The sequence below is a fragment of the Acinetobacter sp. 12966 genome, from assembly GCF_031196995.1.
GTDB classification, from domain to species: Bacteria; Pseudomonadota; Gammaproteobacteria; order Pseudomonadales; family Moraxellaceae; genus Acinetobacter; species Acinetobacter geminorum.
In genome coordinates this window covers 1-55382 of sequence record NZ_JAVIMC010000097.1, presented here as the reverse complement: position 1 = coordinate 55382, position 55382 = coordinate 1, and the positions used below count along the sequence as shown (strand labels likewise).

Annotated in this window: 49 protein-coding genes; 28 read left to right on the top strand and 21 right to left on the bottom strand. The window is 39.2% G+C overall.

The window, feature by feature from the left end; translation table 11 throughout:
• Positions 1 to 11: 11 nt before the first annotated feature.
• Both RFW85_RS15455 and RFW85_RS15450 read right to left on the bottom strand, forming a co-directional pair.
• Positions 12 to 1505, bottom strand: a complete 1494-nt coding sequence (locus tag RFW85_RS15455) for an ATP-binding protein (protein ID WP_309171658.1) — start codon at positions 1503 to 1505, stop codon at positions 12 to 14.
• Between the two features lie 116 nt (positions 1506 to 1621).
• Entirely contained in the window at positions 1622 to 4519 is a 2898-nt protein-coding gene (locus RFW85_RS15450) for a valine--tRNA ligase (protein ID WP_309171657.1), read from the bottom strand.
• A gap of 196 nt (positions 4520 to 4715) precedes the next feature.
• On the opposite strand from RFW85_RS15450, the gene RFW85_RS15445 reads away from it, so the two are divergent.
• The 3 genes from RFW85_RS15445 to RFW85_RS15435 are packed head-to-tail and all read left to right on the top strand — an operon-like array spanning position 4716 to position 6707.
• On the top strand, positions 4716 to 5387 hold the full coding sequence (locus tag RFW85_RS15445; protein ID WP_032052717.1) for a hypothetical protein: 672 nt from the start codon (positions 4716 to 4718) through the stop codon (positions 5385 to 5387).
• Between the two features lie 25 nt (positions 5388 to 5412).
• The gene (locus RFW85_RS15440) at positions 5413 to 6219 is read left to right on the top strand and encodes an SDR family NAD(P)-dependent oxidoreductase (protein WP_005064503.1); all 807 of its coding nucleotides are present in this window, start codon (positions 5413 to 5415) and stop codon (positions 6217 to 6219) included.
• A gap of 53 nt (positions 6220 to 6272) precedes the next feature.
• Positions 6273 to 6707 carry a nuclear transport factor 2 family protein gene (locus RFW85_RS15435; protein WP_005064505.1) on the top strand — a complete coding sequence of 145 codons (435 nt, stop codon included), beginning with the start codon at positions 6273 to 6275 and terminating at the stop codon, positions 6705 to 6707.
• On the opposite strand, the gene RFW85_RS15430 is transcribed toward RFW85_RS15435, so the two are convergent.
• From RFW85_RS15430 to sdsA, 8 genes are all read right to left on the bottom strand, one after another.
• On the bottom strand, positions 6704 to 7138 hold the full coding sequence (locus RFW85_RS15430) for a YbjQ family protein (protein ID WP_170249628.1): 435 nt from the start codon (positions 7136 to 7138) through the stop codon (positions 6704 to 6706). The genes RFW85_RS15435 and RFW85_RS15430 overlap by 4 nt on opposite strands.
• Before the next feature lie 7 nt (positions 7139 to 7145).
• The gene (locus tag RFW85_RS15425; protein ID WP_005109514.1) at positions 7146 to 7496 is read right to left on the bottom strand and encodes a YbjQ family protein; all 351 of its coding nucleotides are present in this window, start codon (positions 7494 to 7496) and stop codon (positions 7146 to 7148) included.
• 108 nt (positions 7497 to 7604) lie between these two features.
• Positions 7605 to 9056 carry a multidrug efflux RND transporter outer membrane channel subunit AdeK gene (gene adeK, locus RFW85_RS15420; protein WP_170249640.1) on the bottom strand — a complete coding sequence of 484 codons (1452 nt, stop codon included), beginning with the start codon at positions 9054 to 9056 and terminating at the stop codon, positions 7605 to 7607.
• Positions 9056 to 12232 (bottom strand): multidrug efflux RND transporter permease subunit AdeJ, encoded by a 3177-nt coding sequence (adeJ, locus tag RFW85_RS15415; RefSeq protein WP_170249629.1) that lies wholly within the window; start codon positions 12230 to 12232, stop codon positions 9056 to 9058. Before adeJ ends, adeK begins: the two co-directional genes overlap by 1 nt.
• Positions 12233 to 12244: 12 nt before the next feature.
• Positions 12245 to 13492 carry a multidrug efflux RND transporter periplasmic adaptor subunit AdeI gene (gene adeI, locus RFW85_RS15410; protein WP_002116482.1) on the bottom strand — a complete coding sequence of 416 codons (1248 nt, stop codon included), beginning with the start codon at positions 13490 to 13492 and terminating at the stop codon, positions 12245 to 12247.
• A 24-nt stretch (positions 13493 to 13516) separates the two neighbouring features.
• Positions 13517 to 14143, bottom strand: a complete 627-nt coding sequence (locus RFW85_RS15405; RefSeq protein WP_309171656.1) for a phosphatase PAP2 family protein — start codon at positions 14141 to 14143, stop codon at positions 13517 to 13519.
• Positions 14144 to 14326: 183 nt separating this feature from the next.
• A complete protein-coding gene (locus RFW85_RS15400) occupies positions 14327 to 16387 on the bottom strand; it encodes a site-specific recombinase (RefSeq protein WP_170249631.1) in 2061 nt (686 codons plus the stop codon).
• 14 nt (positions 16388 to 16401) lie between these two features.
• On the bottom strand, positions 16402 to 17379 hold the full coding sequence (gene sdsA / locus RFW85_RS15395; protein ID WP_170249632.1) for an All-trans-nonaprenyl-diphosphate synthase: 978 nt from the start codon (positions 17377 to 17379) through the stop codon (positions 16402 to 16404).
• A gap of 441 nt (positions 17380 to 17820) precedes the next feature.
• Between sdsA and rplU the strand changes: the two genes are divergently transcribed.
• The 7 genes from rplU (at position 17821) to RFW85_RS15360 (ending at position 23613) form a co-directional block, all read left to right on the top strand.
• The gene (rplU, locus tag RFW85_RS15390; protein WP_000271409.1) at positions 17821 to 18132 is read left to right on the top strand and encodes a 50S ribosomal protein L21; all 312 of its coding nucleotides are present in this window, start codon (positions 17821 to 17823) and stop codon (positions 18130 to 18132) included.
• Positions 18133 to 18150: 18 nt separating this feature from the next.
• Positions 18151 to 18408, top strand: coding sequence for a 50S ribosomal protein L27 (gene rpmA / locus RFW85_RS15385; RefSeq protein WP_002116037.1), 258 nt, complete (start codon positions 18151 to 18153; stop codon positions 18406 to 18408).
• A 247-nt stretch (positions 18409 to 18655) separates the two neighbouring features.
• Positions 18656 to 19351, top strand: a complete 696-nt coding sequence (lolA, locus tag RFW85_RS15380; protein WP_309171655.1) for an outer membrane lipoprotein chaperone LolA — start codon at positions 18656 to 18658, stop codon at positions 19349 to 19351.
• Between the two features lie 113 nt (positions 19352 to 19464).
• Positions 19465 to 20265: an RsiV family protein gene (locus RFW85_RS15375; RefSeq protein WP_141315993.1), complete on the top strand. Its 801-nt coding sequence runs from the start codon at positions 19465 to 19467 to the stop codon at positions 20263 to 20265.
• A 118-nt stretch (positions 20266 to 20383) separates the two neighbouring features.
• Positions 20384 to 21655, top strand: coding sequence for a serine--tRNA ligase (gene serS / locus RFW85_RS15370; protein WP_005064524.1), 1272 nt, complete (start codon positions 20384 to 20386; stop codon positions 21653 to 21655).
• 67 nt (positions 21656 to 21722) lie between these two features.
• Positions 21723 to 23096, top strand: a complete 1374-nt coding sequence (gene cysG, locus RFW85_RS15365; protein ID WP_309171654.1) for a siroheme synthase CysG — start codon at positions 21723 to 21725, stop codon at positions 23094 to 23096.
• Between the two features lie 43 nt (positions 23097 to 23139).
• Positions 23140 to 23613: a tRNA (cytidine(34)-2'-O)-methyltransferase gene (locus RFW85_RS15360; RefSeq protein ID WP_002116042.1), complete on the top strand. Its 474-nt coding sequence runs from the start codon at positions 23140 to 23142 to the stop codon at positions 23611 to 23613.
• A gap of 51 nt (positions 23614 to 23664) precedes the next feature.
• On the opposite strand, the gene RFW85_RS15355 is transcribed toward RFW85_RS15360, so the two are convergent.
• A complete protein-coding gene (locus tag RFW85_RS15355; RefSeq protein ID WP_170249634.1) occupies positions 23665 to 24045 on the bottom strand; it encodes a helix-turn-helix domain-containing protein in 381 nt (126 codons plus the stop codon).
• 117 nt (positions 24046 to 24162) lie between these two features.
• On the opposite strand from RFW85_RS15355, the gene RFW85_RS15350 reads away from it, so the two are divergent.
• A complete protein-coding gene (locus RFW85_RS15350; RefSeq protein WP_005064539.1) occupies positions 24163 to 24723 on the top strand; it encodes a flavodoxin family protein in 561 nt (186 codons plus the stop codon).
• A 37-nt stretch (positions 24724 to 24760) separates the two neighbouring features.
• Here the strand turns inward: RFW85_RS15350 and RFW85_RS15345 are convergent, their stop codons facing one another.
• The 6 genes from RFW85_RS15345 to rpoD form a co-directional block, all read right to left on the bottom strand.
• Positions 24761 to 26164 carry an APC family permease gene (locus RFW85_RS15345; protein WP_005064540.1) on the bottom strand — a complete coding sequence of 468 codons (1404 nt, stop codon included), beginning with the start codon at positions 26162 to 26164 and terminating at the stop codon, positions 24761 to 24763.
• 250 nt (positions 26165 to 26414) lie between these two features.
• Positions 26415 to 27599: an iron-containing alcohol dehydrogenase gene (locus RFW85_RS15340; RefSeq protein ID WP_017386748.1), complete on the bottom strand. Its 1185-nt coding sequence runs from the start codon at positions 27597 to 27599 to the stop codon at positions 26415 to 26417.
• 1 nt (position 27600) lies between these two features.
• Positions 27601 to 28134 (bottom strand): hypothetical protein, encoded by a 534-nt coding sequence (locus RFW85_RS15335; protein ID WP_005072911.1) that lies wholly within the window; start codon positions 28132 to 28134, stop codon positions 27601 to 27603.
• A gap of 81 nt (positions 28135 to 28215) precedes the next feature.
• On the bottom strand, positions 28216 to 28869 hold the full coding sequence (gene lipB, locus RFW85_RS15330) for a lipoyl(octanoyl) transferase LipB (RefSeq protein ID WP_057077040.1): 654 nt from the start codon (positions 28867 to 28869) through the stop codon (positions 28216 to 28218).
• 202 nt (positions 28870 to 29071) lie between these two features.
• Positions 29072 to 29359, bottom strand: a complete 288-nt coding sequence (locus RFW85_RS15325) for a YbeD family protein (RefSeq protein WP_002116017.1) — start codon at positions 29357 to 29359, stop codon at positions 29072 to 29074.
• 97 nt (positions 29360 to 29456) lie between these two features.
• On the bottom strand, positions 29457 to 31343 hold the full coding sequence (gene rpoD / locus RFW85_RS15320; RefSeq protein WP_002116414.1) for an RNA polymerase sigma factor RpoD: 1887 nt from the start codon (positions 31341 to 31343) through the stop codon (positions 29457 to 29459).
• Positions 31344 to 31701: 358 nt separating this feature from the next.
• On the opposite strand from rpoD, the gene RFW85_RS15315 reads away from it, so the two are divergent.
• Together RFW85_RS15315 and RFW85_RS15310 are read left to right on the top strand one after the other, a co-directional pair.
• Positions 31702 to 31908 (top strand): PA3496 family putative envelope integrity protein, encoded by a 207-nt coding sequence (locus RFW85_RS15315; protein WP_002116495.1) that lies wholly within the window; start codon positions 31702 to 31704, stop codon positions 31906 to 31908.
• Positions 31909 to 31982: 74 nt separating this feature from the next.
• A complete protein-coding gene (locus RFW85_RS15310; RefSeq protein ID WP_002116105.1) occupies positions 31983 to 32507 on the top strand; it encodes a YecA family protein in 525 nt (174 codons plus the stop codon).
• Positions 32508 to 32630: 123 nt separating this feature from the next.
• Here the strand turns inward: RFW85_RS15310 and RFW85_RS15305 are convergent, their stop codons facing one another.
• Positions 32631 to 33563 (bottom strand): rhodanese-related sulfurtransferase, encoded by a 933-nt coding sequence (locus RFW85_RS15305; RefSeq protein ID WP_002116523.1) that lies wholly within the window; start codon positions 33561 to 33563, stop codon positions 32631 to 32633.
• Positions 33564 to 33674: 111 nt separating this feature from the next.
• Here RFW85_RS15305 and RFW85_RS15300 point away from each other — a divergent pair, with 111 nt between their 5' ends.
• Positions 33675 to 34160, top strand: a complete 486-nt coding sequence (locus RFW85_RS15300; protein WP_005064555.1) for a DUF1289 domain-containing protein — start codon at positions 33675 to 33677, stop codon at positions 34158 to 34160.
• 74 nt (positions 34161 to 34234) lie between these two features.
• On the opposite strand, the gene gltA is transcribed toward RFW85_RS15300, so the two are convergent.
• Both gltA and RFW85_RS15290 read right to left on the bottom strand, forming a co-directional pair.
• On the bottom strand, positions 34235 to 35509 hold the full coding sequence (gene gltA / locus RFW85_RS15295) for a citrate synthase (RefSeq protein ID WP_002116327.1): 1275 nt from the start codon (positions 35507 to 35509) through the stop codon (positions 34235 to 34237).
• Positions 35510 to 35852: 343 nt separating this feature from the next.
• The gene (locus RFW85_RS15290) at positions 35853 to 35978 is read right to left on the bottom strand and encodes a hypothetical protein (RefSeq protein ID WP_081038229.1); all 126 of its coding nucleotides are present in this window, start codon (positions 35976 to 35978) and stop codon (positions 35853 to 35855) included.
• A 473-nt stretch (positions 35979 to 36451) separates the two neighbouring features.
• Here RFW85_RS15290 and sdhC point away from each other — a divergent pair, with 473 nt between their 5' ends.
• The 10 genes from sdhC (at position 36452) to sucD (ending at position 48109) form a co-directional block, all read left to right on the top strand.
• On the top strand, positions 36452 to 36853 hold the full coding sequence (gene sdhC, locus RFW85_RS15285; protein ID WP_075384165.1) for a succinate dehydrogenase, cytochrome b556 subunit: 402 nt from the start codon (positions 36452 to 36454) through the stop codon (positions 36851 to 36853).
• Complete coding sequence (gene sdhD / locus RFW85_RS15280; protein WP_000833672.1) at positions 36853 to 37218, top strand: succinate dehydrogenase, hydrophobic membrane anchor protein; 366 nt, start codon at positions 36853 to 36855, stop codon at positions 37216 to 37218. Before sdhC ends, sdhD begins: the two co-directional genes overlap by 1 nt.
• A 12-nt stretch (positions 37219 to 37230) precedes the next feature.
• Positions 37231 to 39066 carry a succinate dehydrogenase flavoprotein subunit gene (sdhA, locus tag RFW85_RS15275; RefSeq protein ID WP_002116225.1) on the top strand — a complete coding sequence of 612 codons (1836 nt, stop codon included), beginning with the start codon at positions 37231 to 37233 and terminating at the stop codon, positions 39064 to 39066.
• A 14-nt stretch (positions 39067 to 39080) separates the two neighbouring features.
• Positions 39081 to 39791, top strand: a complete 711-nt coding sequence (locus RFW85_RS15270) for a succinate dehydrogenase iron-sulfur subunit (protein WP_002116292.1) — start codon at positions 39081 to 39083, stop codon at positions 39789 to 39791.
• 283 nt (positions 39792 to 40074) lie between these two features.
• Positions 40075 to 40203 (top strand): hypothetical protein, encoded by a 129-nt coding sequence (locus RFW85_RS15265; protein ID WP_002116082.1) that lies wholly within the window; start codon positions 40075 to 40077, stop codon positions 40201 to 40203.
• A gap of 157 nt (positions 40204 to 40360) precedes the next feature.
• Positions 40361 to 43201, top strand: coding sequence for a 2-oxoglutarate dehydrogenase E1 component (locus RFW85_RS15255; RefSeq protein WP_039763331.1), 2841 nt, complete (start codon positions 40361 to 40363; stop codon positions 43199 to 43201).
• On the top strand, positions 43201 to 44394 hold the full coding sequence (odhB, locus tag RFW85_RS15250) for a 2-oxoglutarate dehydrogenase complex dihydrolipoyllysine-residue succinyltransferase (RefSeq protein WP_016143315.1): 1194 nt from the start codon (positions 43201 to 43203) through the stop codon (positions 44392 to 44394). The genes RFW85_RS15255 and odhB overlap by 1 nt, the downstream gene beginning before the upstream one ends.
• A gap of 61 nt (positions 44395 to 44455) precedes the next feature.
• Positions 44456 to 45889: a dihydrolipoyl dehydrogenase gene (gene lpdA, locus RFW85_RS15245; RefSeq protein WP_017386755.1), complete on the top strand. Its 1434-nt coding sequence runs from the start codon at positions 44456 to 44458 to the stop codon at positions 45887 to 45889.
• A gap of 148 nt (positions 45890 to 46037) precedes the next feature.
• On the top strand, positions 46038 to 47204 hold the full coding sequence (gene sucC, locus RFW85_RS15240) for an ADP-forming succinate--CoA ligase subunit beta (RefSeq protein WP_001048573.1): 1167 nt from the start codon (positions 46038 to 46040) through the stop codon (positions 47202 to 47204).
• A 14-nt stretch (positions 47205 to 47218) separates the two neighbouring features.
• Positions 47219 to 48109, top strand: a complete 891-nt coding sequence (sucD, locus tag RFW85_RS15235; RefSeq protein ID WP_000114637.1) for a succinate--CoA ligase subunit alpha — start codon at positions 47219 to 47221, stop codon at positions 48107 to 48109.
• A 404-nt stretch (positions 48110 to 48513) separates the two neighbouring features.
• Here the strand turns inward: sucD and trpS are convergent, their stop codons facing one another.
• Positions 48514 to 49527 carry a tryptophan--tRNA ligase gene (gene trpS, locus RFW85_RS15230; protein ID WP_002116097.1) on the bottom strand — a complete coding sequence of 338 codons (1014 nt, stop codon included), beginning with the start codon at positions 49525 to 49527 and terminating at the stop codon, positions 48514 to 48516.
• Between the two features lie 208 nt (positions 49528 to 49735).
• Between trpS and RFW85_RS15225 the strand changes: the two genes are divergently transcribed.
• The 4 genes from RFW85_RS15225 to RFW85_RS15210 form a co-directional block, all read left to right on the top strand.
• A complete protein-coding gene (locus tag RFW85_RS15225; protein WP_309171653.1) occupies positions 49736 to 50665 on the top strand; it encodes a DUF808 domain-containing protein in 930 nt (309 codons plus the stop codon).
• Positions 50666 to 50692: 27 nt separating this feature from the next.
• Positions 50693 to 51592, top strand: coding sequence for a neutral zinc metallopeptidase (locus RFW85_RS15220; protein ID WP_170249637.1), 900 nt, complete (start codon positions 50693 to 50695; stop codon positions 51590 to 51592).
• 237 nt (positions 51593 to 51829) lie between these two features.
• A complete protein-coding gene (locus RFW85_RS15215) occupies positions 51830 to 53332 on the top strand; it encodes a sodium:proton antiporter (RefSeq protein ID WP_170249638.1) in 1503 nt (500 codons plus the stop codon).
• Between the two features lie 457 nt (positions 53333 to 53789).
• Positions 53790 to 55382 (top strand): Ig-like domain-containing protein (locus tag RFW85_RS15210; protein ID WP_309171652.1); only part of this gene is annotated, 1593 nt, incomplete at its 3' end.

Genomic DNA, 55382 nt, shown 5'->3' with positions numbered 1-55382 from the left:
CACAAAATAATTTACAGGCTCTCACTTAACATTAAGTCTGGTCTCTTATCTGCTCTATCACCTGAATAATGTTTTTCTAGATATTTGTTAATTTGTTTTTTAAGCGTAATGTTGCTACTAAAAATTGAATATTGAGCACCTAAAATCCATAAGTTGTTTTCTAAACTTTTATGAACTTCACTTTCTAGAGTTTCATTTTCATCACAAAGCTCTTCAAAATAATCTAAGAACTTTAATCGAGTCTTTGTTTGTTCAGCAATAATTGCCAATTCAGCTAATCCAAAATCGGAGAGGGCTTCAGCTAACTTAGAAATATCATTTTTATCAGCTTCATTGATATAGTCTAAAATTGCTCTGTAGTCTGATTTTTCTAAAGAATCTAATAAAACGTTAACGATAGGTTCAAGCTTGGAATCTGGTTCACCATAATATTTTTCAAGAATAGATTTGATCGCTTTATCAGCAAATTGGCGTTTGAATTCTGGTAATAGAGCTAACCTATCTTGAGTTTTTTTGCGTAAGCGAGCATTTGCTAAATCAATATCATGCCGATATTCTTCTCTTATCTTTGCGATTAAAATAGGTTGAATTGTTTCTTCTAGCTTTTCTAAAAGTAAACTATTTTCAATGAATGATCCCCAGTCAGCAGTTACATGCTCACTTAACCAGTCTGCTTCAATTTCACCATAAATCTTATCTAATAATTTGGAAGGGAAGCTTTCATGCTTATCTAAACCGAAAAATGAGGGTTTACCAATTATTTTACCTTGGACACGAATTGATATACCTGCTTGTTTCAATTTTGACTTTTCTGAAGAAACGGTTAGCTGAAGTCTGACTAACCCTAAATTGTTAATACTTAATTGTTCATCATGATATTTTCCCCTTAAATCATCAATGTCTAACGTTTTAGAATTAATAACAATTTTAAAATCCTCACTTCTCCCATACTCTCTAATTAAAAGAGATTTGAACTTTTCAGGATTTGGGATATGTAAATTTTGTTTTAAATTATTTAATGTGATTTTAGTTCCTTTTTTCTTAGGTTCACAATCTTCAACCTTGATAGATAAATCTAATTTTCCTAATTCAAGAGAAGCTGATAATGCTGTCGATGAAATCTCAAAACTAGAGCATTTACCTTTAGCCCAAGTCTCTAATTTCATGTGATCTGCTATCATCAGCCCAGCAAATTTACCAATCCCTTTTTTACCTTTAACTTTTCTTTTAAAAAGATTAGTTAATTCACCTCTGCGTTTACGTCGGTCACTTGCAATAAAAAGGTATTCATGCGTTAGTTCGTGTTCAGTCATTCCAGAACCAAAGTCATGGATGACTAAAGGAGTATTTGTCATTGCCTGATCAGGCAACTCTACGAAAACCGTATCAGCATCAGCATCCCAAGCATTATCGATCAATTCTTTTAACGCTTGTTCAGATGAAGAATATGATTGTGAAAGTAAGGTAACTAGTCGAGCATCAATTTGAAATTTACTTTTTGACATGAATTTATAAAATATGATTATTTAAAATTATTCTATCATTTATTATTGTATTTGTTTACAAAGTAACCAATAAAAATCCCCTCATTTGAGGGGATTTTTTGAATCAAATTACAGCATTAAAGCGCAGCAATCTGTTCCATATTCGCTTTAACTTTCTCTAACTGAGCAGCAAATTCAGCAAGCTTCGCTTTTTCACCCTCAACAACCGGTATTGGTGCTTTAGATACAAAGCCTTCATTTGCAAGTTTGCCCGCGATTTGGTCGTGTTGCTTTTGGATTTTATCCAAGTCTTTTTGCAAACGAGCAAGTTCTGCTTTAGGGTCAATTAAGCCTTTCATTGGTACAAATACCGATGCATGACTAACAACGCTAGAGCAAGATAAAGGTGGTTCTTGGTCTTTATTCAGGAACTCAATGCTTTCAACTTTAGCCAAGGCTTTGAACAATGCTTCAATACGAATAATTTGTTCACGTTCAGCGTCAGATGTATTTTGAAGTAATACTGGCAACAAGCGCGCATTACCTAAGCCTAACTCACCACGAATGTTACGTACTGCACCAATCAAACCTTGAAGCCATTGCATATCTGCTTCAGCTTGTTCATTGATTTTTGCTTGCTCAGGAACAGGGTATTGAGCAGTCATAATCGTTGGGCCGCCTTGACCAAGCATTGGTGCAAGCGTTTGCCAGATTTCTTCTGTTAAATACGGCATAAGCGGATGAGCCAAACGTAATGAAGCTTCCATCACTGCAAGCAATACACGACGTACTTCAGCTTTACGTTCTTCTGAAACTTCTGCATCGTTTAGAACTGGTTTAGTTAACTCAACATACCAGTCACAATATTCATTCCAGATAAAGTCGTAAATCGCTTGAGCAGCAAGGTCTAAACGGTAAGTTGCAAATGCTTGGTGTACAGCAGCTTCAGCTTTTTGTAGACGGCTGATGATCCATTGTTCTGGAAGTTCCCAAAGATCAGGACGAGCTTGTTGACCAACAGTTTGACCTTCAACATTCATCAGAACGAAACGAGTTGCGTTCCAGATTTTGTTACAGAAATTACGGTAGCCTTCAACACGTTTTAAGTCGAACTTGATGTCACGACCAGTATTTGCAAGCGCACAGAATGTGAAACGAACTGCGTCAGTACCGTAAGCATTAATGCCTTCTGGGAACTCTTTGCGCGTTGATTTTTCAATCTTCGCTGCATCTTTCGGATTCATTAGGCCAGTCGTACGTTTTGCAACTAAGCTTTCTAAATCAATACCGTCAATCAAGTCTAATGGGTCAAGTACGTTACCTTTAGACTTCGACATTTTTTGACCTTCACCATCACGCACCAAGCCGTGAACGTAAACAGTCTTAAATGGAACTTGAGATGAACCATCTTCATTTTTCATGAAGTGTAGGGTCATCATGATCATGCGGGCAACCCAGAAGAAAATGATGTCAAAACCAGTCACCAACACATCTGTTGGGTGGAAAGTTTTTAAGAAATCATTCGCTGCATCTTTTTGTGCGTCGCCAGTCCAACCTAAAGTTGAGAATGTCCAAAGTGCAGATGAGAACCATGTATCAAGTACGTCTTCGTCTTGTTTAAGTTCAACGTCAGCAGCGATGTTGTTTTTCGCACGTACTTCTTCTTCGTTACGACCTACATAGATATTGCCATTTGCATCGTACCAAGCTGGAATACGATGACCCCACCAAAGCTGACGTGAAATACACCAGTCTTGAATGTCACGCATCCACGCCATGTACATGTTGCTGTACTGCTCTGGCACAAATTTAATGCGACCATCTTGAACTGCTTCAATTGCAGGTTCAGCAAGAGGAGCAATTTTTACGTACCATTGGTCAGTTAGTAACGGCTCAATGATCACGCCTGAACGGTCGCCACGTGGAGCTTTTAAGTCATACGGTTGGATTTGATCTAACCAGCCTTCAGCTTCAGCTTGAGCAACTAATTTTTTACGTGCTTCAAAACGTTCTAAACCAGCGTATTCGGCAGGTGCAGTAATCGTTTTAGAAATTTGTTCGCCAGCTTTTGCAATATATTCAAACTCACCTAAAACTTCGGCGTTTTTGTTGAAGATATTAATGATAGGCAAGCTATTGCGTTTACCTAGGTCATAGTCATTGAAGTCATGAGCAGGCGTGATTTTTACACAGCCAGTACCGAAGTCTTTTTCAACGTAGTCGTCGGCAACGATTGGAATTAAACGACCCGTAATTGGCAATACGATGTTCTTACCAACAAGATGCGCATAACGCTCATCTTCAGGGTGAACGGCAACCGCGGTATCGCCCAGTAAAGTTTCAGGACGAGTTGTTGCAACAACTAAATAGTCTTTGCCGTCTTGAGTTTTAACTGATTTGTCTTCAAAGAAATATTTAAAGTGCCAAAGTGAGCCTTTTTCTTCTTTGCTTTCTACTTCAAGGTCAGAAAGTGCTGTTTGCAGTTTAGGGTCCCAGTTTACTAGGCGCTTACCGCGGTAAATTAAACCGTCTTCGTGCAAACGAACGAATACTTCTTTAACTGCGTTTGATAAACCTTCGTCCATCGTGAAGCGTTCACGTGACCAGTCTACCGAAGAACCTAAGCGACGAATTTGTTTAGTGATTGTGCCGCCAGATTGTTCTTTCCATTCCCAAACTTTTTCGATGAACTTTTCACGGCCTAAGTCGTGACGAGTTACACCTTGTAAGCCAAGTTGACGCTCAACAACCATTTGAGTTGCAATACCAGCATGGTCTGTACCCGGTTGCCACAAAGTGTTTTTACCCATCATACGGTTATAACGGGTGAGGGCATCCATAATGGCATTGTTAAAGCCATGGCCCATGTGCAAACTACCAGTGACGTTTGGTGGTGGAATCATGATACAGAATGATTCACCGTGACCAGAAGGTTTGAAGTAACCTTGTTCTTCCCACGTTTTGTACCACTTCTTTTCGATCTCGGTTGGATCGTATGTGGTTGCAATATTTTGAGCGGTTTGAGCGTCAGTCATAGTAGCTTAGATCGAATATGCATAAAAAATTGCATCTATTGTAGCAAAAAAATGCCTCGAAATTAATGTGCTGAAAACAGATAAACGGTTTTGTATTTTTTTCAAAAAACGGTAGATTTATGAAAGATGGATCACAATTTAATCGTGTGGCGACACGGCACAAAAATTACAAAAGAATTGAAAAAGGATGCTGCTGATGAGTTATGAAGTTTTTTTGAAAATTTCCGATTCGACTTATACCCAATTCGAGGCTATTCGGCAAAAACTACATGATGGAGTAAGTCAAAGTCAGGCAAAAGTTTTGGGGGGTGTTTTGTCTGACCTTTCCTGTGAAATTATTGAGCAGGTTTTTTCTGTGCTTTTACAGTCAGGAAATGCAAGCATGTCTCCAAAACAACAAGCTGAGTCTGAAAAAGTCATTCAGCAAGTTTTAGAGACTTTTCGAAAATACATGCCTTGGTCAGTTTCATTCTTTGGAAATGAACGTCTTTTACCCTTGGTTGACTACATGACATCACTCATGAAAGAGCAAGGGCAGCAAGTTTATATTACCTATCCAGTTACACTTCAACTGGTGCAACAAGCTGAAACCCTTACCCAGCAAATTCGTGACGGTAATATGCAAAGTATTACGGCTGCATTTGAAACGCTCATACAAATTGTGGATTTAGGCGTAACAAGCCTAGTACGTGAGCCTAAAAAGCGTTTAAAATTTAATTTGGTTGTCGATAAAACTCTTAACGGAGTCATCAACATGACGACGCATTTGGGCTATAAACGTTTGGAAAAGTTAGGGACACAGGTCGATCAGACCACAGCAACTCATTATATCAATCACTTTTTGGCCTTCATGCATCAAGCAGCATAATTTAAAAAGATAATAGGAACATCACATGGCCAAACTTGATACTTTGCAAAATAAAGTGGTATGGATTACGGGCGCATCTTCTGGTTTAGGTAAGGCCTTAGCAGGAGAGTTGGCTTTACAAGGCGCAAAGTTGATTTTAACCTCACGTCGTTTTGAAGAATTAGAAGAAGTTCGGGTTGGTTTATTAAATCCCGATCATCATTTGTCTGTCGTTGCAGATATTACTGATGAAAAGCAGGTTCAAGAGGCTTACAAGCAGATTTTAAAGGCGAAAGGCCGTATTGACTGGCTCATCAATAATGCAGGTTTAAGTCAACGTGCTTTAATTAAAGACACGACAATGGCAACTGAACGCGCCATTATGGAAGTCGATTATTTCTCACAAGTCGCGTTAACTAAAACCGTATTACCGACCATGCTAAAACAAAAGTCTGGCCGAGTTGTATTTGTGTCGAGTGTGGCGGGTTTATTGGGAACACAGTACCGTGCAAGCTACTCGGCTGCTAAAGCGGCAATTCACATGTGGGCAAATAGTTTACGTGCTGAGGTCTCAGATCAAGGTGTCGAAGTTTCAGTTATTTTCCCTGGTTTTGTAAAAACTAATGTTTCTTTTAATGCACTCAATGGTGCAGGGGAACCTCAAGGCCATCAAGACGAAGCAATTGAAAATGGTTTAGAGGCAGATGTTTTTGCAGAGCAAGCTGTAAAAGCGTTAGTACAGGGTCAAGAATATATTGTTGTGGGTGGGGCCAAAGAAAAATTAGGTGTGATGGTTTCTCGGATGTCACCAAAACTTCTTTATAAAATGATTCGGAAAACAAAAGTAAAATAAAAAAGTGATTTTGCCGTGCTAAATTGGTGAAAAACCCGCATAGAAGGTTCACCATGGATCAGGATTATCACCGTATCTTAGAAGTCGTCACGCGTTTTCAATTGGTCTTTGACCAGAAAAATTGGGACGCTTTTGATGAGTTGTTGGCAGATCAACTTGAGGTGGACTATTTCCAATTTAGAGGAGAGCCTTTGTGTGTCGTGTCTTGTCATGAATATAAAGGCTCTCGGCAGCAAGCTTTATCCCATTTACGACTACAGCACAATTTGAGCAATCCTCTTGTTCGGATTGAACAAGATCAAGCATGGCTAGAATGTAATTATCAAATTTATCGTTTTTCAGAAAATGATTATTTTCATTCTTTTGGTCGTTATTATTTTACTTTGGCGAAACAACAAGACCGTTGGAAAATTACCCGAATTTGCCAACATTTAACTAAAAATATTGGCAATCCACGTATTCATTTTTCTGAGGTTGGGCAGTATTAATCTTTAACTGCTGTTCCATAAGCAAAAACTTCGACCATTCCGCCTTGCATTCCGAGTTCGGTTGTACTCAGCCGAACTCCCATAATATGAGTAGCACCGACACTTTGAGCTTGTTGTTTTAAACGAACAATGGCTTCACGGCGAGCGCGTTCAACAATACTTTCATAACTGGTCAGTCTTCCGCCCAAAACGTTTTTTATAGTTGCCAATATATATTTAAAGTAATCATGAGAAATCACAACATTACTGCTAATAAAGTGGCCTAGTTGATCACTCGTTGCAAAACGATTGGTATCAATTCTGATATGGGCAAATTGTTGCTCTTTTTCTAGAAGTTCATTCAAATGTTTTCGTTCAATATGGCGGCCAAAAGCCCAACCAATGCTGAAAAGAATGAGAAAAATAACAAGCTGAAAAATAAGATTATCCATTTTCTACCTATGCATTAAATGGATCGGGTAGATGGGGTGCTTGAGGCTGCACAACCACAGCTGTGCCATATACGAATAATTCAGAAGCACCTTGGGCAATATTTGAAGTTGAAAAACGAATACCCACAATTGCATTCGCACCAAGTTGCTGAGCTTTGGCAATCATACGCTGCATGGCTTCTTGGCGAGATTCCTCTAATAATTCGGTATAACCCGTAAGTTCACCACCCACGATATTTTTTAAACTTGCCATCAAGTCACGGCCAACATGTTTACTACGAACGGTACTTCCGTAAACAACATCCAGCTGCTTTAAAATTTGGTGGCCTGGAACACTTTCTAAATTACTCAATAACATTGTTTTTTATCAATCTAAATTCTTAAGGTTTCAAGATAAAAAATATTCAGATGAGTTGCAATAAAAAAGCCCACCGAAGTGAGCTTTTGTGAATAAGTTATTTAAAACTTATTGCTTTTTAAGTTCAGCACTAGATGGTTGATTAACCACTGTATCTGAAGTATTTGCTTTTAAACCACCACCTAGAGTTTTGTATAACTCGATTTGGTTGTTTAAATTTGCTTGTTGAAGCAATAACAAACCTTGTTCTGCTGAATAAGATGAACGCTGTGCATCAAGAACCGTCAAGTAACTATCAATACCAGCACGGAAGCGGGCATTTGAAAGTGTGTAGTTGCGGTTAGTTGCTTCTACTAGACGTTGTTGAGCTGTTAAACGCTCACCAATGTTGGCACGAGTTGCAAGCGCGTCATTAACTTCGCGGAACGCAGACTGAACTGATTTTTCATAATCAGACAATGCAATTTTCTGATCAGTTTCAGAAATTTTTACATTGGCACGACGAGTGCCCCAGTCAAAGATTGGTAAGTCTAAGCTTGGTCCAATTGACCATACAAAACCACCTGACTTAAATAGATCACTTAAGTCAGTTGATGCATAACCTGCAGAACCCGTTAAGCTAATGGTTGGGAATAAACGTGCTTTTGCAGCACCGATATTCGCACCAGCAGCGCTTAAGTTATATTCAGCAGCTTTTACATCTGGACGGTTGTTAAGCAAGTCGCTTGGTAAACCCGCTGTAAATACATTTTGTTGCGTAATGCGTTTTACAGGTTGGGTTGGCAACAAGTTTTGTGGAACTGGTTGACCTACTAACAAGTTCAACAAGTTTTGTGCTTGAGCAATCTGTGTTTTGTAGTTCGCTACATCATTACGCGCAGTTTCTACAGAAATCTGTGCCTGACGTAGTGGAACTTCACTGTCGATGCCCACATCAAAACGTTTTTTGTTGAGATTGTAAGAGTCTTGCTGTGCTTTAAGTGTTTGCTCTGCAAGTCTTAAGTTGGCAGTTGCGAAAGAATAGTTCAACCAAGCTTGAGCCACTTGACTGATTAGACTGATTTGAGTCGAATCACGTGCGCTTTGCGTTGAAAGATAACTATCTAACGCAGCATCTTTTAAGCTACGTACGCGGCCCCAAAAATCAAGCTCATAGGCAGTTACACCCAGACCTACTTGATAAGTAGAGTAGGGGTTATTCGGATCACGGCTTTGAGAAACCTGACGAATTGCACTGCCACTTGCTCCGATTGTTGGAAGCTGATTGTTCTGTGTAATTCGATATTGCTGTTGAGCACGTTCGATATTGAGCGTTGCTGTACGTAAGTCGCGGTTGTTGGCAAGTGCCAAATCAATCACTCCGAGCAAACGAGGGTCAGCAAAGAACTGTTTGTAACCCTGTTCAGCAATAGACGTACCAGAAGCGCTATATGCATAGCTTTGTGGAATATCGGTTTTCACGACTGGTTCTGGGCCGCGCATGCTTTGACAAGCTGACAAAGCAAGCGCAAGTGCAGATACCGCAATGCTACGACCTGAAATAGACCATACGTTTTGCATCACGATTTATGCTCCTGAGTGTTTATGGTTTTTGGTTTGTACTTAAAGATACTACGAATCCACACATAGAATACAGGGATAAAGAAGATACCTAAGAACGTTGCACTGAGTACGCCACCGAGTACACCGTAACCAACAGAGTGCTGACTTCCAGCACCTGCACCTGTTGAAAGGGCAAGCGGAAGTACACCGAAACCGAAGGCAAGGGTAGTCATGATAATTGGGCGTAAACGCATTTTTGCAGCATGTAAAGTTGCATCAATGAGGTCTTCACCTTTTTCCTGCAACTCTTTTGCGAACTCAACAATCAAGATCGCATTTTTTGCAGAAAGACCGATGACCGCGATCATCGCTACCTGGAAGTAAATGTTATTTGAGAGATTTGGATCTCCTTTAATAATCATACCCAAGTAAGTTAATACGATTGCACCAATAATACCGAGTGGTACCACAAGTAAAACCGAGAACGGAATAGACCAGCTTTCATACAATGCAGCCAAGCAAAGGAAAACGATTAACAATGAAAGTGCATATAAGAATGGAGCTTGAGCACCAGACTCACGTTCTTCAAGTGATAAACCTGTCCATTCATAGTCGAAACCTTGTAAGCCCATAGATGGTAACTTAGCAATAATTTCTTCCATCGCTTTCATTGAGTCACCAGAGCTCACGCCAGGTGCAGGTGTACCTTGAATGTTAACCGATGACACGCCGTTATAACGTTCAAGACGTGGAGAACCATACGTCCATTCGCCAGTAGCAAATGCAGAGAACGGTACCATTTCGCCTTTGTTATTACGTACATACCACTTGTTTAAGTCTTCAGGCATCATACGGCTACCCGCATCACCTTGAACATAAACTTTTTTCACACGTCCACGGTCAACGAAATCGTTAATGTATGAGCCACCCCATGCAATACGCATCGTATTGTTAATGTCGGCAATGCTAACGCCCATGGCACCAGCTTGAGCCTGATCTACATTAATTTGATACTGAGGTGTATCTTCTTGTCCATTAGGACGTACCCCTACAAGACGTTTATCTTGTGAAGCCAAACCTAAAATTGCATTACGTGCGGCAATAAGTTTCTCATGACCTTGACCACTTGAATCTTTAAGTTGCAAGTTGAATCCGGCTGTTACACCGAGTTCAGGCATAGCTGGAAGCTGTAATGGCATGATGTAAGATGCGTCTTTAACGATCATGTTCAATGCCATACCACGCTGAATCAACGCGCCAATTTGAGTTTCTGGTGAAGTACGTTCACTCCAGTCTTTCAATTTAACGAAGCCAATACCAGCATTTTGACCAACACCTGTGAATGAGAAACCTGAAACTGTAAAAATAGATTCCACAGTATCTTTTTCATTCATGAAGAAGTTTGTCATGGTGTCAATCACTTTACCTGTACGGTCAAGCGTTGCATTTGGCGGTAATTGAACAAGGGTCATTACCACACCCTGATCTTCTTCTGGTAAGAATGAAGATGGGAGTTTCTGGAACAAGAACACTAATAAAGCAATAACTACAGCGTAAAGTACGCCAGAGAAGATTTTGCCCTTAAGCATGCGGCTAACACCATTTTGGTAGCTATGCGACATACGGTCAAAACCATTGTTAAAGCCTCTAAAGAAACGAGCAAAAATATTATTGCTTGGTGCTTTGTTAGGATCATGCTGTTTTAAAATGGTCGCACAAAGTGCCGGTGTAAATGTTAATGCAACAATTAACGATAGAACCATTGCTGTTACAAGGGTAATCGAGAATTGACGGTAAATTACACCAGTGGTACCACCAAAGAATGCCATTGGTACGAATACAGCTGTTAATACGCTCGTGATACCAATTAACGCGCCAGAAATCTGTTGCATTGATCGTGACGTCGCCGTGACCGGATCGGTATGCTCTTCACTCATAACACGTTCGACGTTTTCCACTACAACGATGGCGTCATCGACCAAAAGACCAATTGCCAATACCATGGCGAACATGGTTAAGGTGTTAATTGAAAAGCCAAAGATATTAATAACAGCGAATGTACCCAATACAACAACAGGTACAGCAAGTGTTGGAATAATCGTTGCACGCCAGTTCTGCAAGAACAAGAACATGACAATGAATACCAAAATTACTGCTTCAATTAATGTGTGTACGACACTTTCAATTGAAAGACGAATAAATGGGGTCGTGTCATAAGCCAGTTTGTCTTCAAGACCCGCTGGATAGTTCTTGCGTAGTTCAGATAAACGTTGCTCAACAGCTTCTGCTGTGTCAAGTGCGTTGGCACCAGTTGCAATTTTAATTGCAAGACCACCAGCAGGTTTACCATTAAACTTCGAATCGAACTGGTAGTTATCAGAACCTAACTCTACACGTGCAACATCTTTTAAACGAACCTCAGCACCAGATGCTGTGTTCTTTAAGAAGATATTTTTAAACTGTTCAGGTGTTTGCAACAAACTTTGAGCATTCACTGTTGCGTTAAGCACTTGACCTTGTACCGCTGGTGCACCACCTAACTGGCCTACAGCAACTTGTGAGTTTTGCGCTTGTAAAGCTGTCGCAATATCACTAGGAGTAAGCTGATAACTGGTTAACTTAGCTGGATCAAGCCAAATACGCATCGCGTATGAACCACCAAAGACTGTTACCTCACCCACACCAGCAACACGGCTCAGTGGTTCTTTAATTGATGAGTTTACATAGTCTTTAATGTCTGAGTCAGAAAGGCTGTTATCTGGAGAGTAAAATGCAATAACTTGCAAGAAGCTTGCACCAGATTTAGTTACTGTTACACCTTGACGTTGTACATCTTCAGGTAAAAGTGCAGTTGCAGATTGCAGTTTGTTTTGAACCTGAACCTGTGCAATATCTGGATCAATACCTTGTTGAAAGTTTAATTCAATAGAGGCCTGACCGTTACCAGCACTGTTAGAAGAGATATAACGTAAACCATCTAGACCATTCATTTGTTGTTCAATGATCTGGGTTACGGTATTTTCAACAGTTTCAGCCGATGCACCAGGGTAAGTTGCAGCAATAGTAACTGTCGGTGGTGCAATCGTCGGATACTGTGCAATAGGCATTTTTGTTAGCGTGAGAATACCCGCCAACATAATGACTAATGCAATCACCCACGCAAAAATGGGGCGATGAATAAAAAATTGTGCCATTCAATCTACCCCTTATGCATTAGATGCTTTCTGTTCTGCTTGAGGTTTACCTGATTGAGCCGGTTTTGTCGCATTTGGAGCTGCACCTTGTGGATTCGCTGGTTGAGCTTGGTAAGGTTTTGCTGAAACTTCTTGCCCTTCTTTCACTTTGGCAACACCATCAACAATCACTTTATCACCAGCTTTAAGACCGTTAGTCACAATCCAGTTTTGTCCTTGAACACCAGAGGTTTCAACAGGACGACTCTCAACAGCACCTTTGGCATTAACAAGCATTGCTACAGCTTGACCTGTAGGTAAACGCGTAATTGCAGCTTGAGGAATCAGGTAAGCATTAGGAACTACACCTTGAACAATCTGTGCAGTGGTATACATGCCTGGAAGTAACAGATGATTCGGGTTCGAGAATACGGCACGTAGAGTAATCGTTCCTGTATCCTGGTTCACAGAAGCATCAGAGAAAGCAAGTTGTCCTTCGATTGGGTAAGTTGAACCATCTTCGAGCTTCAATTTTACTTTCGTGTTGTTACTATTGTTTAAACTACCTTTGCTAAGTTGTTGACGTAAACGTAATAACTCGGCACTAGACTGGTTAATGTCAACATAGATTGGATCTAACTGTTGAATCGTCACTAACGGATCAGTTTGGTTTGCAGTGACTAAAGCACCGGCTGTTACAGAAGAACGTCCAGACTGACCAGAAATTGGTGAGCGAATTGTAGAGTAGCCAAGATCAACATTTGCATTCGTTACTTGAGCTTTTGCTGCAGAAACTTGTGCTTCGGCAACATTAACCTGACCAAGTAAGTCGTCATATTCTTGTTTAGACACAGCATTACTCGAAACAAGCTGTTTATAACGGTTTAACTTAGTACGTAGTGAAGCTAGATTTGCCTGTTGTTGTAAAAGGGTAGCCTTTGCATTTTCAAGCGTTGCACGGTTAGTTCGAGAATCGAGCTCATAAAGAGCTTGTCCTTCACGAACATAACTTCCTTCAGCAAACAAGCGCTTTAAAATCACACCACTTGTTTGAGGACGAACTTCAGAAATTTGATATGCTGAAGTACGGCCGGAAAGTTCAACGCTTTGTTCAACACTTTGTGGTTGAGCAACAATAACACCTACTTCTGCAGGCGGCATTTTCTGAGCAGCAGCAGCTTGCTGTTTCTCATCGGAGCCTTTGCTACAACCAACAAGTGCGATACTTGTTGCTAATGCGCAAGCAGTAAGGGCAGGAGCCCAAAGCTTAGCCGACATCATTGTTCCACCTCGTTTAGATAAAATCTAAAAATATATTTGTTTTCTACTTAACCTACTTTGTGTTTGTAATAACCAGAGCCAAAGCAGTGCAATCCAAATAAAACCTATGCCCCAACCGGCGAGTACATCTGTTGGAAAATGAACTCCAGCATATATTCTTGAAAGCCCCATGCAGATAAACCAAAGACAGGAAATCAAAATGATATAAGGAGAGTTAGTGTTGGGCTTATGGCATAACATTATCATTGCCATACAAGCCAGTGTTGATGCATAAACACTATGTGCACTTGGGAACGATGCACCATAACTTTCGACAATATGATACGCCAGTGGAGGTCTTGGACGGTCAACACACCACTTGAGTAGCCAACCCGTGATGATACTGCCAAGAACACCCACGCTAATGAAAATAACAGTAATGTATTTTTTATACCATGCTTGATATATACACACCAATAAGGATAAAAAACATACAAAAGGCATACCACCTACACGTGCTAGAAAGGTCGTAATAGAGTTAAGATAATCTGATCGATTTTCACTCAATATTTGAACGGTGAGAAGATCCAAAGATTGAAGTCTTGGTACAAAAAGACCAAGAACACCTAATCCTAAAAAAATACAACCAATAAAAAGCAATAAATAGGGCATGTATATACCTTTGCTTGTTCAAGCAGTGTCTACTACTGAAAGCCGTTAAAAGTGTACTTGCCAGTACACTTTTTTTCAAGCCTGATAGATCATCGTAAATTCATTTTGAAAAATTTTTAACATTTGGAAAAACAATCACAACAAAATTGACGAAAATCACATTTTGTGTACAAAGCAAAATTCTTAGTGGTCTGCTTTTTTTCCGTTATTTGTTGAAGTGTTTTCTTCAAGTTCTAATGGTTGTTTTGGTGGCCAGAAAAAATCGCTTGGGCGAGTTAGAAAATGAGTCATGACCAATTTGGCTAAAGGTTTCCATTGTTCAAAGCGAACTCGACGGGCCCGTAGTGCTACAATAATCGTTAAGGTAAAACTCACAAATAAGTTGGTGAGACCAATACATAGCACACCGAGAAACGACACGATAATCAGACCAATATCTGGACTGCCATTAATAGTCATTAAACCTTGTATAAAGTTAGCTGATGCAAAGGCAATATGGCGAATATCTAGAGGTAGGCCTAAAATAAAGCCAATAGTTCCCATACTTCCTAGCATTACACCAAACAGGAAATTACCTGCGAGAGCTCCTAAATTACGTTCAATATATTCTGCAAAACGGTTCAGACGCTCTTGTCCAAATAAATTCCGTAAACGTTGGTGTGCTTTTAGACGCGGGCCGACTTTTCGGTAAACAGCCATGTTGTCAAAGTATCCTGCAATGAGACCTGACAAAAACAGACATACTCCAGCAATTGCTGCATGTGGAACTGCTAGTGAAGTAAAGGGGTTTAGACTGTGTAGAAGATAAGTTGCTTTAGTATGGGTTAATAACGGTTCATCAAGGTAAAATTGCCAAGCAAAAGTAATGAGTGCAGCAGTAGGAATCGCAATTGAAATATTACCCAAAATAGCAATAAATTGCGTTCGGATGATATTAATAATAAGCGCCGCTAACTCCGCAATTTGAGCTGTTTTAGAGCCTTTACGTTGCTGTACTGTTGCAGCAAGAGCCGCCGCTGTCATAGCTGGTTGCTTAGTCGCAACTGTAAAATGCAGAACATGAATCAGAATGAAACCTAGCGAATAGTTCATACTGAACGTAAAGGCTTGCATGAGCGGTGCCATTGTCATTCTTGCAGCAAGAATTTTTAAAGATGCCATAAAGGCAATAATGACACCTGCACCAGCAGCAGCTTTATACATTCCCCAAAAGCCTTTGGTATCTGTACTTACGTAATGTTCACCTGTTCGGCTAGCATTTTCAGTCACTTGAAAGGCAATGAGTTCACTAGTCGTACTGAGTAATGAGCGAACACTTTTTTCGCTGTAATGTGCCTTGGTTAAATCGGAAATAAGATGTCCTAAAGAAACATATTTTCCTTTAGTGTTATCTACGACTAGATAAAGTAATAATTCAATTCGATCAAGACATTGTTCAAGTAATGACAATAAATAAGTCAAACTTAAACTAACACCAATTCTTTTGGTCGCACGACGAATCTTTAAAACGACATCCCGACATTGTTCCAACATAACAAATGCTTGTGATGCATCAGGAGGAGCAATAACTGCAATCTCATGATCAGAATGTTCTTGTTTCTTATATTTTTCTATGAACTCAATAATTTCACGGTTCTGAACTAAAAATGGCGACTCATATTCTGTTAATTCTGGCTGAGCGTTAATAAATTCGGGATAAAGACCAATTCCACTAATTCGATAAGATAAAACTGTAATGGCTTTAATCATTTCACTTTGAATGACTAACTTATCTTCGACATTACTCTGGCTTTGCCCAATAAGACTAAATAAATTTGCCCAATCTTCATCATCAATATTATTGAGCCAGATTTTGTCACTCTCTAGATAGAAAATTTTTCCAATTAATATTTTGAGTTGGCTAGAGTCTTCGATTAACGGTAAAAAATGTGCTCCGAGTCTTTGCCCAAGCTGGTTCCAGAAACCATCTAAAGACAAGATTCCGCTATCGGCATATAAACTAACTTGTTTATAGCGATTAATTAAACGTAATAAAAAAGTTTGTAGTAAAAAGGGCGCTGTAGGTGTGCGTAAAAGGCTTTCAATTAAAGCCTGTATTTTTTTCTTAATTTCATCCGTATCTTGTGGGTTGGATGGTCGGATGGCATTGACGAGTTCAATCAGTAGATTTTCATCAATGACAGCTTGAGGATCCTCAAGCTGCTTCTCTATTTTTAAAAAATGATCTGAAAAATTTATATGCATAGGCAAAATAATATCTATTGTATTCGATGTAACGCAAGCTGAGTTAAGTTAATCAAAGCCTGACGATACGGTGTATCGGGTAGGTTTGATAAAGCTTGCAGTGCTGCTTCTGTTTCTTCTTGGGCACGTTGGTTGCAATAATCTAAAGCACCAGACTTCTGTACAATTTCGATGACCTGAGATAGTTGGTCTACTCCACCAGTTGCGATACTGCGACGAATTATCACATGCTCTTCACCTGTTGAGCGTGCTAATGCAGAAATTAACGGTAAAGTTGGCTTACCTTCCATTAAATCATCCCCAATATTTTTACCTAATGTTTCAGCATCAGATGTGTAGTCTAAAATATCATCAATAATTTGGAATGCATTACCAAAATGACCGGCAAACAATCTTAATGGTTCACGGTACGCTTCTTGCCCCGCCAAAATAGCAGCACCTTCTGTAGCCAGCTCAAACAGGCGAGACGTTTTACCATGAATAATTTTTAAATAAGTTTCTTCAGTTGTATCTGGTTGATGCTGCGATTGAAGTTGTAATACTTCACCTTCAGCAATTTCACATGTACCTGTTGAAAAGTCTTTTAATAAAGTCATGTTGTTTAAATCGACCAGTAAATCAAATGCACGAGCAATCAGGAAGTCACCGACTAAAACGGCTGTCTGATTGTTCCATGTTGCATTTGCTGTAGGACGACCACGACGAAGCCCAGATTCATCTACCACATCATCATGGACTAGTGTCGCGGTATGCAGCATTTCAATGATTGCAGCTAAACGCTGTGCATTTGCCATGTTATCTAAACCACAAGCACGTGCTGCAAGTAAACACATGATTGGGCGCATACGTTTTCCGCCAGCTTCAACTACATGTTTGCTGACAGACATGACTAAACCGACTTTTGAGCTAATTCCTTCATTAATCAAGTGATCCATCGCAGCAAAGTCTGAGGCAACAGGCGCAAGAATGTCTTGCTTGAAATCGATGACCATATGAAGAAAAACCCCGTATTGGTAGATAAGTGGCGTTAGTGTATCAATTAAAGATGTGTTGCATAGGTTAACAAGTGGCTGATATTAATCATTTCTATTGTCTTTTAGCGTTCTTTGTTCTTTATTTAAGCAAAATACGATATTTCCGGCAAAACAATAAATTTAATGACATCAGCATTAATACAACTTGTTCTTGACGCAATTTGTGTCTGGAACTGTATTTTAATTTTCATTCAGAATCAATGAAAACTGCTAAATTCGAGTCCAAGCTGTTTGATTTTGTAAGAATAGGGGAGCATGCTTTGCTGATATATAGAAAATACTTGTCGTTTGATCAAATTTCACTTAAAATCTGTCGCCTTGTATAACCCCAGTGGCGTTCGTTTTAAGATCGATATATCCCTTTATCGACACGACGACACGGGCTGATTGGAGTACATTATGTACGCAGTAATCCAAAGCGGTGGTAAACAGCACCGTGTAGTTGAGGGTGAAACCCTTAAAGTTGAATTATTGAAAGCTGAATCTGGTGCGACTATTACATTTGATGATGTATTAATGGTTGTAAACGGTGACAACATTCAAATCGGTGCTCCAGTTGTAGCTGGCGCTAAAGTAACTGCAGAAGTGATTGGTCATGGTCGTCACGACAAAATCCGCATTATCAAAATGCGTCGTCGTAAACACTACCGTAAACAACAAGGTCACCGTCAATGGTTCACTGAGTTGAAAATTACTGGTATTTCAGGCTAATCACGAGGAGTAAGAGACATGGCAACTAAAAAAGCCGGTGGATCGACGAAGAACGGTCGTGATTCAAACCCAAAAATGTTAGGTGTTAAAGTTTACGGCGGTCAAGCTGTAACTGCTGGTAACATCATCGTTCGTCAACGTGGTACAGAGTTCCACGCTGGTGCAAATGTTGGTATGGGCCGTGACCATACTTTATTTGCTACTGCTGACGGCGTAGTAAAATTCGAAGTGAAAGGTCAATTTGGCCGTCGCTACGTAAAAGTTGAAACTGTATAAGTTTTAGCTCGAAAAAAGCCCACATTTTGTGGGCTTTTTTTATGGCATTTATTTTTATTCATCTTCATCATGATGAATGAAATTCTACAAACAACATGAATAACATAACAAAATATCTTATTTTCTCAATGATTAGCACAGAGTTTGTCGGTTAATATGAGTCTTGAATTAAGAGCTTACTCAGTTTCATAACTTTATAACTTTGAAAGAGAGTAAGTTGTCTTACAGCAACTAAAAAGGTGATGACATGAATATGCTTCGTAAAACTATGTGTGCTATTACACTTAGCGCGTCAGTGCTTGCTCCTGTAATGAGTACTACAGTGTTTGCTGCGCCTGTAGCAGCACCGGAGCAACAGGCAATTGGGAACCTGGTTAATCAGTTATCAGGTTTACAGCGTTTGACTGCCGACTTTGAACAAACAACTAAAGCCAATACAAAAACTGTGGCACAGAAAAAGAGTTTAAGTGCACAGCATATGAACCAGACATTTAAAGGTTCAATGAAAGTTGAACGTCCGGGGAAATTTTATTGGGAAACAATAAGTCCTGCTAAACAAACAATTGTAACGAGCGGAAAAACAGTTTGGATCTATGATCCAGATTTACAACAAGCGGTCCGCCAAAGCTTAGATGATCAGGTTGCAGATACACCAGCATTATTACTCTCTGGTAATACCAACCAAATCATGAAGTCTTATCGTGTAACACAACCCGATAAATCTAAACTCTATTTCACATTATTCCCTAAAAAAGAAGATGGGGCATTCCAAAGCTTAACGATTAGCTTCGGAGCAAATAAAGCGCCTACACTTATGGTATTACAAGACTCATTAGGTCAAACCACCTATGTACGCTTTAAGAACGTTAAAGTAAATGCTTCAATTCCGGCATCAGTCTTTAACTTTACGCCGCCAAAAGGTACAGATGTTATTGACCAATAATTAAAGCCTCTTAAAAAAGCTACCTTCACGGTAGCTTTTTTATATAAGAGAGACAGATACATTTTTTAACCCCGTCTTATTCTTGCGCTTTGTATAGTGTTATAGGTAAATTCATGGGGATTATTATGCGACTTTACGATAAGAAAATTATTTGTATTCTTCCATTAATGGCTGCAATGGCAATTGTGACTGGTTGTCAACCAAAGTCGGCAGCCAAAGAAGAGCAGGCTGCTTCGACTGCAAAAGTTAAAGAAACGAAAGAGGCTGGTGTTCCTGTAATTCAAGCAAAAGTAATCCCAGTAAAATTGCCAAAATCAAAAGTTTGCTTAGAAGATGGTTGTACTGAGTATGACTTTCAAACGGTACAAACCAATCAGAAGTGGATTAATGATTACTTCACCAATCGTATAAAGAAAGCAGATCCGAACGCTTTTGCAAATCTGGCAGATCAACCAGTCGAAGTACCTGAAGGCGAGCCTCGTTCGAGCCAAAGTGCAATTTATGTTCGCTATTTAGGACAAAATTATAATCTTGCAACTTTTGCATTCCAGACCTATTCCTATTCTGCAGGTGCTGCACATGGCATGTCTCATCAAGAATTTGTAAATTTTGATTTGTTAAATAAAAAGCACATTACTGTTGAAGAGCTTATTAAGCCAGATGTTGAAAAACAGTTGGTTGATGCACTTTTTGAAGCAAATACCAACTGGCTTCAAGAGCACAATATTACTCGTGAAAAACTGCAATTAAGTGATAATTTCTACTATGGTGCTAATGGCATTGTATTTGTCTATCCAATTTATGAGCTAGCTTCATATGCAGAGGGAATGTCTGAATTAACCCTGCCGTATTTTGAGGCGAATAAGTTCATTAAACCTGAGTACTTACCAAGTGTGCCAAACTATAACTTGTAAAACTGGTGATCTATTCTAACAATTGTGTGAAAGCTATTCGTTATGAAGATGATCACTATATTTTTTAGTGTTAAGGCCTTACACTATAGCCAGTTTTTTACCCATATTATGATTGATTATGATCGACCCTAAGTTACTCAGAAATAATATTGAAGCCGTTAATGCGGCTTTGGCAAAACGCGGTGTTCAATTAGATGTTCAAGAATGGGCTTCTTTAGAAACTCGCCGTAAAGACTTGCAATCAAAAACTGAAAAATTGCAGGCAGAACGTAATGCCGGTGCAAAACAAGTGGGTCAGATTAAAAAATCCGGTGGTGATGCTTCTGAAATCATGGCGCGTATGCAAGCCATTGGTGATGAAATCAAAGCTGCTGAAGTTGCTTTGTCAGAGCTCCAAAACGAGATTGAACAAAAAGCGTTGAGTATTCCTAACTTACCAGATGAGTCTGTTCCTGCTGGTAAAGATGAAGATGATAACGTTGAAATCTCAAAGTGGGGTACGCCTCGTCAGTTTGATTTTGAAATCAAAGATCATACTGATTTAGGTGAGTGGATGGGCGGTTTAGAGTTTGAAACTGCGACTAAATTGACTGGTTCACGTTTTAGCGTATTGAAAGGTCCTTTAGCACGCCTACAACGTGCATTAACTCAGTTCATGCTTGACACTCATACTTTAAAGAATGGCTATACAGAAGCGTATGTGCCTTATTTGGTTAATGCTGATTCACTTCGTGGTACTGGGCAGTTACCAAAATTTGAAGAAGATTTATTCAAACTTCAAGGTGAAAAAGAATATTACCTCATCCCTACAGCAGAAGTTCCAGTTACTAACTTCGTTCGTGATGAGATTATTGATACTGAACGCTTGCCATTAAAATATGCAGCGCACACGCCATGTTTCCGTAGTGAAGCTGGTTCTTATGGTCGAGATACACGCGGTTTAATTCGTCAGCACCAATTTGATAAAGTTGAGATGGTGCAAATCGTTAAACCTGAAACATCTATGCAGGCGCTTGAAGAACTTACGGCACATGCTGAGGGCATTTTGCAGGCACTTGGTTTGCCATATCGCAAAATTTTACTTTGTGGTGGTGACATGGGCTTTGGTGCAACTAAGACTTACGATTTGGAAGTTTGGGTTCCAAGCCAAAATACTTATCGTGAAATCTCTAGTTGCTCTAATATGGGTGATTTTCAGGCCCGCCGCATGAAAGCACGCTACAGAATGGATCAAAAGAAGACCGAATTAGTGCACACACTAAATGGTTCAGGTCTGGCAGTTGGACGTACTTTGCTTGCTGTGATGGAAAATTACCAACGTGAAGACGGTTCTATCGAGATTCCAGAAGTATTACGCCCATATATGGGTGGTGCAACGTTTATTGACTAAGCTTTGCATCTAAATTGTGCATGGTTTTTGCTTAACCCAAATCAGATGATTAATGCAGAGGTTTAAGGTGGATATTTTTCCAATCTCTTTAAAGTTGCAACAGCAACGTTGTCTGATTGTCGGTGGGGGGCATATTGCGCTGCGCAAAGCAAATCTTTTAGCCAAAGCAGGAGCAGTAATTGATATTATTGCTCCTGTAATTGAAGAGCAGCTTTTACAGTTAGTCAAAACGACAGGCGGAGAGTATTTTGCTGAGTCCTTTGCTGAAAAAATATTAAATACACCATATCGGTTAGTGATTGCTGCCACTAATGATACGCAAGTGAATAAAGCTGTTTTTGAACAATGTGAAGTGCGTAATTTACTGGTAAACAGTGTTGATGATATTCCACATTGCCGCTTTATGGTTCCAGCTATTATTGATCGTTCCCCGTTAATTATTTCTGTCGCTTCAAATGGTGCATCACCAGTTTTATCGAGACAACTTCGTACTCAAATAGAAACAATTGTTCCACATGGCATGGGTAAGTTGGCTGAATTTTCTGGTCAGTGGCGTAAGCAGGTAAAAGAAAAAATTCCCAATCCGGATGAACGTCGGATTTTTTGGGAAAACCTCTATGCTAGCCCATTAAAAGAACAAGTTTTTAATGACAATTTAGACGTTGCTAATGGTTTGATTCAGCAAGCCCTGACAGAATGGACTACCCCTAAAGGTGAAGTTTATTTAGTCGGCGCCGGACCGGGTGATCCAGAGTTACTGACACTAAAAGCATTACGTCTTATGCAACAAGCCGACGTTGTGATTTATGATCGTCTTGTTTCTGCACCCATTTTAGAGCTTTGTCGCCGTGATGCGACTAAAATTTATGTCGGTAAAGCCCGTTCAAATCACTCTGTTCCCCAAGATAGCATCAATGCCTTATTGGTTGAATATGCTAAAAAAGGAAAGCGTGTTTGTCGTTTAAAGGGTGGTGATCCATTTATTTTTGGGCGTGGCGGTGAAGAGATTCAAGAGCTAGTTGAGGCGAATGTCACTTTTCAGGTTGTACCGGGTATAACTGCAGCATCAGGCTGTTCAGCTTATGCGGGCATTCCATTAACACATCGTGACTATGCACAAAGTGTTCGTTTCTTGACTGGGCATTTAAAGGAAGGTTCACCTGAACTCCCTTGGAATGAACTTGTTTATGAAAATCAAACTTTAGTTTTATATATGGGGCTAGTTGGTTTGGAGCGTATTTGTGAGCAACTTATTGCTCATGGTCAACGTGCCGATATGCCTGTAGCCTTAATATCTAAAGGAACCACACCAGAACAGAAAGTTATTGTTGGAACATTAGCTGATATTGCAACTAAAGTGTCTGAACATCATATTGTAGCGCCGACTTTAACCATTATTGGTGAAGTGGTGAATTTACGTGAACAGTTAAAATGGCAATAAGTTCATTTGAGTTTATTGCTGGTTATTAAAGTCGAGAAAATTTGTGATTCATGTTGTCCTATATGAGCCTGAAATTCCTGCCAATACAGGCAATATCATTCGTTTATGTGCCAATACGGGCGCACAGCTACATTTAGTTAAACCACTAGGTTTTGAATTAGATGATAAAAAGCTTAAGCGTGCAGGCCTTGATTATCATGAATGGGCTCGTATGCAAATTTGGGACAACATAGAGCTTTGCCTTGCTGACTTGAAAGCTAAAGGTGTAGAGCATGTTTTTCCACTCACCACAAAAGGATCTGCAACTCCACATACAGTTGATTTGAATCGACCTGTAGCTTTACTGATGGGCCCGGAAACACGGGGCTTGCCTGAGCATGTTCGCTTGATGTTTCCACAAGAACAGTGGATTCGTTTGCCAATGGCTGAAAACTCAAGAAGTTTAAATTTATCTAATGCAACGGCTGTGATTGTTTATGAAGCATGGCGTCAGCAGGGTTTTAAAAACTTAGGATAAGTTAATAGTTTTTCAATGAGAATAAGGCCACAGTTGTGGCCTTATTTTTATTTATGCTTGTTCTAATGTTTTTTCGTCATAAATGATTTGAGCTGCTAAAACCTGTTCAATATTGGTTTCGGCCCATTCCTTTAATTGGAACGCCATTGAAGCGACATTTTGTCCCAGAGAAGTGAGTGAGTAATCAACACGAATAGGAGAAGTATTCTGAATTTTACGCTCAATGAAACCATCTCTTTCCAGCATTTTTAATTTCTGTGATAAGACTTTAGGTGAAATACCTTGAATATTCTTTTTGAGCAAGTTGAAGTGCTGAGTTTCCTCTTCAAGCACATTTAAAATTAATAAAACCCACTTATCTGCAATTTTTTCAAAAAATAAACGAGCAGGGCAATGTTGTTGAAAAACATTATATTTTAGACATTCATTCATATTATTTACCTGCTAATTTCTTAAAAAATTACCATAGTTACCAATTAGTAACTAATTGACACCTAGTTTCTAAAATATATCATAAAGTGGAATTTAATAAAACAAAGGTTTGCTCCCATGTCTAACTCTAATATCGCAGTTGTATATTTCTCTGGTTATGGCCACACTAAAGTCGTGGCTGAAACGTTTGCAAACGAAATTAATGCTCAGCTCATCCAGATTGATCAAGAAGGTAATATTACTGAGCAAGATTGGCAGACATTAAATGATGCGAAGGGGATTGTTTTTGGTGCTCCGACTTATATGGGTACAGCACCATGGCAGTTTAAAAAGTTTGCTGATGCAACTTCAAAAGTTTGGTTTACACGTGGTTGGCAAGATAAAGTATTTGCAGGATTTACAAACAGCGCGAGCTTAAATGGGGATAAGCAGGTTACCCTTATTCAATTACAGACTTTAGCATCGCAACATGGTGGAATTTGGGTAAGCCTTGGTTTATTACCAGCGAATACAAAAGATGCAACACGTGAAGATGTAAATAACTTAGGTGGTTCAGTTGGACTTTTAGTTCAATCACCTTCTGATGCAAGTGTAGAGGAAGTCCCTGCTGGAGACCTTGAAACAGCGAAACTCTATGCTCAACGTGTACAAAATATTGTGAACAAAATTTTTGGTTAATTTGACAATAAAAAAGGCGCTTTAAGCGCCTTTTTTATTATTCGTGTTCATTATGTTGAGGTGCTTGATATTTAAAACCTTTAGTTTTATAACCTAGGTATAAAATACCGAACATTGCCCACCATAATCCATATTTCAAGGCTGTCTCTTCAATCTCAAGCCATAGAGCGAAAATACTGAAGAAGCCAAGAAGTGGAATAATTACAAAGTTAAAAATATCTTTGAAATTCTTTGTGCGGCCATCACGTAAAGCATAGCGTGAAATCACTGATAAATTAACAAATGTGAATGCAGTTAACGCACCAAAGCTAATCATTGAAATGACAATATCTAAGCTCATGAAACCTGCTGCTAGTGCTACAACACCAACAATAAGAATATTGTATGAAGGCGTATAGTTCTTTGGACTAACATGACCAAAGATTTTTTTATTGATTACACCATCACGTCCCATTGCATACATTAAGCGCGATACACCTGCATGAGCTGAAATACCAGATGCCATGACAGTAATAATTGCAAAAGCAAGAACGTATGACTGAAATAATGAACCACCTACAAGTAATAAAATGTCTGGCTGTGTTGCTGCAACATCTTCAAAGTAGTTTTTAGGATCATGTGGGAAGTAAATTTGCATGAAGTAAGTACTGATGACAAAGATTACACCAGCGATAAGTGCTGTTAAGAAAATCGCTTTAGGTAATGTTTTCTCAGTGTCTTTTGTTTCTTCTGCTAAAGAACTTAAAGAGTCGAATCCAGTAAACGAGAAGCAAAGTAATGTTGCACCAGTGACTAATGCCCCTACGGATGTCAACTCATTCCAGAAAGGCTCTAAGCTCCATAACTGATAACGGGTTGCTTCTGTAATTGGACCTTCTGCATTATAGCCCATTTGTAATTTGCTATAGACTAGATAAGTAAATATGCCGATCACAAGTAACTGTACAAATACAATCAGGCTATTAAAATTAGCAACAAAGCGTGCGCCACGTAAGTTAATACCAGTCATGAAAGCGGTTAATACAATTACCCATACCCAATGATTGACTGTAGGAAATAATGCATCAAGATAAATACCAGCCAAAATAATATTGACCATTGGTGAAAGCAAATAATCTAACCAAGATGACCAACCCACCATAAAACCAACATTAGGGTGAATTGATTTTTGTGCATAGGTATAAGCTGAACCTGAAGATGGATAGCGCTTAATCATATGTCCATAACTAATCGATGTTAGCAAAATGGCAATTAATGCAAAAATGTACGAAGTTGGAACATGGTAATGACTTTCTTCGGAAACTAGACCGAATGTGTCAAATAATGTCATTGGCTGAATATAGGCTAAACCAATAATAATAATATGCCAAAGACCTAGCGTTTTTCGTAGCTTAACTACAGACGGAGTCCCAGAGATAGTTGTCAACGGCGTTATCCTCATAATCGTTGATCAAGGATCAGCTTGGTGTTAAGGATCGTTTGAGACGAACGATCCCCCCTACAGAAAAAGATAAAGTGCGCCAATCTATCCTAAATTGATGCAAATTGTCAGTACTTTCATCGATTTTTTAGCAAATTTTTTGCCATATTTACAAATAAAATGATGAATATAGATTCACATCTATAAAAAAGATCCTGATTTTATATAAAAATCAGGATCTTATGGGGGATTTTTGATTTAACTTATCGAATTACCATGCCTTTTGTAAGATCTCTCGAATATCTTTTAGGCTTGCTTCTTTAGGATTGTAAATAATTGAGCCGTCATTTAGTGCTTTTTCTGCAACTTCATCGAGCTGTGCTTCAGTTACTTTGCCAGTTTCACGTAAAGTACGTGGTAACTTGGTTAAGGTAAATAAACGATCACGCATCGCTAAAATTGTTGCAATCGCTCTGTCTGCACGTTGAGTTGCTGGAGTTTGTGCATAGATATCAGCACCAGCTAATGGCAATAGTAATTCACCAATTTTCTGGCCATTTACCTGCTTATTATATTCAAGCACATATGGTAAGAATAAATTCATACATAAACCGTGGGGCAGGTGAGCAACAGCACCTAAAGCATGACCTAAAGAATGTACAAGGCCTACCATTGAGTTAGAGAATGCAATACCTGCCATTGTAGAGGCTTGTGCTAGTTCTAAACGACCTTGTGAGTCATTTGGGTTTTCTAGGACATTAAATAGGTTTTCACTAATCTTTTTAATTCCAGCACTTGCATAAGCATCGCTAAGTGGATTGGCAGCCATACATGTATAGGCTTCAACACAATGTGTTAAGGCATCCATACCTGTCATTGCAGTTAAATGAGGTGGCAATGTAAGTGTCATGCGTGGATCTAAAATCGCTGCATGTGGCATTAAGTAATAAGAGGCAAATGCCAATTTAACATTCTTTTGCGTATCTGAAACCACGGCAACCATAGTCACTTCAGATCCCGTACCTGATGTAGTTGGGATTACGAAAAATGGTTTTAATGGTTTTGGTAAGTTGTGTGCACCAGAATACTGAAGTAAGTCATCTCCGCCTTCAGACACTAAAATGTTAGTTGCTTTTGAGGTATCAATAACTGAACCACCACCTACCGCAATAATCGCGTCACATTTATTCTTGCGATAAGCTTCTGCGGCAAGACGAACGACTTCTAAACTTGAGTCTGGTGGAACATCATCAAACACATGACCAATGACAGCATCGGTCGTACTGAATGCAGCTTCAATCGGGTTGAGTAAGCCATTTGCGCGCACACCTTTATCTGTAATGATGAGCGGGCGTTTTGCGCCTAAAGTCGCAAGTTCAAACGGAATATGTTCTAACGCAGCATTACCAGCAATGACTTTTACAGGACAAAAGAATTCGTAATAGGGTTTAGCCATGTTATGCGCTCCGCTTGAAATAGGACTTAGCTACTTTTAAGTAAATATTTGCAGCTTCGTTGAATTTTTCTTTTAGGGTGAGTTCGGTTGGGTATTCTTTGACTGCAAGAGACGCAACCAATTTAGGTAAAATAAGAGATTCCATTTTATTTAGACAGCGTACTAAGCGAATGGCAGCAGATACATCACCATCAGCAATCATTCGGTCATTAGCAAATGCTTGGGCAGTACTTTCTTGAAAAGAAAATACTAAAAATGCATGAGTTACATGTTTGAATGTAATCGTTAAGTCTGGCTTTCTTTCAGCTCTTTTGAGTAGCTCTAACTGTTTGTCTTCTGTGACTCGAGCAAAAAATGCTGGTCCATTTGGGAAAACATTCATTGAAAGTACAAAGTGAACAGGAAATTTAGATACTTCCTCTTGTATTTCAGTGTCCACTTGACTTGCCATGACTAAGCCACGACCAACAACATCCATCATGAGCTTAACGTAGGCAAGTTGCAGAGTAGGCTTTACAGCTTTTGTCGAAATCACTCGCGTATCCCTTGTTAAAATTGTGCAAAAGCAAATTTAGAGTAATTACTCTAATCCATTTTTATTTCATCGCAAAGCGATTTATTCGGTTTTGACTTCTGGGTCATTAAAGTACCCAGTATTTTTAATATACTCAATAAAGTCTTGGCAAAGTTGAGTGAATGATGGATAAGGAGTCACCAAATCTTGTATACGCACCATTTCTAAACCTGCGTAGCCACAAGGATTGATCGTCTGGAACCCTTCTAAGGCACAGTCCAAGTTTAATGCTAATCCATGATAACTACGGCCACGACGAATTTTAAAACCTAAAGAACCAATCTTACGACCATCCACATAAACTCCTGGTGCATCTGGCTTTGCATACGCTTCAATTCCGTATTTTTTTAAAACATCTATCATGAATTGTTCAGCAAAACTGACCAATGTGCGTACGTTCCACTTTAGACGATTAAGATCAAACATGAAGTAAGCCACAAGTTGACCAGGTCCATGCCAAGTTACTTGTCCGCCACGGTCAGTCTGCACTACAGGAATATCTGATGAAATTAGGATGTGTTCAGGTTTACCAGCTTGACCTTGAGTTAAAACATTATGATGTTGAAGTAACCATAACTCATCGGGCGTATCTTGATCTCGCTCATTTGTTAAGAGTTTCATGGTTTCAAATTTGCTTTGATAATCTTGTAAATCGTTCCATTGCCGAATGATTAAGTTAGGTTTATCAAGGCTCATCACAATATCTTCCTATAATTAGTTTATGCGGCACCCAGATCATATCTACTAGATAAAAGCCGAAAACCTTGTAATTTTAAAGGATTTTATAAAAGGAATTCTAAATATTTGTAAGGTTTTTCGTGGTCGTTAGGTTGTAAAATTTCCAAAAAAATACCACAGTAAGAATGCCTGACTGTGGTATTTATTGAAGAACTTAAAATTAAAGCGCAGTTCTAATCTGCGGACAAGCAGCCAAGTCAGCATAAAGTGCATGAACTTGTTCCAATTCTTCAAAGCGCAATTGTGCTGTTAAAGAATGATACTTGCCGGTGCGAGATTCTTGAACTTTTAATGTTGAGTGGTCGAAGTCTGGAAAATGTTTTACCAAAATATCGACTACAGCAACACGTAATTCTTCACCCGCATCGCCAATAAGTTTAATTGGATAATCCATCGGAAATACCCAAAGATGTTCTTGTAGTTCGCGAGATGGAGTGCGGTCTAACATAAGTTACCTCATGATTTGAAACGCCTGCATTATCGCAGGCGTTTATAGCTCTTTCTATTAAATGGGGCTTGGTTTTGAAATTTCAAGCTTTCAAAACTTAGTCATTTTCCAAGAAAGAGCGTAAATGTTCAGAACGAGAAGGGTGACGTAATTTACGCAATGCTTTCGCTTCAATCTGACGGATACGTTCACGTGTTACATCAAATTGTTTACCTACTTCTTCAAGTGTGTGATCGGTTGGCATATCAATACCAAAACGCATCTTCAATACTTTTGCTTCACGTTCAGTTAAGTTTTCCAATACTTCACGAGTTGCTTCTTTTAAGCCTTCTGAAGTCGCAGCATCAATTGGAGAAGTGATGTTTTGATCTTCAATGAAATCCCCAAGATGTGAATCTTCATCATCACCAATAGGTGTTTCCATCGAAATCGGCTCTTTAGCAATTTTAAGTACTTTACGAACCTTAACTTCATCCATTTCTAAACGTTCACCTAATTCTTCAGGTGTTGGTTCACGGCCCATTTCTTGTAACAATTGACGAGATACACGGTTGATCTTGTTAATCGTTTCAATCATGTGTACTGGAATACGAATCGTACGAGCCTGGTCGGCAATCGAACGGGTAATCGCCTGACGAATCCACCAAGTTGCATAAGTCGAGAATTTATAACCACGACGGTATTCAAACTTGTCTACAGCTTTCATCAAACCAATGTTCCCTTCTTGAATCAAGTCAAGGAACTGTAAACCACGGTTAGTATATTTCTTCGCAATAGAAATTACCAAACGGAGGTTGGCTTCTACCATTTCTTTCTTGGCACGACGTGCTTTCGCTTCACCAATTGCCATACGTTTAGAGATATCTTTAATCTCAGCAACGCTTAAACTAAGCTCTTTCTCAATATCTGCAATCTTTTGCTGGAATGCTAAAACATCTGGACGAACTTTTTCTAAATGCGCCTTAATTTCAGCAGGTGCTTTAGCAATTTGTTCATCTAACCAAGCTGGATTAGATTCTTGTTTAGGGAAAGATGTACGGAATTGAGTACGGTCCATACGGCCACGACGTACTGCATAACGCATGATTTCACGTTCATTGGCACGAATTTGCTCATGTGTACCGCGAATCATTTCAGAGATGATGTCAAATAAACGTGGTGTAAATTTAAACATCATGAACACAGTAGCTAAAGCTTCTAAAGCTTCTTCAGCCTCTGGACTGTTACGACCATGCTTTTCAACAACAGCTTTTGTTTTAGCCCAAGCAGCTTCAAGTTCAGTAAAACGAACTTTTGCAACTTCTGGGTCTGGTCCTGAATCGCCTTCAGAGTCATCATCACCTTCAGACTCTTCTTCTTCATCGTCATCATCAAGCTTAACTTCTTTGGTTGATTTTGAAGATGATTCGTCTTCTTCCTCAAGCTCTTCAACTTCTTCTAAAACTTCAGGGATATCTTCATCGGTTTCAGGATCGAGGTAGCCAGATAAAATATCTGCAAGACGGCGTTCGCCAGTTAAAAAATCATTATATTCTTTTAATACAACTTCAACAGCATTTGGCCAGTAAGCAATTGAATTAAGGACATCACGAATACCTTCTTCAATACGTTTGGCAATGCTGATTTCACCTTCACGGGTTAACAGCTCAACTGTACCCATTTCACGCATGTACATACGTACAGGGTCTGTCGTACGTCCAGGCTCATTTTCAACCGATGCAAGTACGGCAGCAGCTTCTTCTTCAGCAACCTCATCAGTTGCGTCAGCCGACTCACCGAACATGGTATCGTCAGATTCAGGTGCACGCTCGTGTACAGGAATACCAACGTCTTGAAGCATTTGGATGATGTCTTCAATCTGTTCGCTTTCAGTAATCGAGTCCGGCAGATGATCGTTAACCTCAGCGTAAGTTAAGTAACCTTGTTCTTTGCCTCGGCTAATCAGAGCCGCTACTTGAGAAGTAGGGGAATGCATATCGCTCATCTTTGCTTACTCTTTGTTGAATCTGTGGCAGTGAAAAACCGTGCATGATAGCACAATTTGCTTGAAATGTTTTGGCTTTGATCAGTAACCGTTAAATAAAAAATATCTTTGAATTCACGTCTGTTTTTTGAATATTGGGCTAAAATCATTTTTTTCAAGCTTAAATCATCGAAAAGATCATAGAATTTTTTTTTGATCAAAAAAATAGTTCAGCTTTATAAATACACAATTTTTTGGGTGAAAAAAAGCACAAATATGCAGTTTAATGAAAAAAATATAAATAAAACTTGACACAGTTAAATAAGAAAGATAAATAGCGGCTAGACCCATTCACATTTTTTCATTAGAGGTAGTTTTAGTGTCTTCTACAGATTTTGAACTAGATGATAACTACGGTGATGATGATGATGTCGGTTTTGATGAGTCATCAGGCAAAATCACTGCGAAAGAATCATTAGAAAAACGTAGATTAATTGATGATCTATTAGCCCAACGCCGTTTAGAGCGTGAGTTAAAAGATTTTGATTATGATTTAGACGATGATGATCTTGATGATGAAGACTAATCAAATCTGAATAGGGCATCGTCAGCTTAGATGCTATGCTATCGTAGATTTCTTTTTTATAGTCAGGTAACACAATGAGTGCGTTAGATTTAGACCAATTAAGTGAATATCTAGATGGAGACCACAATGAGTATGGTCTGGATTTCGCTGCAACTCATGGTTTTCTGTGTGCAATTGCAGTAGGCCCTCAGTTTGATCGTTGGTTAGATGAATTATTTGATAATAACCATAAAAAAGTTCCTGCCGAAATTATTCAGCAGATCAAAGCGTGGTTAGAGTCAATTCGACAAGACTTAGCAAATGAAAATGGAATTGAATTTCCGTTTGAAATTGAAGAAGCCGATGTTGAGTCTAGCTTAGGCGATTGGAGTGTTGGATTTGTTGATGCGATGTTCTTAAATGAAGATGCATGGTTTGCACCTGAATATGAAGAACAATTAATTGATTTAACTTTACCAATGATGGTATTTAGTGGAATTGATGAAGAAGATCCACAGATGGAATCTTTCCGTCGTAATGGACAGTTAATGGATGAACTGGCAGAAGAAATCCCAGATAATTTGAATGAATTATACTTGATGTATCATACGCCAAATTAATTTATTAGAAGAAATAATAAATAACGTCCTTTCTAGGGCGTTTTTTATTGTAAAAAATTAATTTGTACAAATAAAAAAGGGCAGTTAGAAATCTAAATGCCCTTTAAAAACTATAGTATGGTGTTATAGGCGTTTACGTTTTGCAGCAGCAATTTGTGATTGGCGCATACGGAAACCAGCTTTTTGCTTTTCGGTGGTCTTGTCGATGCAATAAACGCAAGAAACACCATGTTCGTAACTTGGTAGAGCAGACTCTTCAGGAGTTAAAGGCCAACCGCAAGCATGACATTTAATATTCACGCCTTCCTCTACACCATGAGTTACAGCAGTACGTCCGTCAAATACAAAGCATTCGCCTTCCCATAAGCTTTCATCAGCAGGGGTTTCTTCTAAGTACTTAAGAATACCGCCTTTAAGATGGTAAACCTCTTTAAATCCTTCTTGAAGAAGTAAAGAAGTTGATTTTTCACAGCGAATACCACCAGTACAGAACATCGCAATTTTTTTGTCTTTATGTTGCTCTAACTCTTTCTTAACGTATTCTGGAAACTCACGGAATGTTTCTGTTTTAGGGTCAATTGCACCCTTAAATGTACCCGCTTTATATTCGTAATCATTACGTGTGTCGATTAAAATTACATCATCACGTGCGATTAAATCATTCCATTCTTTAGGATCAAGATAGTGACCGACTAAGTCACGAGGTTTAACTTCAACACCTAAAGTCACAATTTCTTCTTTAAGTTTAATTTTCATTTTGCGGAAAGGTTTGTCAGAACTATGGGATTCTTTGTATTCCATAGCACCAAAGCCTTCATTGAGCAAAAATTGATGTAGTGTATCAATTGCTAAGCGATCACCAGCAACAGTACCATTAATTCCTTCACCTGCTACAATCAGAGTTCCACAAAGGTTAATTGTTTTCACTAAGTCTAATAAACGTTGTTGAAGATCGGCAGGATCTTGAACTTCTTTAAATTGATATAGTGCTGCAACAACCCAACCTGCGGTCGCTTGCTGTTCTACAGGTGCAAGCTGTTCTACAGTAGCGTTCATGGAAAACTCCAAATGTATTAATATAGAAATTTAAGGCGCATATTTTAGCGCGAAAATTAGTAATAAGCGAGAAAACCATAAAAAGTATATGGTTTATTTAAGGAGTTTGTTTTGAGTAATGATCATCGAACGCTCTCTCTCACCCCATGTGCAGGGCGTTGTTCAACAGTTTTTGGTGATCAGGTTTGTCGTGGTTGTCGCCGTTTTAACCACGAGGTGATTCAATGGAACACTTATACGGCAGAGCAGCGTTTGGCTGTATGGAAGCGTTTAGATGATCAATTGAATCAAATCTTAGTACCGATGTTGCCTCATGCAGACTTGCAGCATGTTGAAGGCTTTATTTTAAGTAAGCGTGTTCGGTTAATGGAAGGGGCGAGCCAGGGGCGTAAGCTTTACCATGCCTTAAAAATATGTGAAAAGAATAAACATCTAGCACACGAGAGTGGTTTGGGTATTTCGGAGTCTCAAGTCAAAACGATATGGGTTGAGTTTGAAAGACGTGTTTTAGCGTTGGCTAAAGCGAGCTATGAGCTGGCTTGGTTGCGAGCAGATGGAATTAGTCATCACTTGTTAACTATGTATGAAGAAGAATAAGTCTAGAGTAGAAAAAGACGTAAATAAAAAAGCTGCCTTTTGGCAGCTTTTTTTCATTAATTTTCTTTCGAATATTAACGTTTGATGTCGCGTTGAGTTTCACCAGTATAAAGCTGACGAGGACGACCGATTTTGTAAGGGCCGCTGTGCATTTCTAACCAGTGGCTGATCCAACCAACTGTACGAGCAAGAGCGAAGATTACAGTAAACATTTCTGTTGGGATACCAATCGCTTTAAGGATGATACCTGAGTAGAAGTCTACGTTAGGGTAAAGTTTACGCTCAACGAAGTACGGGTCGTTCAATGCGATACGCTCAAGTTCCATAGCAAGTGCTAATTGAGGATCGTTGATACCTAAAGCTTCAAGAACTTCGTCACAAGTTTGCTTCATTACTTTAGCGCGTGGATCGAAGTTTTTGTAAACGCGGTGACCGAAGCCCATAAGCTTAACTTCTTTGCGTTTAACTTTTTCCATGAACTCTGCAACGTTTTCAACGCTACCGATTTCATCAAGCATCTTAAGAACTGCTTCGTTTGCACCACCGTGAGCAGGGCCCCAAAGTGCAGAGATACCAGCAGAGATACATGCATACGGGTTTGCACCAGTAGAACCAGCAAGACGTACTGTAGATGTAGAAGCATTTTGCTCATGGTCAGCATGAAGCGTGAAAATACGATCCATTGCGCGAGCAAGAACAGGATTAACTTTGTAATCACGGTCAGCAGGAGTAGCAAACATCATGTGCAAGAAGTTTTCCGCATAACTTAAATCGTTACGTGGATAGATGAATGGTTGACCTACTGTGTATTTGTAACTCCAAGCAGCAAGTGTTGGAATTTTTGCAATTAAGCGAATTGCAGTGATTTCACGGTGGTTGATGTCTTCAATATCTAGGTTGTTGTGATAGAACGCAGATAATGCACCTACAACACCAACCATGATTGCCATTGGGTGAGCATCACGACGGAAACCATTGAAGAAACGGCTAACTTGATCGTGAACCATAGTGTGAGCACGTACTTTCGTATCAAACTCAACTTTTTGTTCAGCAGTTGGGAGCTCGCCATTTAATAATAAATAACAAGTTTCAAGGTAGTCTGCTTGAGTTGCTAACTGATCAATTGGGTAGCCGCGGTGTAATAAAATACCTTTGTCACCATCAATGAAAGTAATTTTAGATTCGCATGCGGCTGTCGCCATAAAACCAGGATCGAAAGTAAAATGACCTTCTTTCAGTATGCTGCTGACATCAATTACATCTGGACCTAAAGTGCCACTGTAGATTGGTAATCCAATTTCTTTGCCATCAAGATGTAATACGGCTTTTTTGCCATTTGCTTCAGACATTCAATAGATCTCCTGTCCTGGTGAATGTTGATCTGACTCGAAATCCTAATGTTCTCATGTGCGAATCAGACGGTGTCAAAATTTGCTATAAGATTAGTGAGTACTGAAATTTTGTCAATTATACTTATGGATAAAAAATGACGTTCCCACAGAGAGTTAGTCATCAAGACCCGAGCAAAAAAGTCAGTAAAATCACTGCATCGGGATGGTATAATAAGTCAATTCAACAAGAACGTGCAGAAAAAAAATGAAGGATGAGTACAATTGTAAGCAAATTTATAAATTGCAATTCAAAATAATAAGACGGTAGAAAATGCCAATCCCCTTAAAAAAATCATAAAACTCATGATGTAATTTCAAATTTATACTCAAAAAAAATTGTATTTCTATTTAGTTGTAACAAAGAATATTGTTCTTTTTTTAAGTTTAATTGTATAAAAAATAGCTTATCAGATGAGTTTAAAATCATAAGAACTGTTTTTAATGAAATTCACTTTCGAAAAACTAGTGTAGATCGCTTAATATCTATCTGAAATATAAGTCTGTTCACTTATTTGAAATGTGGCTCACATTGAAAATAGGAGAGTATTGCGATCATTTTTCTATTGATATGAGGAATTTATAACTTTATCTTTAGTCTAAAATCGGCTTATTTAAAAGAAATTTCAGAAAAAATGAAATTAAATAAAAAGTTATTTTAAACAAGGACATGATGTATATAGGTATAGTTTTTTTATTGACTTAATAATGTAATATTGTTTTGAATGATTCTTATTTAATGGTTTTTTGCTGAAATGGCAAAGTGGATTGTTTGTATTTTGATACTTCGCGTTTTATAATTCAGTGTCGTTTATAGGTTAGGCATGAGCTGTGCTTGCCTAACAATGCCAGCTTTCCTTGGAATTAATTCAACAAACTCCGGTCGGAGTTTCTACCTACAGGATGCCCGCTGTGAAAAGCAACAGACCTGTCAATTTGTCCATGGGTCAGGTGTTAGCGGTAAATTTACGCTCACCCGTGGCTATTGCATCAATTTTACACCGTTTATCAGGTGTCATCGTTTTCTTATTAGTACCAGTTCTCTTATGGATTCTAGATAAATCATTATCTTCACCAGAAGGATTTGACTACGTTAAAAATGTCGTTTTTGGAAATATCCTTGTACGTTTTGTTGTTTGGGTATTTGCAGCCGGCTTAATATTCCACTTCATTGCTGGAGTTAAGCACTTACTTGCAGATTTAGGTTTTGCTGAAGAACTGCAAAGTGGTCGTATTGCAGCGACAATTTCATTGATCTTATCTGTGGTAGCCATTATCGCAGCCTTTGTATGGATTATGTTCTAATGAAAAGTGCTACAGGTTTAACTGGTTCAGGTTCTCGTGATTGGTTTATCCAGCGTGTAAGTGCGGTTGTATTAGCAGCTTATACTGTTGTTCTTTTTGGTTGGATTCTCTGCAAAGGTGGATTTGACTATCAACAGTGGGCTGGTTTCATGATGACATTACCAATGAAGATTTTTTCTTTATTGGCAATTTTATCGCTTATCGCACACGCATGGATTGGTATGTGGCAAGTTTTCACTGACTATGTCACTACTCGTCAAATGGGTCCTTCAGCGAAAGGTTTACGCCTTGTACTGACGACGGCTGTCATTATTGCAGTGTTTGTGTACGCAATCTGGGGTATCCAGATTTTCTGGGCGAATTGATAGGAAGATATCATGGGCGCGATAACCCCTAAAGAAGATTATTCAAATATTCAAAACCTCACTTTCGATGCAGTTATCGTTGGTGGTGGTGGTTCTGGTATGCGTGCTTCTTACCAACTTGCTCAAGCAGGTTTGAAAGTTGCAGTACTTACTAAAGTTTTCCCAACACGTTCACATACAGTTGCTGCTCAGGGCGGTATTGGTGCGTCGTTAGGTAACATGCAAGAAGATAACTGGCACTTCCACTTTTACGATACGGTAAAAGGATCTGACTGGTTAGGTGACCAAGACGCAATTGAATTTATGTGTCGTGAAGCACCAAAAGTTGTGTATGAACTTGAACACATGGGTATGCCGTTTGACCGTAACGCTGATGGTACAATTTACCAACGTCCGTTCGGTGGTCACTCTGCGAACTATGGTGATAAACCAGTTCCACGTGCTTGTGCTGCTGCTGACCGTACTGGTCACGCATTATTACACACGCTTTATCAAAGCAACGTGAAAATGGGTACTCAGTTCTTCGTTGAATGGATCGCGCTTGATTTGATCCGTAACGAAGCAGGTGATGTTCTTGGTGTAACAGCGATTGACCAAGAAACTGGTAATATCGCAGTATTCCAAGCAAAAGCGACATTGTTTGCGACAGGTGGTGCTGGTCGTGTTTACCGTGCATCAACAAATGCTTATATCAACACTGGTGACGGTCTTGGTATGGCTGCTCGTGCTGGTATTCCATTACAAGATATGGAATTCTGGCAATTCCACCCTACGGGTGTTGCGGGCGCAGGCGTATTGTTAACTGAAGGTTGTCGTGGTGAAGGTGCAATCCTTCGTAACAAAGACGGCGAACCGTTCATGGAACGTTATGCACCAACTTTAAAAGACTTGGCTCCACGTGACTTCGTATCACGTTCTATGGACCAAGAAATTAAAGAAGGTCGTGGTTGTGGTCCAAAAGGTGATTATATCTTACTAGATATGACTCACTTGGGCGCTGACACAATCATGAAGCGTTTACCATCTGTATTTGAGATTGGTAAAAAATTCGCGAACGTTGACATCACTAAAGAACCAATTCCTGTAGTACCAACAATCCATTATCAAATGGGCGGTATTCCTACAAATATGCATGGTCAAGTGTGCTTACCTGAAGCAGGTACAGATAACTACACTAAACCTGTAAAAGGTTTCTATGCAATTGGTGAATGTTCTTGTGTATCAGTACATGGTGCAAACCGTTTAGGTACTAACTCACTTCTTGACTTGGTTGTATTTGGTAAAGCTGCTGGTGAGCACATTATCGACTACGTAACTAAGCATCATGGTGATGAATATGCACCACTTCCAACAAACGTATTAGAGCAAACTTTAGATCGCGTACGTAAATTGGATGAATCAACTTCTGGCGAAAATGCACAAGAAGTTGCTGATGCGATTCGTGATATCGTTCAAGACCACGCTGGTGTATTCCGTACTCAAGCTTTGCTTGATAAAGGTGTTAAAGAGATTCTTGCTCTTGAACCACGTGTGCGCAACATTCACTTGAAAGATAAATCTAAAGTATTTAACACTGCACGTGTTGAAGCGCTTGAAGTTGAAAACTTATATGAAGTTGCAAAAGCTACATTAATTTCAGCTGCTGCGCGTAAAGAGTGTCGTGGTGCGCATACTGTAGTTGATTATGAATTGCCAGCTGATCACCCAACTTATTCATACGGTCGCCGTGATGATGAGTGGATGAAGCATACTTTATGGTATTCATCAGATAACCGTTTGGAATATAAGCCAGTGCGCTTCAAACCGTTGACTGTTGATGCAATTCCACCAGCACCACGTACATTCTAATCGGGAGTATAAAGATGAGTAGAGGTACTCGTACATTCGAAATCTACCGCTATGATCCTGATAAGGATAAAGCGCCGTACATGCAAACTTTCAAGCTTGAATTGACTGATAAGCACCGTATGTTGCTTGATGCATTACTTGCTTTGAAGGTTCAAGATGAATCATTAACGTTCCGTCGTTCATGCCGTGAAGGTATTTGTGGTTCGGATGGTGTAAACATTAATGGTAAAAATGGTTTGGCTTGTTTATGGAATTTAAACGACCTGCCTGAGAAAATTGTAATTCGTCCATTACCAGGTTTGCCGGTTGTTAAAGATTTGGTTGTTGATATGAACCAATTCTATGATCAATATGACAAAATTCAGCCATTCTTGATCAATAACCAACCAGCTCCACCTAAAGAGCGTTTACAGTCTCCTGAAGAGCGTGAACACTTAAATGGTTTGTATGAATGTATTCTTTGTGCATGTTGTTCAACTTCATGCCCATCATTCTGGTGGAACCCTGATAAATTCTTGGGTCCTTCAGCATTGTTGAATGCATACCGTTTTATTATCGACTCTCGTGATACTGCTACTGCAGACCGTTTGGCTCGTCTTGACGATCCATTCAGTTTGTTCCGTTGTAAAGGTATTATGAACTGTGTGTCAGTATGTCCTAAAGGTCTAAACCCTACTAAAGCAATCGGTCACATCCGTAACATGCTATTAGATCAAGCGGGTTAATTCTGCACAAATAGAAAACGCGCATCCTTGATGTGCGTTTTTTTTTAATTTTATAATGTAAACTTTAGACTTTGGTCGAAAAGAGCGAGGATTTTATATATTGCACCATATATTAAAAGATAAAATCGCTTGTGTATTTCGCCAATTTATAGGTGGTATGTGTCAAAAAAATCAATCGTTGTTTAAGAACATGATACGATTTGCCACAAAGTTATAGGTGAAAAAAGCGTATACTAGTGAAATTAATTTAAGTAGCACGATCTTAGATCTGTGCTTAATTTTTATGGTTAAAGTCATTTTAGAAAAGTTAATTTTAAAGTTAATTTTTCTAAAAAGATTTGCAAAAAATTGCTCGGTTTTAATCGAGTATAAGGTGAGTGATGATGCCATTGAGGGCGTTGTGATTCATTAATTACCTATGGAGTTTTCTCTCTAGGTAGTATGACGCCCCATGGTCTTAGAGACCTGTTGGGTAAGTAATGCCTTTTTTACCAATTTGGCATTATGCATCATGGGTGTGCTTAAAAGGCAGCCTGTAATATTTTTTGCAATAGGAAATGGGTCCACAAATGCAAGAAGTTGCTGACGCATTGCGTCTTGACACTGAACTTTCCGCTGATAGTGCAGCGTATATTGAAGAACTTTACGAGCAGTACCTGACTTCCCCAACCTCTGTAGCTGAGGACTGGCGCCAATATTTCGATAAATATCCAAAGGGTGACCAACCACACAGCGCTGTGCGTGAGCAATTCCTATTACTAGGACGTAATGCTAACCGTGTTCAACCTGTTGTACAAAGTACTGTAAGTACTGAGCATGAGCGTCGTCAAATTGGCGTTTTACAACTTATTGCTGCTTATCGTAATCGCGGACATCAAAAAGCTAAATTAGATCCATTAGGTCTTGCTAAGCGTGAAGAGATTCCAGATTTAGATCTTTCAGCTCACGGTTTAACCAAATCAGATTTAGACACTGTATTTAATACCGGCAATCTTGAAATCGGCAAAAGCGAAGCAACGCTTGCTGAAATGATTGAAGCAATGGAAGCAATCTATTGTGGTTCGATCGGTGTTGAATACATGCATATCGTGGACACAAAAGAAAAACGTTGGATTCAACAACGTCTTGAAAGTGCCCGTGGTAAATTCAATTACACAAATGATCAAAAGAAAGGCTTCTTAGAGCGTTTAACTGCTGCTGAAGGTCTTGAAAAATATCTTGGTAATAAATACGTTGGTGCTAAACGCTTTGGTGTTGAGGGCGGCGAATCATTTATTCCTATGGTAAACGAGATTATTCAGCGTGCTGGTGCTGTAGGTTGTAAAGAAGTTGTTATCGGTATGCCACACCGTGGCCGTTTAAACCTTCTTGTGAATATTATGGGTAAAAACCCTGCGGACTTATTTGGTGAGTTCGAAGGTAAATCAATTCATAAAAAAGGTTCTGGCGACGTTAAATACCACCAAGGTTTCTCAAGTAATGTAATGACTCCAGGTGGCGAAGTTCACTTGGCATTAGCATTTAACCCATCTCACTTGGAAATTGTTGGTCCTGTAGTTGAAGGTTCTGTACGTGCACGTCAAGTACGTCGTAGAGACATTGGCGGTGATGACGTTTTACCAGTTATTGTTCATGGTGATGCGGCATTTGCAGGTCAGGGCGTGAATATGGAAACCTTCCAAATGTCACAAACTCGTGGCTATACGGTTGGTGGTACAGTTCATATTATTGTGAACAACCAAGTAGGTTTCACAACTTCTGATCCTCGTGATGCGCGTTCTACAGAATACTGTACAGACGTTGCTAAAATGATTCAGGCGCCAATTTTCCATGTAAATGGCGATGATCCTGAAGCTGTTATCTTTGCTACTCAATTAGCACATGATTTCCGCCACGAATTCCGTAAAGATGTTGTTATCGATTTGTTCTGTTATCGTCGTCGTGGCCATAACGAAGCAGATGAGCCATCTGGTACACAACCATTGATGTATCAAGTAATTGCGAAGAAAGCGACTACTCGTACACTTTATGCTGATCAACTTGTTCAAGAGAAAGTACTTGATCGTGCTGAAGCAGACCAAATGGTCGAAGATTACCGTTCTGATTTAGAAGCGGGTAATCATGTAGCAAATGCATTGATTCTTGAACCAAATACCAAAATGTTTGTTGATTGGACTCCATATTTGGGTCATGACTACACAGACGATTGGGATACTTCATTTGACTTAAATCGCTTAAAAGAATTAGGCGAGGGCATGAGCAAACTTCCTGAAGGGTTTGTAATGCAGCGTCAGGTTCAAAAAGTAATTGAAGATCGCGTAAAAATGCAAACTGGTGAAACTCCATTAAACTGGGGTGCAGCAGAAACTTTAGCTTATGCAACTTTATTAGATGAAGATTATCTAGTTCGTATTACTGGTGAAGACGTGGGTCGTGGTACCTTCTCACACCGTCATGCGAAATTGCATAATCAAGCTGATGGTTCAACTTACATTCCACTTTGTCATGTGAAAGAGAACCAACCACGTTTTGCGATTTATGACTCTCTTTTATCTGAAGAAGCAGTTCTTGCATTCGAATATGGTTACGCAACTACAATTCCTAAGAGCTTGATTATTTGGGAAGCACAATTTGGTGACTTCGTAAACTGTGCTCAAGTTGTGATTGACCAGTTTATTGCTTCTGGTGAGACTAAGTGGGAACGTGTTTGTGGTTTAACAATGTTGTTACCACACGGTTTTGAAGGTCAAGGCCCAGAACACTCATCAGCTCGTTTAGAACGTTTCTTACAGTTATGTGCTGAAGACAACATGCAAGTGATCACTCCAACGACACCTGCACAGATTTTCCATGCATTACGTCGTCAAGCTGTACGCCCAATTCGTAAGCCATTGATTGTAATGTCACCGAAATCTTTACTTCGTCATAAACTTGCTACTTCTACTTTAGAAGAGCTTGCAAATGGTTCATTCCAAACTGTAATTGACGAAATCGATCAAATTAACAAGTCAGATGTAACTCGTCTTGTACTTTGTGGCGGTAAAGTTTATTACGACTTACTTGAAAAACGTCGTGAACAAAACTTAACTAATGTCGCAATTGTACGTATTGAACAGTTGTATCCATATCCAGAGCAACGTCTTGCGGAAATCTTGGCTGCATATCCAAACGTGAAAGAACTTGTTTGGGCACAAGAGGAGCCGAAGAACCAAGGCGCATGGTTATTTATCGCACCGCGTTTATATGACGATATCTTAAAATCTGGCAAACAAATCCGTATCAGTTTTGCAGGTCGTGAAGCTTCTGCTGCACCAGCTTGTGGCTCACCGTACTTGCATGCAAAACAACAAGCTCAGCTAATTAATGATGCATTGGCAATCGAAGCTGAACAATCAGGAGATTCTCAATAATGGCAACCGAAATTAAAGCACCGGTATTCCCAGAGTCTGTTGCAGATGGAACCATCGCAACTTGGCACAAAAAGGTGGGTGAACCTGTATCACGCGATGAAGTAATCTGTGATATTGAAACCGACAAAGTTGTTTTAGAAGTTGTTGCTCCTGCAGATGGTAGCTTGGTTGCAATCATTAAAGATGAAGGCGATACAGTTCTTTCTGACGAAGTTATTGCTCAATTTGAAGCTGGTGCTGGCGCAGCTGCTGCTCCTGCAGCAGTAGAACAAGCAGTTGCTCAAACTCAAGCTGGTGCAGCTCCTGTTGTTGAACGTACAGAAACTGTTTCTGATCAAGCTCCTGCGGTTCGTAAAGCGTTAACTGAATCTGGTATTGCTGCTGCTGACGTACAAGGTACTGGTCGTGGTGGTCGTATCACTAAAGAAGATGTTGCAAACCATCAAGCTAAACCAGCTGCTAACGTTACTCCATTGAGCGTAGCTGTTGGTGAGCGTATCGAAAAACGTGTTCCAATGACTCGTTTACGTAAGCGTGTAGCTGAACGTCTTCTTGCTGCAACTCAAGAAACTGCAATGTTAACTACATTTAACGAAGTTAACATGAAGCCAATCATGGAATTGCGTAAGCAATATAAAGATGCTTTTGAAAAACGCCATGGTGCTCGTTTAGGCTTCATGTCATTCTTCGTTAAAGCAGCAACTGAAGCGCTTAAACGCTACCCAGCTGTAAACGCTTCAATTGATGGCGATGATATCGTTTATCACGGTTACTATGACATCGGTGTTGCAGTATCTTCTGATCGTGGTCTTGTTGTACCAGTATTGCGTGATACTGATCGTATGAGCTATGCAGAAGTTGAAGCAGGTATTGCTGCTTACGCTGGTAAAGCACGTGATGGTAAATTATCTATCGAAGAAATGACTGGTGGTACTTTCACAATCACTAATGGTGGTACTTTCGGTTCATTACTTTCAACTCCTATTTTGAACCAACCGCAAACTGGTATCTTGGGTATGCACAAAATCCAAGAGCGTCCTATGGCGGTAAATGGTCAAGTTGAAATCTTGCCAATGATGTATTTAGCACTTTCTTATGACCACCGTATGATCGATGGTAAAGAAGCTGTAGGTTTCTTGGTAGCAATCAAAGAATTGTTAGAAGAACCAGCTAAACTCATCCTTGATCTTTAATTTCTTCGAATAATATTACCGAGGTAGAGTGATCCTCTATCTCGGACCATGGAGATAAACAATGTCTCAACAATTTGATCTTGTTGTTATTGGCGGTGGTCCTGGTGGTTATGAAGCTGCGATTCGTGCTGCTCAACTAGGTTTTAAAGTCGCTTGTATCGAAAAACGTATTCACAACGGTAAGCCATCTTTAGGTGGTACATGCTTAAACGTAGGTTGTATTCCTTCTAAAGCATTACTTGATTCTTCTCACCGTTATGAAGATACAGTACATCACTTAGCTGATCACGGTATCACTACAGGTGAAGTGAATTTTGATCTTGCTAAGCTTCTTGCTCGTAAAGACAAAATTGTTGACCAATTAACTGGTGGTATCGATCAATTGCTTAAAGGCAATGGCATTGAATGGTTAAAAGGTACAGGTAAATTACTTGCTGGTAAAAAAGTTGAGTTCGTTTCTCATGAGGGTGAAACTCAAGTTTTAGAACCTAAATACGTTATTCTTGCGTCTGGTTCTGTACCTGTAAATATTCCAGTAGCTCCTGTAGATCAAGATATTATTGTTGATTCAACTGGTGCATTGAACTTCCCAGAAGTACCTAAGCGTTTAGGTGTAATTGGTGCAGGTGTAATCGGTTTAGAGCTTGGTTCAGTTTGGCGTCGTCTTGGTGCTGAAGTTGTTGTTTTTGAAGCAATGGATGCATTCCTACCAATGGCTGATAAAGCTTTGGCAAAAGACTACCAAAAACTTTTAACTAAGCAAGGTCTTGATATTCGTATCGGTGCTAAAGTTTCTGGTACTGAAATTAATGGTCGTGAAGTGACTGTTAAATACACTCAAGGCGGCGAAGAAAAAACTCAAACTTTTGACAAGTTAATCGTTTGTGTTGGCCGTAAAGCTTATGCTGAAGGTTTATTGGCTGAAGATTCAGGCATTAAATTGACTGAACGTGGTCTAGTAGAAGTAAACGATCACTGTGCAACTTCTGTAGAAGGTGTATATGCGATTGGTGACTTGGTTCGCGGTCCAATGCTTGCTCATAAAGCAATGGAAGAAGGTGTAATGGCTGTTGAGCGTATCCACGGTCATGCAGCTCAAGTGAACTATGACACAATCATTTCAGTTATCTATACACATCCGGAAGCGGCGTGGGTTGGTTTAACTGAAGAACAAGCTAAAGAAAAAGGTCATGAAGTTAAAACTGGTCAATTCGGTTTTGCTGTAAATGGTCGTGCTTTAGCAGCGGGTGAAGGTGCTGGTTTTGTTAAGTTTGTTGCTGATGCAAAAACTGACCGTTTATTAGGTATGCATGTTATTGGACCTGCTGCATCTGATATTGTACACCAAGGTATGATCGCTCTTGAATTTGTATCTTCAGTTGAAGATCTTCAGTTGATGACTTTTGGTCATCCAACATTCTCTGAAGTTGTTCATGAAGCTGCACTTGCTGTAGATGGTCGTGCAATTCACGCGATTCAACGTAAGCGTAAATAAAATAAAGAGCGGGTTCTCCGCTCTTTTTCACATTCGATGGTGTGATTAAAAAAGCATCAAGGTGAAAGACGTAGACAGCAATTTGTATATGTAACATGAGAATGTTGCGCAAATTGAAGACAACAAACAAAGTTAAGTAGGTAACTAAATGAACTTACATGAGTATCAAGCTAAAGCGTTATTGAAAGAATATGGTATGCCAGTACAAGAAGGTATCTTGGCTACCAATGCAGACGAAGCAGTTGCTGCATTTGAACAGCTTGGTGGTAAATTCGCGGTAATGAAAGCGCAAGTTCATGCTGGTGGTCGTGGTAAGGCTGGTGGCGTTAAAGTTGCAAAATCTAAAGAAGACGTTATCGAATTTGCAAACAATATCATTGGTACTCGTCTTGTAACGTATCAAACTGATGCAAATGGTCAACCAGTAAACAGCATCATTGTTGCTGAAGACGTATATCCAGTTGAGCGTGAGCTTTATTTGGGCGCGGTTGTAGACCGTTCTAGCCGTCGTATTACTTTCATGGCTTCTACAGAAGGTGGTGTAGAAATCGAGAAAGTTGCAGAAGAAACTCCAGAGAAAATTATCAAAGTTGAAGTTGATCCATTAGTTGGCTTACAACCATTCCAAGCACGTGAAGTTGCGTTTGCTTTAGGTTTGAAAGACAAGCAAATCGGTCAATTTGTAAAAATCATGACAGCTGCTTACCAAGCATTTGTTGAAAATGACTTTGCATTATTTGAAATTAACCCACTTTCAGTTCGTGAAAATGGCGAAATTTTATGTGTAGACGCGAAAGTAGGTATCGATTCTAACGCGCTTTACCGTTTACCTAAAGTTGCTGCTTTACGTGACAAATCTCAAGAGAATGAGCGTGAATTAAAAGCATCTGAATTTGATCTTAACTATGTTGCTTTAGAAGGTAACATCGGTTGTATGGTTAACGGTGCTGGTCTTGCAATGGCAACTATGGACATCATTAAACTTTATGGTGGTCAGCCTGCAAACTTCCTTGACGTTGGTGGCGGCGCAACTAAAGAGCGCGTAATCGAAGCGTTCAAAATCATCCTTGCTGATACATCTGTACAAGGTGTTTTAATCAACATCTTCGGTGGTATCGTACGTTGTGACATGATTGCTGAAGCGATTATTGCAGCGGTTCAAGAAGTAAATGTAACTGTTCCAGTTGTTGTTCGTTTAGAAGGTAACAACGCTGAGTTAGGTGCTAAATTACTTGATGAATCTGGTTTGAAATTAATTTCTGCAAACGGCTTGTCTGATGCCGCAGAAAAAGTTGTAGCTGCAGTTAAAGCGTAAGGGGAGTATCAATCATGAGCGTATTAATTAATAAAGACACTAAAGTATTGGTACAAGGTTTTACTGGTAAAAACGGTACTTTCCACTCTGCACAAGCTTTAGACTACGGTACAAAAGTTGTTGGTGGTGTTACTCCAGGTAAAGGTGGTACAACTCACCTTGACTTACCAGTATTCAACACAATGAAAGAAGCTGTACGTGAAACAAATGCAGATGCATCTGTAATTTATGTACCAGCTCCATTCGTTTTAGACTCAATCGTTGAGGCGGTTGATTCGGGTGTTGGCTTAATCGTTGTGATCACTGAAGGTGTTCCAACAATCGACATGCTTAAAGCAAAACGCTATTTAGAAACTAACGGTAACGGTACTCGTTTAGTTGGTCCTAACTGTCCAGGCGTGATCACTCCGGGCGAATGTAAGATTGGTATTATGCCTGGTCACATTCACCAACCAGGTCGTATTGGTATCATCTCACGTTCAGGTACATTGACTTATGAAGCTGTTGCTCAAACAACTAAGCTTGGTTTAGGTCAATCTACTTGTATCGGTATCGGTGGTGACCCAATCCCAGGTATGAACCAAATCGAAGCGCTTCAATTGTTCCAAGACGATCCAGATACTGATGCAATCATCATGATCGGTGAGATCGGTGGTACAGCGGAAGAAGAAGCTGCTGAATTCATCAAATCTAACGTGACTAAGCCTGTAGTAGGTTACATTGCTGGTGTAACTGCTCCTAAAGGTAAGCGTATGGGTCACGCTGGTGCGATCATTTCTGGTGGTCAAGGTACTGCTGAAGAGAAATTTGCTGCATTTGAAAAAGCAGGTATGGCTTACACTCGTAGCCCAGCTGAGCTTGGTTCAACTATGTTGCAAGTTTTAAAAGAGAAAGGTTTAGCTTAATCGCTTTACCCTGAATCTTAAAAAGCACCGCATCTGAAAAATGATGCGGTGCTTTTTTTATTTAAAAATAAGAGTTTTTATAAGTATAGCTAATTCATAAATAAAATTTTTAGGCAAAAAAATACGCAATGATTGGGGTGATCATTGCGTAGAACAACGAATCTGTAAAAACAGTTTCGGTTTAAGGAGAAATGTCGTGAGGCTCATATGATGTAACCTACATAGAGGATAATAGATAAAGTTAAGATATTCTTCATCGCTATTAGCGTTAATAAGTGTTACTTCACGTTAATAGGGTAAAAGCCTGTGAATGGCTATCAATACATTAGTAATTCTAAAAAATGAATATTATTGAATCTAATAAATAAAAAAAGCCCCGAAGGGCTTTTAGTTTCTAAAGAGAATTAAAATTTAAATAAACCTAAACCATCTTTAACTTCGTCTAAAGTCTGTTGAGTAATAAGACGGCACTTATCTGTACCTTGACGTAAAACATCCATAATATAGTCAGGATCTTTAGCAAGCTCTTCGCGACGTTCACGAATAGGTGTAATTAATTCTTTTAACACACCTTCAAGGCGTTTTTTAACCGTACCATCACCAAGACCACCGCGACGATAGTGAGCTTTTAATTCTTCAACTTCTTCTTTATTTGGGTCAAATGCATCTAAATATGTAAATACAATATTGCCTTCAACTTGACCTGGATCTTCAATACGAAGGTGATTTGGATCAGTGTACATCGCATTTACAGCTTTTTTAATGTCTTTATCAGAAGCATTTAAAACGATGGTATTGCCTAATGATTTAGACATTTTCGCTTTACCATCAAAACCAGGTAAGCGAGCCATATTAGAAAGCAAAGCTTTACATTCAGGCAAAAGATCTTGACCGATTTGGCGATTTACCCGACGTACGATTTCATTCGTTTGTTCAATCATTGGAATCTGATCTTCACCTACTGGAACCACAGTTGCTTTGAAAGCAGTAATGTCAGCCGCTTGTGCAACAGGGTAGCAGAGGAAACCAGCTGGAATGTCACGCTCGAAACCACGCATTTGAATTTCAGATTTAATGGTCGGGTTACGTTCTAAACGCGCAACTGTCACAAAGTTAAGATAGAGCATTGTAAGTTCATTGAGTGCTGGCAAGCAAGATTGAACACAAATAGTAGTTTTTGTTGGATCAATGCCTACAGCTAAATAATCTAGAGCAACTTCTAAAATATTACGACGAACTTTATCTGGATTATCTGCATTATCTGTTAATGCTTGTGCATCTGCTAATAAGAGGTGTTGATGATGGCTATCCTGTAAACCTACACGAGAACGCAAAGAACCGACAAAGTGCCCAAGATGAAGTTGTCCGGTTGGGCGGTCGCCTGTCAAAATAATTGGACGCTGATCAACATTACTCATTATTTATTCCACTATCGTATTAACTTAATCAGGGGTAGTAAGCCCTGTAATATAAAAGATTGGCATTATTGTACGGGAAATAAATTTTTTTCGTCAGCGATTGGGGAAACTTTTCTTAAAATAATATTGTGAATTTATTCAGTAAAATTACAGAAATTCAAAAAAATCATCTTACAATAGCCTTAATAAATACAAACTTGGATAAGAAATGGCGAGTGGCTTACTTTTATTACTAGATGATATAGCAACAATTTTAGATGATGTTGCTTTAATGAGCAAAATGGCAGCCAAGAAAACTGCCGGAGTTTTAGGTGACGATTTGGCCTTGAATGCTCAGCAAGTAACAGGTGTGCGTGCAGATCGTGAACTACCTATTGTTTGGAAGGTGGCCAAAGGTTCATTTGTTAATAAGCTTATTTTAGTTCCTTTAGCATTGTTAATTAGTGTGATTGCACCTTGGCTTATTAATCCGCTATTAATGCTCGGAGGCTTATTTTTATGTTATGAGGGAGTAGAGAAAGTTCTTCATACCATTATGCATAAAAAAGCTTCTACATCAGAGGAAGCAAAAGCAGAGCTTGAAAATGAAGAATTAGACTTAGCAACTTTTGAAAAAGAAAAAATAAAAGGGGCAGTAAGAACTGATTTTATTTTATCGGCTGAGATCGTGGTGATTACGCTCGGTACAGTTGCTACTGCTACTTTAATGACCAAAGTAAGCGTTTTAAGTGTTATTGCAGTTGTGATGACGATTGGCGTTTATGGCCTAGTTGGTATGATTGTTAAGATTGATGATTTGGGATTATATTTAACAGAACAGTCGACCTCATTTAAACAAACTATAGGTCGAGGCCTATTAGCTTTTGCTCCTATTTTGATGAAATTACTTTCAATCGTGGGCACTATTGCAATGTTTTTAGTGGGGGGCGGGATTATTAATCATACGATTCCGTTGCTTCATCACTTAACTGAAGACACAGTGGATCATGTGGAAACAATACCAGCGGTAGGTAATATCATTGGTGCTTTAACACCAACATTAATTAACTTTGGAATAGGACTGGTTGCTGGTGCAATTGTTTTATTAATTGTGAGCTTAATAAAAAAAATGTGGCCTAAAAAAGCATCGGGTTCATGATGCCATTCTAAAAAGAAGAGGGAAATTATGCGCTGGAAAGGTCGACGAATTAGTAGCAATGTTGAGGACCGTCGAGGTGGTGGCGGTGTTAGAGCTGGCGGTATTAGTATTATTGGTCTGGTTGTTGCATTTGTTGCGTGGAAGTTCTTTGGTGTTGATCCACAGCAGGCTTATCAAGCAACTCAGCAGGTTACTGCTTCACAACAATCAAATGCAACTGCGCCAGAAAGTTTAACAGCCGAGCAAAAAGAAGCCTCCGATTTTGTTGGAACGGTTTTGGCTGATACAGAGGACGTCTGGACTCCTATATTTAAACAGTTAGGTAAAAGCTATACACCACCTAAATTAGTTTTATTTAGTGGAATGATTCAGTCAGGATGTGGCACAGCTCAATCTGCGATGGGGCCATTTTATTGTCCTGCAGATCAAAAGGTTTATATCGATACAGAATTCTTTAAAGATATGCGTCAGCAAATGGGAATTTCTGGTGAACAAAACCAAACTGAACTTTCAAGACAAGATCAAGCTGGAGATTTTGCTCAAGCTTATGTTGTCGCACATGAGGTAGGGCATCATGTTCAAACTTTGCTTGGTATCTCATCGCAAGTACAGCAAGCTCGTGCACAAGTCAGTCAAAGAGAAGGTAATCAATTATCTGTTCGTCAAGAATTACAAGCTGACTGTTTAGCGGGCATTTGGGCGAGTCATAATCAACAGCGAACTCAATTTTTAGAGCAAGGTGACATTGAAGAGGCTATGGATGCTGCTCAAAAAATTGGAGATGATTATTTACAAAAGCGTTCTACAGGTCAGGTCGTTCCGGATAGCTTTACTCATGGTAGTAGTGAACAGCGAATGCACTGGTTCCAAGTGGGTTTAAAAACTGGTGATATTAACCAATGCGATACTTTTAACAATCCAGTTTAAAAAATTATAGGATGAGTCTTGTTAAACATATTTAATAAGCTCATCTTTTTCTTTAGATTAAAACTATAAATAATGTTAAGAAATTTAACTGATTGATAGATTGTTCTATCAATTCGGTAAACTTGTGTCCTAATTTCTATTTTTTATGATTATGGCATTGTTTATGTCAGCTTTTTATTGAGTTAGGTCGATTTAGCAAAGTTTTTATTTGGTCGTTGACCCAGAAGAAGGGTATTCATGGGTAATTTTTTTCTACTACAAGCATTCACTGTGGTTTTTGCATTATCAATAGCAACCACTATCTTTAATAAGCGTATTTTAGGCTTTCCACAGGCGATTGGCGTACCTCTGGTTTCAGCAATTTTTGTCTTTATTCTACAGTGGGGTGCCAGCCTACTAAATGGTAACCAGTTTATTACCATTAACATTCATAATATTGAGGAAGCTGTACGCCATATCGATTTTTATGATTTTTTAATTAATGGTGTTATTTGCTTTATTCTAACTTCTTCTGCACTTAAATTTAAAATTTCAGATCTAAAAAGTTATTGGAAACAAATTAGTATTTTGGCAACAATTGCCTTAGTGCTTTGCGCCGTATTATTTGGCAGTTTACTCTACGGATTCCAATTACTGGTTGGATATCATGTGCCAATTCTGGTGCTGTTACTTTTAGGTGCAGCTTTAGGGGCAACAGACCCAATTGGTATTAAAGGTGTGCTTAGTTCTATTCGCGCACCACATCATTTAATTGTTAAATTAGAAGGTGAATCATTATTTAATGATGCAATGTGTATTGCATTGTTTATGACTTTACTTAATGTTTTACAGGGTGAACATTTTTCATTAGTAGCGACATTAGAAGCTCTACTTTATGAAATTGTTGTCGCCGTCGGGATTGGTTGGGCATTTGGGGTAGGGGTGTTGCGTCTATTACGTGGTAAACACGAAATGGAGTCCCTGATTTTAACAACAGCTTTACTTGCAAGTGGAGCATATTTGGTTGCTTTGTTTGCACATGCATCAGCACCGATTGCTTGTGTAATTGGCGGTTTAATTGTTGGAAACAAATGGAAGGAAATACGAGAAGAGCGAGAGATTCAAGAAGTTAATCATTTCTGGCACACTGTAGAAGGAATCATTAACTCATTCTTATTTACTTTAATTGGCTTAGAGTTATTTATTCTTGATCTAAACTTTAGCCTGATTTTAGGCGGTATTGTTGCATTCTTTATTCTTCATATTTCTCGTTTTGCTGCCAACTTTATGTCTTTTGCTTTCTTCCCAACAATGCGTAAGACCAAAAGTTACAATGGTAGTTTAACTATTTTATCTTGGGGTGGGGTACGAGGAGGAATTTCACTTGCATTGATTTTGGCAGTAGCCAATATCCCTGCCTTAAGTCCCTATAGTAGTATCCTGATTGGATATACATTTATTAGTGTATTGTTATCAGGTATTGTTTGCGGCCTAGGCTTACCAGCTGTGATGAATGCTTTTTATTACAACCCCAACGAAGAAACTGAAGGCTTAAAAGGCTTCTATCAAAGGTTGTGCCATAAGATGAACCGAAGAGGTTTTCAGTATATTGTGGGGGAGGATGCGCTGGGTAGAGAAACAATCACCGTTTATAATCCAGATATTCTTGTAGACCAAAAAACTGAGGACGGAATTGCGACAATGCATGACCCGAATAAGTTACAAGAAGTAAAAAGATTTGAGAGTCCTGATAATTTCTAAATATAAACAGTTTTAAATTTTATAAGATATTTAAAAATGAGGTTTTAGTGTAATAGTAAAATATTACCTAGAGCCTTTTTTTTCTATATATATCATTAATAATATATTTTATTTTATTAAGATATTAATAATTGTTATATGAATATTTTAATTAAATTATTTTTCAACAAATGGTAAATAGAAAAATAATAAATTTGTTTTATATATAAAACGTTTAACGTGATTTTTCATTAAATTGACATAAGAAAAACTTAACAAAGACTTATATATAATTTCTATTAATTAAAATTTTTCCTTTAGGTACTTTAGTATTTGTTTTTTTTATTTTAAAGTGTTTAATGTAAAAATGATCACATTACTTAATGTTTTTAAGTTGTAGGTCAAAAACTTAGAAAGATTAAGTAAAAAGAATTATACATAAAATCATTTAAATCAATAATATAAAAGGAATATAGATATGCCTGAAATACAAATTATTGCTAAGGACAATCATAAAACCTTAGCAACAACAGAGGGAACTTCTGCAAAACTTTCAGAAGCATCGGTCGTATTGGTAAAAGTAGCTGCCAGTGATGTGTTGGTAGTAAATAGGGAGGGTACCAATGCAGTTGTTCGGCTAAAAAATGGCCAAACCATTGTTATTGAAGACTTCTTTAGTGGAACAGCTGAGCCTAAAGATAACAGCCTAGTTTTTCAAGATGAAAATGGACAGTTGATTTGGGCAAAATTCAAAGATGCTGAAAATGATGCGGACGCCGATGCTGATGCAGACGCTGATGCTGATGCTGACAGTGATGTGGAACCACAAGCACTGGTAGCTGAGGATTTACCTGCTGCTTTACCGGCAGAAGCACCACAAGAGTTGGTATCTGACGTTATTTACCAGCCTATTTCCTCAATAGAACCATTACTTTATCACGATGCAGGTGTAAACCCATGGTTGTGGGCAGCTATTCCTTTAGTTGCGGGCGGTATTATCGCTGCAGCATCGAATAGTGATAATGATGATGACTCAACACCTGCTGACACCACTCCACCAAATACAGATGGAGTCACTTTCTCGGTTGATCCTGTTACTTCAGATAACGTAATTAATGCATCAGAAGCAGCAGGTAATGTCACGATTACTGGTGTTCTGAAAAACGTTCCTTCAGATGCGGCTACTACAGCCGTTACAGTTGTTATTAATGGGGTAACTTATAATGCAACTGTAAATAGTGCAGCAGGTACATGGACAGTAAGTGTACCGGGCAGCGGGTTGATTGCTGATACAGATAAAACGATTGATGCCAAAGTAACCTTTACTGATGCAGCAGGTAATAGTAGCACTGTTAACGATACTCAAACTTATACGATTGATACGGCTGCACCGAATGCACCGGTGATTGACCCAGTTAACGGGACAGACCCGATTACAGGTACAGCAGAACCTGGTTCAACAGTAACTGTGACATATCCAGACGGTAGTACAGCAAGTGTTGTAGCAGGACCGGACGGTACGTGGACTGTGCCAAACCCTGGTCTGAATGATGGCGATGAAGTTGAGGCGATTGCTACAGATCCAGCAGGCAATCCATCAGGCCCAACAACAGCTGTTGTTGACGCAGTTGGTCCAAATACGGATGGTGTTAACTTTGCTGTTGATTCGGTAACAGCTGATAATGTGATTAATGCATCAGAAGCAGCAGGTAATGTCACGATTACTGGTGTTCTGAAAAACGTTCCTTCAGATGCGGCTACTACAGCCGTTACAGTTGTTATTAATGGGGTAACTTATAATGCAACTGTAAATAGTGCAGCAGGTACATGGACAGTAAGTGTACCGGGCAGCGGGTTGGTTGCTGATACAGATAAAACGATTGATGCCAAAGTAACCTTTACTGATGCAGCAGGTAATAGTAGCACTGTTAACGATACTCAAATTTATACACTGGATACGACAGCACCAGCAGCACCAGTGATTGACCCGGTTAACGGGACAGATCCAATTACAGGTACAGCAGAACCTGGTTCAACAGTGACTGTGACTTATCCAGATGGTAGTACGGCA

Excerpts from the sequence above, each read along its gene's own strand:
- RFW85_RS15435 (WP_005064505.1), top strand. The coding sequence starts at position 6,273 with ATGGATCAGGATTATCACCGTATCTTAGAAGTCGTCACGCGTTTTCAA.
- RFW85_RS15255 (WP_039763331.1), top strand. The coding sequence starts at position 40,361 with ATGCAAGAAGTTGCTGACGCATTGCGTCTTGACACTGAACTTTCCGCT.
- RFW85_RS15225 (WP_309171653.1), top strand. The coding sequence starts at position 49,736 with ATGGCGAGTGGCTTACTTTTATTACTAGATGATATAGCAACAATTTTA.
- RFW85_RS15345 (WP_005064540.1), bottom strand. The coding sequence starts at position 26,164 with ATGAGGATAACGCCGTTGACAACTATCTCTGGGACTCCGTCTGTAGTT.
- RFW85_RS15430 (WP_170249628.1), bottom strand. The coding sequence starts at position 7,138 with ATGGATAATCTTATTTTTCAGCTTGTTATTTTTCTCATTCTTTTCAGC.
- odhB (WP_016143315.1), top strand. The coding sequence starts at position 43,201 with ATGGCAACCGAAATTAAAGCACCGGTATTCCCAGAGTCTGTTGCAGAT.
- RFW85_RS15290 (WP_081038229.1), bottom strand. The coding sequence starts at position 35,978 with ATGATTTTAAACTCATCTGATAAGCTATTTTTTATACAATTAAACTTA.
- RFW85_RS15450 (WP_309171657.1), bottom strand. The coding sequence starts at position 4,519 with ATGACTGACGCTCAAACCGCTCAAAATATTGCAACCACATACGATCCA.
- sdhC (WP_075384165.1), top strand. The coding sequence starts at position 36,452 with ATGCCCGCTGTGAAAAGCAACAGACCTGTCAATTTGTCCATGGGTCAG.
- sucC (WP_001048573.1), top strand. The coding sequence starts at position 46,038 with ATGAACTTACATGAGTATCAAGCTAAAGCGTTATTGAAAGAATATGGT.
- gltA (WP_002116327.1), bottom strand. The coding sequence starts at position 35,509 with ATGTCTGAAGCAAATGGCAAAAAAGCCGTATTACATCTTGATGGCAAA.
- trpS (WP_002116097.1), bottom strand. The coding sequence starts at position 49,527 with ATGAGTAATGTTGATCAGCGTCCAATTATTTTGACAGGCGACCGCCCA.
- RFW85_RS15405 (WP_309171656.1), bottom strand. The coding sequence starts at position 14,143 with ATGCCCTATTTATTGCTTTTTATTGGTTGTATTTTTTTAGGATTAGGT.
- serS (WP_005064524.1), top strand. The coding sequence starts at position 20,384 with ATGATCGACCCTAAGTTACTCAGAAATAATATTGAAGCCGTTAATGCG.
- RFW85_RS15310 (WP_002116105.1), top strand. The coding sequence starts at position 31,983 with ATGAGTGCGTTAGATTTAGACCAATTAAGTGAATATCTAGATGGAGAC.
- RFW85_RS15220 (WP_170249637.1), top strand. The coding sequence starts at position 50,693 with ATGCGCTGGAAAGGTCGACGAATTAGTAGCAATGTTGAGGACCGTCGA.
- lolA (WP_309171655.1), top strand. The coding sequence starts at position 18,656 with ATGAATATGCTTCGTAAAACTATGTGTGCTATTACACTTAGCGCGTCA.
- adeK (WP_170249640.1), bottom strand. The coding sequence starts at position 9,056 with ATGCAAAACGTATGGTCTATTTCAGGTCGTAGCATTGCGGTATCTGCA.
- RFW85_RS15355 (WP_170249634.1), bottom strand. The coding sequence starts at position 24,045 with ATGAATGAATGTCTAAAATATAATGTTTTTCAACAACATTGCCCTGCT.
- RFW85_RS15440 (WP_005064503.1), top strand. The coding sequence starts at position 5,413 with ATGGCCAAACTTGATACTTTGCAAAATAAAGTGGTATGGATTACGGGC.
- RFW85_RS15305 (WP_002116523.1), bottom strand. The coding sequence starts at position 33,563 with ATGAACGCTACTGTAGAACAGCTTGCACCTGTAGAACAGCAAGCGACC.
- sucD (WP_000114637.1), top strand. The coding sequence starts at position 47,219 with ATGAGCGTATTAATTAATAAAGACACTAAAGTATTGGTACAAGGTTTT.
- RFW85_RS15425 (WP_005109514.1), bottom strand. The coding sequence starts at position 7,496 with ATGTTATTGAGTAATTTAGAAAGTGTTCCAGGCCACCAAATTTTAAAG.
- adeJ (WP_170249629.1), bottom strand. The coding sequence starts at position 12,232 with ATGGCACAATTTTTTATTCATCGCCCCATTTTTGCGTGGGTGATTGCA.
- sdhD (WP_000833672.1), top strand. The coding sequence starts at position 36,853 with ATGAAAAGTGCTACAGGTTTAACTGGTTCAGGTTCTCGTGATTGGTTT.
- RFW85_RS15265 (WP_002116082.1), top strand. The coding sequence starts at position 40,075 with ATGGTTAAAGTCATTTTAGAAAAGTTAATTTTAAAGTTAATTTTTCTA.
- RFW85_RS15270 (WP_002116292.1), top strand. The coding sequence starts at position 39,081 with ATGAGTAGAGGTACTCGTACATTCGAAATCTACCGCTATGATCCTGAT.
- RFW85_RS15375 (WP_141315993.1), top strand. The coding sequence starts at position 19,465 with ATGGGGATTATTATGCGACTTTACGATAAGAAAATTATTTGTATTCTT.
- lipB (WP_057077040.1), bottom strand. The coding sequence starts at position 28,869 with ATGAGCCTTGATAAACCTAACTTAATCATTCGGCAATGGAACGATTTA.
- rplU (WP_000271409.1), top strand. The coding sequence starts at position 17,821 with ATGTACGCAGTAATCCAAAGCGGTGGTAAACAGCACCGTGTAGTTGAG.
- RFW85_RS15455 (WP_309171658.1), bottom strand. The coding sequence starts at position 1,505 with ATGTCAAAAAGTAAATTTCAAATTGATGCTCGACTAGTTACCTTACTT.
- RFW85_RS15325 (WP_002116017.1), bottom strand. The coding sequence starts at position 29,359 with ATGTTAGACCGCACTCCATCTCGCGAACTACAAGAACATCTTTGGGTA.
- rpmA (WP_002116037.1), top strand. The coding sequence starts at position 18,151 with ATGGCAACTAAAAAAGCCGGTGGATCGACGAAGAACGGTCGTGATTCA.
- adeI (WP_002116482.1), bottom strand. The coding sequence starts at position 13,492 with ATGATGTCGGCTAAGCTTTGGGCTCCTGCCCTTACTGCTTGCGCATTA.
- RFW85_RS15215 (WP_170249638.1), top strand. The coding sequence starts at position 51,830 with ATGGGTAATTTTTTTCTACTACAAGCATTCACTGTGGTTTTTGCATTA.
- lpdA (WP_017386755.1), top strand. The coding sequence starts at position 44,456 with ATGTCTCAACAATTTGATCTTGTTGTTATTGGCGGTGGTCCTGGTGGT.
- RFW85_RS15400 (WP_170249631.1), bottom strand. The coding sequence starts at position 16,387 with ATGCATATAAATTTTTCAGATCATTTTTTAAAAATAGAGAAGCAGCTT.
- RFW85_RS15340 (WP_017386748.1), bottom strand. The coding sequence starts at position 27,599 with ATGGCTAAACCCTATTACGAATTCTTTTGTCCTGTAAAAGTCATTGCT.
- rpoD (WP_002116414.1), bottom strand. The coding sequence starts at position 31,343 with ATGAGCGATATGCATTCCCCTACTTCTCAAGTAGCGGCTCTGATTAGC.
- sdhA (WP_002116225.1), top strand. The coding sequence starts at position 37,231 with ATGGGCGCGATAACCCCTAAAGAAGATTATTCAAATATTCAAAACCTC.
- RFW85_RS15445 (WP_032052717.1), top strand. The coding sequence starts at position 4,716 with ATGAGTTATGAAGTTTTTTTGAAAATTTCCGATTCGACTTATACCCAA.
- sdsA (WP_170249632.1), bottom strand. The coding sequence starts at position 17,379 with ATGGTCATCGATTTCAAGCAAGACATTCTTGCGCCTGTTGCCTCAGAC.
- RFW85_RS15350 (WP_005064539.1), top strand. The coding sequence starts at position 24,163 with ATGTCTAACTCTAATATCGCAGTTGTATATTTCTCTGGTTATGGCCAC.